The 57,671-nt window shown below is 51.6% G+C and carries 57 protein-coding genes and 1 pseudogene (1 of these 58 only partly in view); 17 read left to right on the top strand and 41 right to left on the bottom strand.

Annotation, left to right across the window (positions count from 1 at the left end; translation table 11 throughout):
• The first annotated feature begins 377 nt into the window (after window positions 1-377).
• From B3Z23_RS18350 to B3Z23_RS18340, 3 genes are read left to right on the top strand one after another with little or no spacing between them, the layout of a single operon-like run.
• Window positions 378-1,331: a sulfonate ABC transporter substrate-binding protein gene (locus B3Z23_RS18350; RefSeq protein WP_294912785.1), complete on the top strand. Its 954-nt coding sequence runs from the start codon at window positions 378-380 to the stop codon at window positions 1,329-1,331.
• Entirely contained in the window at window positions 1,294-1,566 is a 273-nt protein-coding gene (locus B3Z23_RS18345; RefSeq protein ID WP_294912783.1) for a hypothetical protein, read from the top strand. Before B3Z23_RS18350 ends, B3Z23_RS18345 begins: the two co-directional genes overlap by 38 nt.
• A 37-nt stretch (window positions 1,567-1,603) precedes the next feature.
• Window positions 1,604-1,732 (top strand): hypothetical protein, encoded by a 129-nt coding sequence (locus B3Z23_RS18340; protein WP_294912781.1) that lies wholly within the window; start codon window positions 1,604-1,606, stop codon window positions 1,730-1,732.
• Window positions 1,733-1,889: 157 nt separating this feature from the next.
• On the opposite strand, the gene lolE is transcribed toward B3Z23_RS18340, so the two are convergent.
• The 3 genes from lolE to lolC are packed head-to-tail and all read right to left on the bottom strand — an operon-like array spanning window position 1,890 to window position 5,030.
• Complete coding sequence (gene lolE / locus B3Z23_RS18335; RefSeq protein ID WP_294912778.1) at window positions 1,890-3,134, bottom strand: lipoprotein-releasing ABC transporter permease subunit LolE; 1,245 nt, start codon at window positions 3,132-3,134, stop codon at window positions 1,890-1,892.
• On the bottom strand, window positions 3,134-3,838 hold the full coding sequence (gene lolD, locus B3Z23_RS18330) for a lipoprotein-releasing ABC transporter ATP-binding protein LolD (RefSeq protein ID WP_294912776.1): 705 nt from the start codon (window positions 3,836-3,838) through the stop codon (window positions 3,134-3,136). Before lolD ends, lolE begins: the two co-directional genes overlap by 1 nt.
• Window positions 3,831-5,030: a lipoprotein-releasing ABC transporter permease subunit LolC gene (lolC, locus tag B3Z23_RS18325; RefSeq protein WP_294912774.1), complete on the bottom strand. Its 1,200-nt coding sequence runs from the start codon at window positions 5,028-5,030 to the stop codon at window positions 3,831-3,833. Before lolC ends, lolD begins: the two co-directional genes overlap by 8 nt.
• A 296-nt stretch (window positions 5,031-5,326) precedes the next feature.
• On the opposite strand from lolC, the gene mfd reads away from it, so the two are divergent.
• Window positions 5,327-8,770: a transcription-repair coupling factor gene (gene mfd / locus B3Z23_RS18320; RefSeq protein ID WP_294912772.1), complete on the top strand. Its 3,444-nt coding sequence runs from the start codon at window positions 5,327-5,329 to the stop codon at window positions 8,768-8,770.
• A gap of 42 nt (window positions 8,771-8,812) precedes the next feature.
• Here mfd and B3Z23_RS18315 read toward each other — a convergent pair whose 3' ends face one another.
• From B3Z23_RS18315 to yceD, 20 genes and pseudogenes are all read right to left on the bottom strand, one after another.
• Window positions 8,813-9,355 carry a glycine zipper 2TM domain-containing protein gene (locus B3Z23_RS18315; protein WP_294912770.1) on the bottom strand — a complete coding sequence of 181 codons (543 nt, stop codon included), beginning with the start codon at window positions 9,353-9,355 and terminating at the stop codon, window positions 8,813-8,815.
• Window positions 9,356-9,579: 224 nt separating this feature from the next.
• Window positions 9,580-10,884, bottom strand: a complete 1,305-nt coding sequence (locus tag B3Z23_RS18310) for an NAD(P)/FAD-dependent oxidoreductase (protein ID WP_294912768.1) — start codon at window positions 10,882-10,884, stop codon at window positions 9,580-9,582.
• Between the two features lie 291 nt (window positions 10,885-11,175).
• On the bottom strand, window positions 11,176-12,219 hold the full coding sequence (nagZ, locus tag B3Z23_RS18305) for a beta-N-acetylhexosaminidase (RefSeq protein WP_294912766.1): 1,044 nt from the start codon (window positions 12,217-12,219) through the stop codon (window positions 11,176-11,178).
• A gap of 37 nt (window positions 12,220-12,256) precedes the next feature.
• On the bottom strand, window positions 12,257-13,084 hold the full coding sequence (gene thiK, locus B3Z23_RS18300) for a thiamine kinase (RefSeq protein ID WP_294912764.1): 828 nt from the start codon (window positions 13,082-13,084) through the stop codon (window positions 12,257-12,259).
• Entirely contained in the window at window positions 13,065-13,676 is a 612-nt protein-coding gene (gene lpoB, locus B3Z23_RS18295; protein WP_294912763.1) for a penicillin-binding protein activator LpoB, read from the bottom strand. The genes thiK and lpoB overlap by 20 nt, the downstream gene beginning before the upstream one ends.
• Window positions 13,677-13,686: 10 nt before the next feature.
• Window positions 13,687-14,055, bottom strand: coding sequence for a YcfL family protein (locus B3Z23_RS18290; RefSeq protein WP_294912760.1), 369 nt, complete (start codon window positions 14,053-14,055; stop codon window positions 13,687-13,689).
• A 17-nt stretch (window positions 14,056-14,072) separates the two neighbouring features.
• Window positions 14,073-14,423, bottom strand: coding sequence for a purine nucleoside phosphoramidase (gene hinT / locus B3Z23_RS18285; RefSeq protein WP_294912758.1), 351 nt, complete (start codon window positions 14,421-14,423; stop codon window positions 14,073-14,075).
• A gap of 279 nt (window positions 14,424-14,702) precedes the next feature.
• Window positions 14,703-15,500 carry a metal-dependent hydrolase gene (locus B3Z23_RS18280; protein WP_294912756.1) on the bottom strand — a complete coding sequence of 266 codons (798 nt, stop codon included), beginning with the start codon at window positions 15,498-15,500 and terminating at the stop codon, window positions 14,703-14,705.
• Between the two features lie 29 nt (window positions 15,501-15,529).
• A complete protein-coding gene (holB, locus tag B3Z23_RS18275; protein ID WP_294912753.1) occupies window positions 15,530-16,510 on the bottom strand; it encodes a DNA polymerase III subunit delta' in 981 nt (326 codons plus the stop codon).
• Window positions 16,510-17,142, bottom strand: coding sequence for a dTMP kinase (gene tmk, locus B3Z23_RS18270; RefSeq protein WP_294912751.1), 633 nt, complete (start codon window positions 17,140-17,142; stop codon window positions 16,510-16,512). Before tmk ends, holB begins: the two co-directional genes overlap by 1 nt.
• Window positions 17,143-17,350: 208 nt before the next feature.
• Window positions 17,351-18,355: pseudogene (gene mltG, locus B3Z23_RS18265) on the bottom strand (endolytic transglycosylase MltG); the annotation flags it as partial.
• A gap of 2 nt (window positions 18,356-18,357) precedes the next feature.
• Complete coding sequence (gene pabC / locus B3Z23_RS18260) at window positions 18,358-19,167, bottom strand: aminodeoxychorismate lyase (RefSeq protein WP_294912748.1); 810 nt, start codon at window positions 19,165-19,167, stop codon at window positions 18,358-18,360.
• Between the two features lie 98 nt (window positions 19,168-19,265).
• Entirely contained in the window at window positions 19,266-20,507 is a 1,242-nt protein-coding gene (gene fabF / locus B3Z23_RS18255; protein WP_294912745.1) for a beta-ketoacyl-ACP synthase II, read from the bottom strand.
• Window positions 20,508-20,594: 87 nt separating this feature from the next.
• The gene (gene acpP, locus B3Z23_RS18250) at window positions 20,595-20,831 is read right to left on the bottom strand and encodes an acyl carrier protein (RefSeq protein ID WP_025901771.1); all 237 of its coding nucleotides are present in this window, start codon (window positions 20,829-20,831) and stop codon (window positions 20,595-20,597) included.
• Between the two features lie 153 nt (window positions 20,832-20,984).
• Entirely contained in the window at window positions 20,985-21,719 is a 735-nt protein-coding gene (gene fabG / locus B3Z23_RS18245) for a 3-oxoacyl-ACP reductase FabG (RefSeq protein WP_294912743.1), read from the bottom strand.
• Between the two features lie 10 nt (window positions 21,720-21,729).
• Window positions 21,730-22,662, bottom strand: a complete 933-nt coding sequence (gene fabD, locus B3Z23_RS18240; protein WP_294912741.1) for an ACP S-malonyltransferase — start codon at window positions 22,660-22,662, stop codon at window positions 21,730-21,732.
• 16 nt (window positions 22,663-22,678) lie between these two features.
• Window positions 22,679-23,632 carry a beta-ketoacyl-ACP synthase III gene (locus B3Z23_RS18235; RefSeq protein ID WP_294912740.1) on the bottom strand — a complete coding sequence of 318 codons (954 nt, stop codon included), beginning with the start codon at window positions 23,630-23,632 and terminating at the stop codon, window positions 22,679-22,681.
• Complete coding sequence (plsX, locus tag B3Z23_RS18230) at window positions 23,633-24,673, bottom strand: phosphate acyltransferase PlsX (protein WP_294912738.1); 1,041 nt, start codon at window positions 24,671-24,673, stop codon at window positions 23,633-23,635.
• Between the two features lie 27 nt (window positions 24,674-24,700).
• Window positions 24,701-24,871 (bottom strand): 50S ribosomal protein L32, encoded by a 171-nt coding sequence (gene rpmF, locus B3Z23_RS18225; RefSeq protein WP_025901766.1) that lies wholly within the window; start codon window positions 24,869-24,871, stop codon window positions 24,701-24,703.
• 14 nt (window positions 24,872-24,885) lie between these two features.
• Entirely contained in the window at window positions 24,886-25,407 is a 522-nt protein-coding gene (yceD, locus tag B3Z23_RS18220; protein ID WP_294912736.1) for a 23S rRNA accumulation protein YceD, read from the bottom strand.
• 141 nt (window positions 25,408-25,548) lie between these two features.
• Here yceD and B3Z23_RS18215 point away from each other — a divergent pair, with 141 nt between their 5' ends.
• On the top strand, window positions 25,549-26,139 hold the full coding sequence (locus B3Z23_RS18215) for a Maf family protein (protein WP_294912734.1): 591 nt from the start codon (window positions 25,549-25,551) through the stop codon (window positions 26,137-26,139).
• A gap of 52 nt (window positions 26,140-26,191) precedes the next feature.
• On the opposite strand, the gene B3Z23_RS18210 is transcribed toward B3Z23_RS18215, so the two are convergent.
• Together B3Z23_RS18210 and rluC are read right to left on the bottom strand one after the other, a co-directional pair.
• The gene (locus B3Z23_RS18210; protein ID WP_294912822.1) at window positions 26,192-28,222 is read right to left on the bottom strand and encodes an alpha-amylase; all 2,031 of its coding nucleotides are present in this window, start codon (window positions 28,220-28,222) and stop codon (window positions 26,192-26,194) included.
• A 148-nt stretch (window positions 28,223-28,370) separates the two neighbouring features.
• Window positions 28,371-29,327: a 23S rRNA pseudouridine(955/2504/2580) synthase RluC gene (gene rluC / locus B3Z23_RS18205; RefSeq protein WP_294912733.1), complete on the bottom strand. Its 957-nt coding sequence runs from the start codon at window positions 29,325-29,327 to the stop codon at window positions 28,371-28,373.
• Between the two features lie 562 nt (window positions 29,328-29,889).
• Here rluC and rne point away from each other — a divergent pair.
• Window positions 29,890-33,327 (top strand): ribonuclease E, encoded by a 3,438-nt coding sequence (rne, locus tag B3Z23_RS18200; RefSeq protein ID WP_294912731.1) that lies wholly within the window; start codon window positions 29,890-29,892, stop codon window positions 33,325-33,327.
• Between the two features lie 73 nt (window positions 33,328-33,400).
• Here rne and flgL read toward each other — a convergent pair whose 3' ends face one another.
• From flgL to flgB, 11 genes are all read right to left on the bottom strand, one after another.
• Window positions 33,401-34,363, bottom strand: coding sequence for a flagellar hook-associated protein FlgL (flgL, locus tag B3Z23_RS18195; protein WP_294912729.1), 963 nt, complete (start codon window positions 34,361-34,363; stop codon window positions 33,401-33,403).
• Between the two features lie 28 nt (window positions 34,364-34,391).
• Window positions 34,392-36,032 (bottom strand): flagellar hook-associated protein FlgK, encoded by a 1,641-nt coding sequence (flgK, locus tag B3Z23_RS18190; protein ID WP_294912728.1) that lies wholly within the window; start codon window positions 36,030-36,032, stop codon window positions 34,392-34,394.
• A gap of 100 nt (window positions 36,033-36,132) precedes the next feature.
• On the bottom strand, window positions 36,133-37,062 hold the full coding sequence (gene flgJ / locus B3Z23_RS18185) for a flagellar assembly peptidoglycan hydrolase FlgJ (protein ID WP_294912726.1): 930 nt from the start codon (window positions 37,060-37,062) through the stop codon (window positions 36,133-36,135).
• Window positions 37,062-38,171 (bottom strand): flagellar basal body P-ring protein FlgI, encoded by a 1,110-nt coding sequence (locus B3Z23_RS18180; protein WP_294912724.1) that lies wholly within the window; start codon window positions 38,169-38,171, stop codon window positions 37,062-37,064. The genes flgJ and B3Z23_RS18180 overlap by 1 nt, the downstream gene beginning before the upstream one ends.
• A 12-nt stretch (window positions 38,172-38,183) precedes the next feature.
• Window positions 38,184-38,852 (bottom strand): flagellar basal body L-ring protein FlgH, encoded by a 669-nt coding sequence (locus B3Z23_RS18175; RefSeq protein ID WP_294912819.1) that lies wholly within the window; start codon window positions 38,850-38,852, stop codon window positions 38,184-38,186.
• 89 nt (window positions 38,853-38,941) lie between these two features.
• Window positions 38,942-39,724 (bottom strand): flagellar basal-body rod protein FlgG, encoded by a 783-nt coding sequence (gene flgG / locus B3Z23_RS18170; protein ID WP_294912723.1) that lies wholly within the window; start codon window positions 39,722-39,724, stop codon window positions 38,942-38,944.
• A gap of 15 nt (window positions 39,725-39,739) precedes the next feature.
• Window positions 39,740-40,498, bottom strand: a complete 759-nt coding sequence (locus B3Z23_RS18165) for a flagellar basal body rod protein FlgF (protein WP_294912721.1) — start codon at window positions 40,496-40,498, stop codon at window positions 39,740-39,742.
• Between the two features lie 15 nt (window positions 40,499-40,513).
• Window positions 40,514-41,716 (bottom strand): flagellar hook protein FlgE, encoded by a 1,203-nt coding sequence (gene flgE, locus B3Z23_RS18160; RefSeq protein WP_294912719.1) that lies wholly within the window; start codon window positions 41,714-41,716, stop codon window positions 40,514-40,516.
• A gap of 17 nt (window positions 41,717-41,733) precedes the next feature.
• Window positions 41,734-42,441 (bottom strand): flagellar hook assembly protein FlgD, encoded by a 708-nt coding sequence (locus B3Z23_RS18155; protein ID WP_294912718.1) that lies wholly within the window; start codon window positions 42,439-42,441, stop codon window positions 41,734-41,736.
• A gap of 10 nt (window positions 42,442-42,451) precedes the next feature.
• A complete protein-coding gene (gene flgC, locus B3Z23_RS18150; protein WP_294912716.1) occupies window positions 42,452-42,856 on the bottom strand; it encodes a flagellar basal body rod protein FlgC in 405 nt (134 codons plus the stop codon).
• Window positions 42,857-42,864: 8 nt separating this feature from the next.
• Entirely contained in the window at window positions 42,865-43,275 is a 411-nt protein-coding gene (gene flgB / locus B3Z23_RS18145) for a flagellar basal body rod protein FlgB (protein WP_294912714.1), read from the bottom strand.
• Window positions 43,276-43,453: 178 nt separating this feature from the next.
• Between flgB and flgA the strand changes: the two genes are divergently transcribed.
• The 3 genes from flgA (at window position 43,454) to B3Z23_RS18130 (ending at window position 44,891) form a co-directional block, all read left to right on the top strand.
• Window positions 43,454-44,086: a flagellar basal body P-ring formation chaperone FlgA gene (gene flgA / locus B3Z23_RS18140; protein ID WP_294912712.1), complete on the top strand. Its 633-nt coding sequence runs from the start codon at window positions 43,454-43,456 to the stop codon at window positions 44,084-44,086.
• 96 nt (window positions 44,087-44,182) lie between these two features.
• Window positions 44,183-44,482: a flagellar biosynthesis anti-sigma factor FlgM gene (gene flgM, locus B3Z23_RS18135; protein ID WP_294912710.1), complete on the top strand. Its 300-nt coding sequence runs from the start codon at window positions 44,183-44,185 to the stop codon at window positions 44,480-44,482.
• On the top strand, window positions 44,472-44,891 hold the full coding sequence (locus tag B3Z23_RS18130; RefSeq protein WP_294912708.1) for a flagella synthesis protein FlgN: 420 nt from the start codon (window positions 44,472-44,474) through the stop codon (window positions 44,889-44,891). The genes flgM and B3Z23_RS18130 overlap by 11 nt, the downstream gene beginning before the upstream one ends.
• Before the next feature lie 246 nt (window positions 44,892-45,137).
• On the opposite strand, the gene murJ is transcribed toward B3Z23_RS18130, so the two are convergent.
• Window positions 45,138-46,676, bottom strand: coding sequence for a murein biosynthesis integral membrane protein MurJ (murJ, locus tag B3Z23_RS18125; RefSeq protein ID WP_294912706.1), 1,539 nt, complete (start codon window positions 46,674-46,676; stop codon window positions 45,138-45,140).
• A 144-nt stretch (window positions 46,677-46,820) separates the two neighbouring features.
• Entirely contained in the window at window positions 46,821-47,411 is a 591-nt protein-coding gene (gene rimJ, locus B3Z23_RS18120) for a ribosomal protein S5-alanine N-acetyltransferase (protein WP_038020025.1), read from the bottom strand.
• A 252-nt stretch (window positions 47,412-47,663) separates the two neighbouring features.
• On the opposite strand from rimJ, the gene B3Z23_RS18115 reads away from it, so the two are divergent.
• From B3Z23_RS18115 to acpA, 6 genes are all read left to right on the top strand, one after another.
• Window positions 47,664-48,227, top strand: coding sequence for a lipoprotein (locus B3Z23_RS18115; RefSeq protein WP_294912705.1), 564 nt, complete (start codon window positions 47,664-47,666; stop codon window positions 48,225-48,227).
• Window positions 48,228-48,361: 134 nt separating this feature from the next.
• Entirely contained in the window at window positions 48,362-49,408 is a 1,047-nt protein-coding gene (gene pyrC / locus B3Z23_RS18110; RefSeq protein WP_294912703.1) for a dihydroorotase, read from the top strand.
• Window positions 49,409-49,660: 252 nt separating this feature from the next.
• Window positions 49,661-49,918, top strand: a complete 258-nt coding sequence (locus B3Z23_RS18105) for a hypothetical protein (RefSeq protein WP_294912701.1) — start codon at window positions 49,661-49,663, stop codon at window positions 49,916-49,918.
• 178 nt (window positions 49,919-50,096) lie between these two features.
• Complete coding sequence (gene bssS / locus B3Z23_RS18100; RefSeq protein ID WP_294912699.1) at window positions 50,097-50,351, top strand: biofilm formation regulator BssS; 255 nt, start codon at window positions 50,097-50,099, stop codon at window positions 50,349-50,351.
• 99 nt (window positions 50,352-50,450) lie between these two features.
• Window positions 50,451-51,569 (top strand): N-methyl-L-tryptophan oxidase, encoded by a 1,119-nt coding sequence (gene solA / locus B3Z23_RS18095; RefSeq protein ID WP_294912697.1) that lies wholly within the window; start codon window positions 50,451-50,453, stop codon window positions 51,567-51,569.
• Window positions 51,570-51,809: 240 nt separating this feature from the next.
• A complete protein-coding gene (acpA, locus tag B3Z23_RS18090; RefSeq protein ID WP_294912694.1) occupies window positions 51,810-53,534 on the top strand; it encodes an acid phosphatase in 1,725 nt (574 codons plus the stop codon).
• Window positions 53,535-53,581: 47 nt separating this feature from the next.
• On the opposite strand, the gene B3Z23_RS18085 is transcribed toward acpA, so the two are convergent.
• Entirely contained in the window at window positions 53,582-54,634 is a 1,053-nt protein-coding gene (locus tag B3Z23_RS18085) for a rhodanese-related sulfurtransferase (protein WP_294912692.1), read from the bottom strand.
• A gap of 246 nt (window positions 54,635-54,880) precedes the next feature.
• On the opposite strand from B3Z23_RS18085, the gene B3Z23_RS18080 reads away from it, so the two are divergent.
• Together B3Z23_RS18080 and B3Z23_RS18075 are read left to right on the top strand one after the other, a co-directional pair.
• Entirely contained in the window at window positions 54,881-55,804 is a 924-nt protein-coding gene (locus B3Z23_RS18080) for a Kdo(2)-lipid IV(A) acyltransferase (RefSeq protein ID WP_294912690.1), read from the top strand.
• 122 nt (window positions 55,805-55,926) lie between these two features.
• The gene (locus B3Z23_RS18075; RefSeq protein ID WP_294912688.1) at window positions 55,927-56,322 is read left to right on the top strand and encodes a MysB family protein; all 396 of its coding nucleotides are present in this window, start codon (window positions 55,927-55,929) and stop codon (window positions 56,320-56,322) included.
• An 18-nt stretch (window positions 56,323-56,340) separates the two neighbouring features.
• Here B3Z23_RS18075 and B3Z23_RS18070 read toward each other — a convergent pair whose 3' ends face one another.
• Both B3Z23_RS18070 and mdoH read right to left on the bottom strand, forming a co-directional pair.
• Window positions 56,341-56,568, bottom strand: coding sequence for a YceK/YidQ family lipoprotein (locus B3Z23_RS18070; RefSeq protein WP_294912687.1), 228 nt, complete (start codon window positions 56,566-56,568; stop codon window positions 56,341-56,343).
• A gap of 161 nt (window positions 56,569-56,729) precedes the next feature.
• Window positions 56,730-57,671, bottom strand: partial view of a glucans biosynthesis glucosyltransferase MdoH gene (gene mdoH / locus B3Z23_RS18065; RefSeq protein ID WP_294912685.1) — the final stretch only. Its footprint extends 1,611 nt past the window's final position; 942 of the gene's 2,553 nt are visible here — the last part of the coding sequence; its start codon lies off the right edge, out of view — the gene reads right to left on this strand; its stop codon occupies window positions 56,730-56,732.

The following is a 57,671-nucleotide window of genomic DNA, read 5'->3' as shown; positions in this document are numbered from 1 at the left end:
CCAACAGCACAAAGCATGCCAGCATTCTGTACGATTAAAAACCAATAAAAATCATAATGATGCACAGAATCCCTGTGATAAGAAATGTTGCATATGCAGCAGTTATTGCCGTAGTACTGTTTCATTTACAGCATTTCAGGCCTGCGGGCTGCGGGCTGCGGGCTGCGGGCTGCGGGCTGCGGGAGCAGGTAAGGGTCCCCATCCCGCCGGATTTGGTAGTGCCTCCACTTAACACCATCAACCCGTGGAACAGGGGCAAAGAGTGTTGCCGGTTTTAGTATAACTTAATGATTTAATTGTATTAAGACTGTGACTTCGTATTTGTTATGTTTTTCCTGTGATCTGTCTGACCGCTTTATTTACTCAGGAAAAATAAAATGAAATACACTCTATCCGGCCTGTTATCAGCCACTCTGTTAGCAGCCTTATTGCTGCCTGCCGCTACCCGGGCGGACAATCTGCCCAAAGTTGTCAATATTGGTTATCAGAAAGCCAATATTTTCGCATTGCTGAAATATCGTGGCACTCTCGATAAAGATTTTGCACAGCAGGGAATTCGTGTGCACTGGGTTGAATTTACTGCAGGTCCACAGATGCTCGAAGGCCTGAATGTTGGCAGTATCGATCTCGCCGCCACCGGTGATGCACCGCCGGTGATTGCTCAGGCAGCCCGGGCCGACCTGGTTTACCTGGCTCATTCCCCTGCCAATCCGGAATCTGAAGCCATTGTGGTGCCCGCAGGTTCATCAGTTAAAACGGTCGCCGATCTCAAAGGGAAACGGATAGCACTGAATAAAGGTTCAGATGTCAACTATCTGCTGATTGCCGCGCTGGAAAAAGCCGGACTGACCTACCAGGATATTACCCCGGTCTATCTGGCTCCTGGTGATGCCCGGGCTGCCTTCCAGCGCGGATCTGTCGATGCCTGGGTTATCTGGGACCCGTTCCTGGCTGAAGTGGAAACCCATACCGGGGCACGGGAAATCAGTAATGCCACCGGTCTGGTGCCCCACTACACCTTCTTCCTGGCAGGAAGAAAATTTGCCGACAGCTATCCGCAGACCGCGAAACAACTGATCACTGAATTACAATCCACCAGCGACTGGGCTAATCAACATCAGGACCAGGCCGCTACCGTTCTGGCCGGTTCTACCGGTCTGTCAAAAGCCATCTGGATAACAGCGCTGAAACGAATTCCTTTCGGCGCCAGCCGTATGACTCCGGCAGTATTTGCCGAACAGCAGACACTGGCAGATACACTCAAACGTGCGGGAGTCATACCGGTGAGCGTTAATGTCCGCACTGCACTCTGGTCAGCAGACAAACAATAATAATTACCCACCGCCGGCAGGAGTACGCTTCTCCGGCGAAATCTTACTCCGCCACGGACAACTCTGCCGTGGCGCACACCCGGCCACTGCTGCTACTGATCCTCTGGCAGGCATCGGCAGGTGCTGGCTGAGGTCGGTCTGGCGGGCAGAGAACGCGACTGGTCAGCAGATCTCTCCGGAGGCGAACAGCAGCGGGCAGCGCTGGTCCGGAAACCGGCCTTTTACTGGCGGATGAACCTTTTGGTGCTCTGGATGCACTGACCCGATTAAACATGCAGGGACTGTTACGTCACCTCTGTCACCAATACCATCTGACAGTTCTGCTGGTCACCGATGATGTGGATGAAGCTATTGCCCTGGCTCAACGGCTGATTGTTCAGGACCAGGGGAATCTCACTTGAAATCGCTATCGGCCAGCATACGGCCAGGCAAGCGGAGCAACATGAGATTTACCGGCAGCAACTCCTGAAGGCACTGGGAGTGAGTAGCCCGACAGAGCCTTAGCCCTGCCGGGTAAAGTAAAATCAGTCAGTGGCCAGTGTATACTGGCCACTGAGGTTACTGGCCGCTCAGCACCCGGGCAGGATCGATGCGGCTGGCACGACGAGACGGATACCAACTGGCCAGCAAGGTGAGGATAATGGCAGTGATCAGCACTGACCAGACATCCATCCAGTGAAGTTCTGAGGGAAGGAAATCGATAAAATAGATATCACCGGACAGGAAGTGATGGCCGGTCAGTTTTTCCAGCCCACGAATCATCGATGTCAGATTCAGAGCACCCAGCACGCCGGCCACAACCCCGAGAATACTGCCGGCCATACCCGCCAGCAAACCGTACCAGACAAAGACAGTACGGATCAGTTTATCCCCCGCCCCCAGGGTACGTAGTACCGCAATATCACTGCTCTTGTCTTTCACCGCCATGACCAGTGTCGAGACGATATTAAAGCAGGCAACACCTATCACCAGAATCATGGCCAGATACATAATCGCGCGGATCATCTGGATATCGTGATACATATAGCCATAAGTGCTGATCCAGTTGCGGATATATACGTAGCTGTGGGTCACTTCTCCGGCCGCTCTGACCACCTTCACCGCCTGAAACGGATCGGTCATTTTCAACGCAATTCCGGTCACGCTGTCGCCCATATCCAGATACTGCTGAGCATCGGCCAACGGCACCAGTGCCAGGCTGTGATCCAGCATGCCACTTAGTTGCAGAATACCTTCCACCTGTAAACGGATACGTTTAGGTTGCAGCAGATGATTCTTACCATCACTGTTCGGGATCATAATGGTTATCCAGTCACCCGCCTTCACCGACAGACTTTTGGCAATCCCACCGCCGAGAATGATCTGCTGTTTACCGGCACTAAACCCTGCCCAGGCATTACCCTGAACAAACTTCGGTAAGGCACTCAGTCGCGGTTCCTGCTTAGGATCGACACCACGAACCGTCAGAGCCTGTAATTTACTGGCACTTTCCACCAGTCCGGTAAAATTAATATAGGGAGCTGCAGCCGCAATTCCCGGCACCTTTTCTATCGGAGCAATCAACTGTTGCCACTGGCTGAATGGCTGATTCACCGGTTCTATTTCGCCGTGAGGTACCACACTCAGAATACGTTCGTTCAGCTGACGTTCGAAGCCATTCATCGCACTGAGTCCGATAATCAGCACCGCCACCCCAAGGGCAATACCGACCGTCGAAATCACCGATATCAGAGAAACCATGCCGCCACGACGACGCCCGCGGCTAAAACGTAATGCCAGCTGCAGGGATAACGGACGAATCATTACAAGGCTCCTGTCAGGGTGACTTCCGCCGTTAACTGCCCGTCACGCATTTCCATTTGACGATTCAAACGTTTGGCCAACGCCAGATCATGAGTCACCACCAGAAAAGCAGTGCCCTGTATCTGGTTGAGTTCACCCAACAACTGGAAAATAGCATCCGCATTGCGGGCATCGAGGTTACCGGTAGGTTCATCGGCCATCACCAGACTGGGCCGGTTGACCAGCGCACGGGCAATCGCTACCCGCTGACGTTCTCCGCCGGATAATTCAGACGGGCGGTGACTGGCACGTTTTTCCAGCCCCACCGCAGCCAGCATCTCTGTAGCACGCTGCAATGCCTCACTGCTGTTCTTTTTACCAATCAGTAACGGCATGGCCACGTTTTCCAGTGCCGTAAAATCAGGCAACAAATGGTGGAACTGATAAATAAACCCCAGTTCGCGGTTACGCAGTTCAGCTTTGGCTGAGGATGACATCTGATTTAGTGACTGGCCCTTAAACAGCACATCACCTGACGTAGGGGAGTCCAGCCCCCCCAACAGATGCAACAGAGTACTTTTCCCCGACCCTGAACTGCCGACAATCGCCGCCATTTCTCCCGGTTGCAGGGTAAACGAGACATTTCGCAATACGTCGGTGTGCAGGTTACCTTCCTGATAGCGTTTGCATAACTGATCACATTGTAAAAGTAACGGATTATTCATAGCGTAATGCCTCGGCGGGTTGTACGGCGGCAGCGCGCCATGAAGGATAAAGTGTCGCCAGTAATGCAACAATCATTGCAGTCACCGCGATGGCAACTACCTGAGTCGGATTAATATCTACCGGCAGTGCGGCACCATCCAGAAACAACCCCAGTACCGGCAGCAGATGGTTAAGCTGGCTGGCCAGTAACACGCCACACAGAGTGCCTAATAGTGCCCCTGCAATCCCGGCACTGGCGCCCTGCACCATAAATACGCTCATAATTTGCCCGCGGGTCAGCCCCTGGGTTTGCAGAATCGCCACTTCACCCTGTTTTTCCATAATCAGCAGGCCAAGAGAAGTCACAATATTGAAGGCAGCCACTGCCACTATCAGACTCAATAACAGCCCCATCATATTTTTCTCCATCCGTACCGCCTGGAACAGATCGCCTTTACGCTCACGCCAGTCTTTCCATTGCAGGCCCGGCGCCAGAGTCTGCTGGCTAAGGCTGTCCACATCCAATGGATGGTTAAGCCATAACCGCCAGCCAGTGATATTACCCACCGGATAATGCATCACCCTGGACGCGTCCTGTTGATTCACCAGAATCTGATAGCTGTCGACTTCGCTGTCCGCGGCATAAGTCCCGACCACAGTGAAAATACGTTCACTGGGTACCCTGCCGACGGGGGTGAACTGACTGACCGACGGAACCATTAAGCGCAGTGTGTCGCCGGTGCGGATACCCAGTTGACTGGCAAGTTGCTCACCCAGTATCACGTGATAACTGCCCGGCTGAAGCTGGCTGGCAGAACCGTTAACCAGATAAGGTAACAGCGGGTCCTTCTCATCCGGATTAATACCCAACATGACACCGACGGCCACACTACTGGCACTTTGCAGCACCACATCCGCTGTCGTCAGAGGGGCTATCCGTGAAACGCCCTGCAATCCAAGGCCAGACGCCGGAGTTTGTTGTGGATTAATACTACCGCTGTCGCTGGTGATCAACGCCTGTGGCATCAGCCCCAGAATATTGCCTTCCAGCTGGCGTTCAAATCCATTCATCACCGACAGTACCGTGACCAGCGCCAGAACGCCTAAAGTGATACCTATGGCGGATAGCCAGGAAACAAAGCGACCAAAGCGGTCGGATGCACGTCCACGCATATAACGCAGACCAATAAACAGAGCTACGGGTTGGTACATTAAATCCGTCCCGGACGGTTGCCTGAAATTCAGTAGGTGGATGATAATGGAGCCAGACGGTTATGAAAACCTCTGACCTCCGGTTTGAAAGGTAAAGTTATCTGATTATCCGCAGAGACGGATAAAAAACGGGCCAGGGCGTTCGTTTTTCGCTCAGTGGCGAAGTATTCCCTGCCCTGAACCCTGCTTTTCACTTTTCCCGAAGATTCACAGGAAAATTTATCAAGGCAGATGAATCATATGTGTTTATGTGAAATTATAGCTGCCTGGAAATTTTGGAGAGAATATTTATCCCCATGTCAGATAAGACAAATTACTCCCTGCCAGTCAAAGCCGGTGATCACCGTCAACTTGGCCAACTGACAGGTACGGCCCTTGCCGCAGAGTGCGCAGACATTGCAGAACGTCATCCCGGTCCGTTACTTCTGATCACCAGTGATATGCAGACAGCCTTGCATTTACAGGATGAAATTCGCCAGTTTACCGCTCTGCCGGTCAGCCATTTGCCTGACTGGGAAACTCTCCCCTATGACAGTTTTTCGCCACATCAGGACATTATTTCCGCACGTCTGTCTACCCTCTACCATTTGCCTTCCATGGAGAGAGGCGTTCTGATTCTGCCGGTGAATACTCTGATGCAACGGGTATGCCCGCATCAGTTCCTTCAGGGCCATGCGTTGGTAATGAAAAGCGGCCAAAAAATGTCGCGAGATTTACTGCGTGAACAACTGGACCAGGCCGGTTACCGGCACGTTGACCAGGTAATGGAGCATGGGGAATACGCCATCCGAGGGGCTCTGCTGGATCTGTTCCCGATGGGCAGTGAACAGCCTTTCCGGATCGATTTCTTTGATGATGAAATCGACAGTCTGCGGTTGTTTGATGTTGACAGCCAACGGACACTGGATGCAGTTGACGAGATCAATCTGTTACCGGCTCACGAATTTCCTACCGATAAACAGTCAATTGAACTGTTCCGCAGCCAGTGGCGGGAACATTTTGATGTATTGCGCGATGCAGGCCATATCTACCAGCAGGTGAGTAAGGGCAGTTTGCCGGTAGGGATAGAATACTGGCAGCCACTGTTTTTCACCGGTGAACTGCAGCCATTATTCGATTACCTGCCAGCCAATACACTGTTGCTGTGTAGCAGCGACCTGCAGGCTGGCAGCGAGCGTTTCTGGCAGGATACCGGACAACGCTATGAAAATCGCAAGGTTGACCCGTTGCGCCCGTTACTGCCTCCGGAGAGTTTGTGGTTACGTCCGGACTCACTGATGTCGGCACTAAAACAGTGGCCTTTGGTGCGCTTGTCGGCGCAGACGCTGACCGAAAAAGCCGCCAATACTAATCTGGCCTACAGCCCGTTGCCGGAAATTAGTTTGCAGGCTCAGGCTAAAAGTCCGCTGGAAGCACTACGTAAATTCACTGAGTCTTTCAGCGGTGCGATTATTTTCTCGGCCGAGAGTCAGGGACGGCGGGAAAGGCTTCAGGAACAACTGACCAAAATTAAAATACGCCCTGTAGAGATAGAGCGTCTGGCCGATGCGGATAAGCCTGGCCACTATCTCATGACAGGTCCGGCTGAAACCGGATTTATCGACCATACCCGGCAGCGGGCGGTCATCACCGAAACAGATTTATTAGGTGAACGGGTAGTACGACGTCGTCAGGACAATCGTAAGACCATCAATCCGGATGTGCTGATTCGTAACCTGGCGGAACTGCACCCGGGGCAACCGGTCGTCCATCTTGAACATGGGGTCGGCCGGTATGCCGGGCTGACGACGTTAGAAACCGGCGGTGTCACGGCAGAGTATCTGATGCTGACTTACGCCGGGGATGCCAATCTCTATGTGCCGGTCTCATCGCTGCACATGATTAGCCGCTATGCCGGGGGAGCGGACGAAAATGCTCCGTTACACCGGTTGGGCAGCGACAGCTGGAGCCGTGCCCGTCAAAAAGCCGCAGAAAAAGTTCGCGATGTGGCTGCTGAGTTACTGGATATTTATGCCCAGCGTGCAGCTAAAACTGGCTTTGCGTTTAAACATAATCGCGAGTTGTATCAGAAATTCTGTGACAGCTTTCCGTACGAGACCACGACAGATCAGGCTCAGGCGATTAATGCCGTGCTGAGTGATATGTGTCAGCCACTGGCGATGGACAGGCTGGTCTGTGGTGATGTTGGCTTTGGTAAAACAGAAGTGGCGATGCGTGCGGCATTCCTGGCGGTGGAAAACCATAAGCAGGTGGCCGTGCTGGTGCCGACCACTCTGCTGGCTCAGCAGCATTTTGACAATTTCCGTGACCGGTTTGCTGACTGGCCTATCCGTATCGAAATGTTATCCCGTTTTCGTACCACCAAAGAACAAAACCAGATACTGCAACAGGCCAGTGAGGGAAAAATTGATATCCTGATTGGCACCCATAAACTGCTGATGAGTGATTTGCAATGGCAGGATCTTGGCTTGCTGATTGTCGATGAAGAGCACCGTTTTGGGGTACGACACAAAGAGCGTATTAAAGCCATGCGTGCGGATGTGGATATTCTTACGCTGACCGCGACCCCTATCCCCAGAACTCTGAATATGGCGATGAGTGGAATGCGGGATCTGTCGATCATTGCCACACCCCCGGCCCGCCGACTGGCGGTGAAAACCTTTGTCCGCGAATATGATGAACTGGTGGTGCGGGAAGCCATCCTCAGGGAAATCCTGCGTGGCGGCCAGGTATATTATCTGTACAACGACGTAGAAAATATCAGCAAAGCAGCTGAAAGGCTGTCGACACTGGTCCCGGAGGCCCGGGTGGGAATTGGTCATGGACAGATGCGGGAGCGGGAACTGGAACGGGTGATGAATGATTTTCACCATCAGCGTTTCAATGTGCTGGTCTGTACCACCATTATCGAAACCGGCATCGATATTCCCAGCGCCAATACCATCATTATCGAACGAGCCGACCATTTCGGTCTGGCGCAGTTGCACCAGCTCCGTGGCAGGGTCGGTCGATCTCATCACCAGGCCTATGCCTGGCTGTTGACACCTCATCCAAAAGCCATGACCAGTGATGCAGCCAAGCGACTGGAAGCGATTGCTTCGCTCGAAGACCTGGGCGCCGGGTTTGCGCTGGCGACTCACGACCTGGAAATTCGTGGTGCCGGGGAGCTTCTGGGAGAGGACCAGAGTGGTCAGATGGAGACTCTGGGCTTCACACTGTATATGGAATTGCTGGAGAATGCTGTAGAGGCACTGAAATCCGGTCGTGAACCCTCTCTGGAAGATTTGACCAGTCAGCAGACCGAAGTAGAACTGCGTATGCCAGCCCTGCTGCCGGAAGAATTTATTCCTGACGTCAACACCCGTCTGTCGTTTTATAAACGGATTGCCAGTGCTGCCAGCGACAATGACATTCAGGATCTGAAGATTGAGTTGATCGACCGCTTTGGTTTACTTCCGGACCCGGCACGTAACCTGCTGGATATTGCCCTGTTACGTCAACAGGCCGTAACCATCGGTATCCGTAAAATTGAGGCCAGTGAAAAAGGTGGCTACATCGAATTTTCAGAGAAAAACCATGTTGACCCTGGCTGGCTCATTGGATTACTGCAAAGCGCGCCGCAGCAATGGAAACTGGAAGGTCCGGTGAAATTACGCTTCACTGTTGATCTGGCTGAGAGAAAACAGCGGATGGAATGGGTCACCGGGTTACTGCAACAGATGCAGGAACATCGCCTGTAACATTGCCGTCCCCCGCGACGCGGGGGAAACCGGCTGAATGAGTTAACTACGGGTACTATTAATAATGAGCTGTCCGTTATTATCCAGTGGAATACGGGGTCCGGGGGCATTATCCATCCGGACTTTACCCTGCTCGTCACCAATTTTATAGGTGACATCATAGCCCAGGGTTTTCTCCTGTTTGTCATACACGGTACGGCATTGCTGACGAGTCGTGGTGTAAGTATCACGGTTTTGTAACCCTGCCTGGGCCTGATTACCGGCGTAGCCACCGGCTACAGCCCCGGCGACGGTCGCCAGACTACGACCATGCCCTCCGCCAAACTGATGTCCCAGCACTCCACCTGCCACGGCACCCAGGATTGAACCAGTCAGTCGATTTTCATCCTGAACCGGACGACGGTGAACCACCTGAATATCACGACATTCCTGGCGTGGATTTTTAATCACTTCACGGATAGGAGTCGCTGATACCACCTGGGCATACTCTGGTCCACGATGAAAAGCGCTGACTCCCGCTACCGAAGCCACTCCAAGCGCAGCGCCTACGCCTATACCGATACCTGCGAGCATTGATTTATTCACAGGGTTCCTCCTGACTTATCTGATAACCACGCATGAAATTAATCTAACTATCAGTATGCTACTGACGGCGTGCGTGCCTCGCCTGATGTGCGGCAGTTTCCCAGAAGCAGATTTCTGAGACCATCAGACAAACGGAAAAAACACAGGGAGAAGGTCGACTAAGGATGATTTTGAGAAGCTTCTTAAGCGGCCCCGGAAATTGAGTCCGGGGCGACAGACAGCAATTAATGCAGTTTTAGTTTAGGACGGATCACCCGGTTAATACTGCCGGAGAGCATCATCAGCAGGGTTTTAAAATAACCGTGCAATGCAATCTGATGCATACGATAAAGAGAAATGTACACCATCCGGGCAATTCGCCCTTCTACCATCATAGAGCCGCGCATCAGGTTACCCATCAGGCTGCCCACCGTAGTAAAGCGGGACAATGACACCAGCGAGCCATGATCCTTGTAGACATACTCTTTCTGTGCCTTGCCTTTACGCCGTGCCAGAATATTATGCAGTACGCAGGAAGCCATCTGGTGAGCGGACTGAGCCCGTGGCGGCACAAATCCGCCCTCGGGTAATGCGCAGGAGGCGCAGTCACCAATCGCGTAAATGTCTTCATCCCGCGTCGTTTGCAAGGTCGGAGTCACAACCAGCTGATTGATGCGGTTGGTTTCCAGGCCGGCAATCTCTTTCATAAAATCAGGGGCTTTTATCCCTGCGGCCCATACCATCAGGTCAGCATTGATTAATTCACCGGATTTGGTGTTCAGCCCTTCAGGCCCGGCACTGGTCACCATGGTCTGCGTCAGGACTTTCACCCCAAGTTTCTGGAGTTCCTGTTGTGCCGAAGCAGAAATACGTGGTGGAAGTGCCGGCAGAATGCGTTCTCCCGCCTCAACCAGCGTGACATTCAGAGCTTCTTTATTCAGCTGTTCATAGCCGTAGCTGTGCAGCTCTTTAACCGCGTTATACAGTTCAGCCGACAATTCAACGCCTGTCGCGCCACCGCCAACAATCGCGATATTCACCTTATGATCGGTTTGCTGACCGGAAGTGTATTTGAGAAACAGATTTAGCATCTGATTATGGAAACGCCTCGCCTGAGCCGGGTTATCCAGGAAAATGCAGTTCTCTTTAACTCCGGCAGTACCGAAATCATTGGATGAACTACCAATCGCCATGACCAGCGTGTCGTAATTCAGACTGCGCTCTGCCACTAACAGATTGCCCTGCTCATCACGAATTTCAGCCAGCTGAATTGCTTTATTCTCGCGGTCGATTTCCGTCAGAGTCCCTAACTGAAAACGGAAATGATGATGGTGTGCATGTGCCAGATAGCTAAGAGCATCGATACCTTCATCCATAGAGCCCGCCGCAATTTCGTGCAACAGCGGTTTCCACAAGTGAGTCTGGTTACGATCTACCAGCGTAATTTCTGCTTTTTTGTGACGTCCCAGCTTGTTACCAAGCTGAGTGGCCAGTTCCAGTCCGCCGGCACCGCCACCCACAATGATGATTTTTTGCACAGAAGTAGTCAACCATACCCCCTGATTTGTGATTCCGAAGTTAACAAACGGTTAAATTAAACCTTTGCTAACATAGGGTTATCCCCGATTAATAGTTACTAAAATCAGGATAACACGACCGGGTAACGGGTTCCTATCAAAATGATCTGGATCAATTTTGCACGATTGTGCCGCCAGAACCCGCGGCGAGGGTGGCGCAAAAAAAATCAGGAATGCAGAAAGAAAACAGATTAATCGACAGACGATAAGGGCTGGCAAAAGACCTGACGGTGGCCCGGCGAGGATACCGGGCCGGATGAGCGGTTAAACTGCTTGTTTTTGTTCCAGCCAGCGCAGTTGTAATTGTGAAAGTTGCTGATGATTTTCTTTCCAGCGACTGTGTTGACGAAGCTCTGCGTCACTTAAGCGACCACGATGATAAAGCCGGGTCAGCCGCTCTGCTGAAGTCACCGGTAAGTTATCAAGAATGGCCACTACGCCTGGCCGGTGATTACAGACCAGAATCACATCACAGCCGGCAGATAAGGATTGTTGAGCCCGTTCGGTATAACTGCCCATCACCGCGGCCCCTTCCATGGATAAGTCATCGGAGAATATCACCCCGTCAAACCCCAACGCCTGACGTAGCACATTTTTCAGCCAGTACGGCGATCCACTGGCTGGCATTGGATCGATGGCCGGATAAATCACATGAGCCGGCATGACAGCATCCAGCTTACCATCGTGGATCAGTCGACTGAAAACAGCCATATCCTGCTGACGAATGGTTTGTGCATCACGCTGGTCAACCGGCGTTTCTTTGTGGGAGTCAGCCTGGACTGCACCGTGTCCGGGGAAATGCTTACCGGTGGTTTTCATTCCAGCCTCATGCATACCGGCAATAAATTGTTCTGCTACGGGTAATGCTATCCGCGGGTCTTCATGAAATGCACGGTCACCGATGGCGGCGCTAATATGGCCAATATCCAACACCGGCGCGAAACTTATGTCGATATCCATCGCAGTCATCTCAGCAGCCATTTGCCAGCCCGCTTCTCTGGCCAGTAATCCTGCCTGATGCACTGATTCACTCAGCGCTGAAAATGACTGCATTGCCGGCAGACGGGTAAATCCGTCACGAAAGCGCTGCACCCTGCCCCCTTCCTGGTCAACAGCCACCACCAGACGGGTATGAGAGGCGGCACGAATCTGACGAACCAGTTCTTCAAGCTGCCGGGGATCATGATAATTACGGCTGAACAGGATCACTCCCCCGGTCAGCGGGTGGCGTAATAACTCACGCTCTTCGCCGTCCAGTTCGTAGCTTTCCACATCCAGCATCAGTGGTCCCGGGATAGAAGTCGTCATAGTGCTGTTCCTGTGTCCTTGCGATGAAGCATTATTTTCAAAATGATAAATTTTGCCAGTACTGGCGGGCCAACGTCTGCATCTGTGGGCTGGCCGTTTGTTCGGCCCGTAACTGATACCAGCAGGCCATAAGCAACTTCAGCCAGGGTTTCCAACGGCTCACCTGGCGTGACAGTCGTTCCGGCTTGAGCCCGGCAATCCCGGCATAGTAGTCAATCCACTGCGTTTCATTCGCCGAATCATTCAGGCATATCACTGCCAGATCAAGGGCAATATCACCGTCAGCAGTGTATTCCCAGTCGATAAAGCGACAGTCCTGACTATCCTTTACTACATTCCCCGCATGAATATCCATATGTAGCGGCGCCAGGCGTAACGGCAGAGGTTCACCCTGTGATTTCAGACGCTGCCAGAACTGTAACCAGTGATGCGTCTTCTGACGGCATAACTGCCAGTACTTTTCCAGTAAGGCGGTTAGCGACAAACGATAGCCGGTCAGTGGCTGATGATGCAGACTGGCCAAAGCCTTGCAAACCGGCCGTAAATATTCAGTAAATTCCTGACGGGTCAGAGTTTCTCCGGGTTGCCAGCTTAATAATAACCAGTGCTGATTATACCCCACAGGCCGCTTAACCACGCCAGCGGCCGAGAGTTTTTTCAGCACCCGATACTCACGCCGACGATCAACAAAGGGTATGGGGAAGTCAGGCTGTTGCCTTGCCAGCAGGTTTTGTTGTGGTAAAACAATCCTGAAAGAATGATGGCTTAATCCGGACAGGGGTAATAAACAACCGGCAGAAACCTCTGCCGGTTGAGACTGGCGGATCAGTTGTAACAGCGAGGGATCAATTGGCGACGCTGGCACTGCCGGTCCAGACGATTTCGCCGGTCTGTACCAGCATCAGTTGCATTTGCAGCTGGGGAGCTTTGGCATCACCATGCGCCGTACTGTACAAAACATATTGTGCATTCAAATTACGGGCCAGGCCAATAGCCTTGCTGCGTGAATTGAGGCTATCCTGCGGAGACAGACCCAGTGCCTGCTTAGCCTGATTTAGCTGTGCGGTTGTCACCAGAGTAAATTTGCTGTTGCTCTGCAACGCCTGGTGAATCGCCAGATCGGCATTTGCACTCTGAATCGACCCGTTGGTACTGTTTTTCAGGCGATCCACCAGTAACACACTGCCCGGAGTAATCCCCTGGGTGTTCATCATCTGGTTAACTAATGGCTGAACACTGGATTGCCAGTTGATGGTTTTCAGCTTAGGGGGTTCTGGCACCGGCTGAGGTTGAGTCACAGGTGGCGGTGGCGGCTGCTGTGCGCCAATAACCGGTGCCGGTTGTTCCGGCTGAGGCGCCTGTTCAACCGGTGCCGGTTTTTGTGTCTGATTAACCATACATCCGGACAAAACAAACGCAAATAATAACGGAATACTGAATTTTATGCTGCGAATCACTTGAACATCCTCAGAGATAAAGGGATACACGTACCTGACTTGCGCTCAGATTTCCCGACCAGGAGACCGCTTCACGACTCTGGTGTGCAGGCACAACCACGGTTTCGGCTGACTGTTCCGGCAGAATTTCCAGTCCTTTGTCATCATACCAGTAATAACGATAATGTAACGTTACCGCAACGTCACGATCATTATAAAGAATGACAGTCGCTTTTTGCTGTCCACTGTCGCTGCTGAGCTTAGGCCCGTCAGCTGTAATACCCGCCGATAACACATCTGATTCCATCACCAACGGCTGTGAAATACTGATCTGTGGCTGACTGCTGCTGCATGCGGTCAGCAGCAGTACCAGCGGTAGATATAACAGACCTGCACGCATCTGACCCCTCCATAAACTTAACGGGATAACATTGGCCCAAGCGCGCGGCCACCCAGCAGGTGCATATGGATATGATAAACTTCCTGACCGCCGTGACGGTTGCAGTTAACGATTAACCGATAGCCATCTTCATCAATCCCCTGCTGTTTCGCGATGGAAGCAGCTACCGTCATCATACGGCCCAGGGCAGGTTCATGCTCTGCGCTCAGATCATTTACGGTGGGAATTAACTGATTAGGGATGATGAGAATATGGGTAGGCGCCTGGGGTGAAATATCGCGAAATGCGGTCACCAGTTCGTCCTGGTAGACGATATCAGCGGGAATTTCCCGGCGAATAATTTTACTGAAAATAGTTTCTTCGGCCATGAACTGATTTCCTGATAAAAGTAACAGCAATAGAGATCTTATTCCCTGACCCGAGCTATTTAAACCCGGCAATCAGCGGTAAGTCGTTGTACAACTTTACATTATCCCCTCAGGGTAAGGCCATTAAAATCTGGTACCCCGGGGAAATGACAGTGGTTCTTATGCGTGCAACGCGCTAATTCTGCTCACCCTGCACAGACAAGCTTAGTCAGCAATCCGGGGGCCGGCAGATTTTTCTTCATCATTCACCGGGCAGTACAGGCCCCGTAGCGGCCAGACTCAGGCCCCCAATCTGTCCATCGGAATATGGAACAGGCGTGAAAAGTTTTCTGTTGTCTGCTGTGCCAGGGTATCGATATCCACCCCCTTCAGTTCCGCCATATACTCTGCCACGTCGCGGGTATACGCCGGCTGGTTGGGTTTACCGCGGTGTGGTACAGGGGCCAGATACGGAGAGTCAGTCTCCACCAGGATTCTGTCCAGTGGAACATAGCGGGCAGCTTCACGAATCTGCTCTGCATTACGGAAAGTGACAATTCCGGAAAACGAGATATAAAAGCCCATATCCAGCAGTTGTGCCGCAGTCTGTTGGTCTTCAGTAAAACAGTGCAGCACACCGCCACACTCTTCAACTTTCTCTTCACGCAGTAACGCCAGAGTATCTTCCCTGGCATCCCGGGTATGGACAATCACCGGTTTATTCAGTTGCCGTCCGACCCGAATATGCTGACGAAACGAGAGCTGTTGTTCCCGCTGCTGTTCAACTTCCTTCTGGTAAAAATAATCCAGACCGGTTTCACCCAGTGCCACCACCTGTGGGTCAGCAGCCAGTTGCAACAGGGTCTCCTGCTGGTAAGGCTGTTCCATATTCAGCGGGTGCACCCCGCATGACAGCGCGATTTCCGGCCGTTGATTAACCAGCGCTTTCAGTCCGGTGAATCCCTGCAGGGTGGTTGCCACAGCCAACATAAAACGGACATCCTGCCCGGCAGCCTTACTGATCACATCGTCCAGATTGCTGTGTTCTTTTTCATAATCCAGACAATCAAGATGACAATGGGAATCGACTAAAAACATAATCTGCTCTCTTACTTATTTAACGCCTTTCAGCCCGCATGAAAGGACTGTTCCCAGTCCAGCAAAGCTTCAGTGACTAACAATTCATGATTTACGGATGGGGTTTCAAGAATATGATGACGACATTGCATCCACAGACTCAGGCTATGATGCAGTACAGCTACCGGCATCAGTGCGGCCAGTTTTGCGACTAATGGTTGTTGATCGATATTGGTCATCCAGCGCGGGTTCTGCTGATGATATTTGACCGCATCCAGCAGCAAGGCCATCAGCCAGTGTATACGCAAAGCCACGTCATCCTGACTGAGTAACGGAAGCAGCGCCAGGGTGTTATCCGGTAGCGACTCAATCAGCATCTGGCACAGTTTGTTGCGCTGTTGCCAGTGACTGCCGGTCAGCATTTCCAGCGCAGCCGCCGGGGCTCCCCCCGCCAGACGGAGTGCTGTCAATGTATCAGGCTCCTGCTGAGTCGTCTGTCCCGTCAGCCAGTGCAGACTCTGCTGTTCTGCGGGGACCGACAGGTGCAGTGTCATACAACGGCTGCGTAAGGTTGCAGGTAAGCCAGAAGGCTGATGGGTGCTGAGAAAGAACCAGCAATTCGCAGGGGGCTCTTCGAGTGTTTTCAACAATGCGTTAGCTGCCGCTTCGGTTAACTGTTCTGCCACAGGGATATGGATGACTTTAGCGCCACCTTGCTGGGCAAAATGATAAAGTTTATCGGTGACCTGTCGTATGGCATCAACACCAATCGAAGATTTTCCTTTCTCTGCGGTCAGGGAATACCAGTCGGGGTGATTACAGGCAGCCATTAACTGGCAACCATGACACTGACCACAGCTCTTTACGCCTGTCGGCCGGGTACACATCAGCCAGCGCGACACACCCCAGACCAGGGCGCTGTCCCCCATTCCGGGCAAAGACTGAACTAACAGGGCGTGATGTGCCCTTCCGGCCTGATGCTGACTAATAATATGTTTATAAGGGGCATTAAGCCACGGGTACCATTGCATCAGCAGTTTTCCGTCAGCCAGTGGGTGAGGGTTTCGGTTAATGCCGCTCTCACCTGTTGCGGCGTGCCGGTAGCATCAATGGTACGAATCGTCGAATCGGTGGCTGCAATTTCGAGGTACCGTGCCCGGGTACGACGGAAAAAATCCAGTGACTCTTGTTCGATACGATCGAGTTCGCCACGGCTGCGGGCACGTTGTAATCCAATTTCCGGGGTTACGTCCAGGTACAGAGTCAGATCCGGTTTAAAATCACCCAGTACTGCCTGACGCAGTGTATCCATCAGTTGTTGATCGAACCCACGACCTCCGCCCTGGTAGGCACGGGAAGAAAGATCATGGCGATCGCCTACCACCCATGCCCCCCGACAGAGTGCCGGTTTGATAATATTTTCCACCAGTTGAACCCGTGCCGCGTAAAGCATCAGTAATTCCGCTTTATCGGTCACCGGTTCGTCACTGACACCCTGCTTAATCAGAGTACGTAATTGTTCGGCTAACGGCGTACCGCCCGGTTCACGGGTCAGTACCACATCCGTAATACCGTGTTGTGCAAGTATTTCCAGCAATAAATCGCGAGCCGAAGTTTTCCCTGCGCCTTCAAGCCCTTCAATAACAATAAATTTATTTTTCATTTATAGTTTTCTTATCCTGTCCAGCCGCCGGCAGGGAATCGGTTTGCCGGCTGTCATCAGCGGACGTAGTTTTCTGAGGATCGCTGCCGGCAGAAACGTTATCACGGGTTGTCCCGGAAGTTAATGATTTCCCGTCGCCGGCAGCCTGCGGCTCAGTTTTTTGTGTGGTACTTTTTTCCACCATCGGTGCTGGTGAAGCCGTGGTCTGTTTATCTTCCAGTGTCCGCCAGGCCTGAACTGCCCGATTGTGGCTGGCGAGATTAGTAGAAAAAGTGTGCCCCCCACTGCCGTTGGCGACAAAATAAAGATACCGGGTGGTTAACGGATGTGCCGCGGCTTCCAGAGAGGCTTTGCCCGGAATCGCTATCGGCCCAGGGGGCAGACCCGGGATGACATAGGTGTTATATGCCGTGGGGGTTTCAAGATCCTTACGGGTTAAAACGCCATGATAGTTATCGCCCATTCCGTAGATCACCGTCGGATCGGTTTGCAGTTTCATCCCCAGCCGTAGCCGGTTGACAAACACTGAGGCAATTTTTTCACGTTCATCACTGAGAGCCGTCTCTTTTTCGATAATCGACGCCATAGTGACCAACTGGTTTTTGTCGGTATAGGGCAAACCCGGGGCGCGCTGCGCCCATACCTGATCCACCAGTTTTTCCATCCGCTGATGTGCCTGAGTCAGCAATGCTATATCACTCATATGAGCGGTATAAAGATAGGTATCCGGGTAGAACCAGCCTTCAGAATCATCGGAAGGTAATTTCAGTGCTTTGGCAACGGTTGACAACTGGTCATCCGGCAGTTCGTGTTTCAGATAAGGTGCATCCCGCAAGGTCTTCAGCCACTCACTCAGGCGCTGACCATCAATAAAACGTACCGGAAACTGAGCTTCCTTACCACTGGCAAGCAATTGCAGTAAACCCCTGACCGTCATTCCGGGTTCCAGCCGGTATGTTCCGGCCTTGAATCGAGCCAGTTCAGGCTCGGCCTTAAGCAGCCAACTGAACCAGAAGCTTTCAGGAATAATTTTCTGTTGTTCAAGTTGTTGTTCCAGAGCGACCCGCCCGGTACCTGCCGGGAGGGTATAAATCGTCTGCCCTGTGATTAATAACGGCGAGCCGGCAAATTGCCGGGTTTTCCAGATACCGCCGCCAACTATTGCTCCAACAATAATCACTGTAGCCAGTGTCGATTTTATTTTTTTTTGCATGCTTACCCTGATGTATTCCCTGTTTCTGAAAGTTTGCGTGTCAGCCTGCCGGGTGCATAATTATTGCCATCAATACTGATAACAGGTACAACCGGCATTAATGAGTTGCAAATAAACACTTCATCAGCCGCCTGTAAAACGCTGGCATCTGCGGCTACCTGTTGCACAGCATATCCTTGCGCTGTCAGCAGACGAATAAGATAACGCCGCATTGTACCGTCCACACCTGCTTCGTCCAGTCGTGGGGTAAATATTTCCTCACCACAGCGCCAAAATATATTGGCGGTACAACATTCGACAATCCGGCCGTGGTAATCCAGCACCAATGCTTCATCAACTCCGACACTGTCTATAAACTGGCGAATCAGCACCTGTTCCAGTCGGTTAAGATGCTTAATCCCCGCAAGGGCCGGATTCAGCCCTAAGCGGACAGGGGATGTTGCCAGTCGAATCCCCTGTTGCCGCCACTGCGTATAGTGCGCAGGGTAAGCAGAGACGCTGATAATACGCCGTGGCTGGTCGCAACCACTCACAGCATAGCCACGGCCACCGGATCCACGGCTGATAAGAACTTTCACCACGCCCCGCGCATGGCCTGTCGCCAGACGTTGCATTTCCTGCTCAGTCACTGACCAGTCACTGAACGGGATTGCCAGCCTGAGGCAGGCTTCCTGTAGACGTAGCAAGTGATCATTGATTCTGACAACCTGGCCATTGATTACCAAAGCGGTGGTAAAACAGCCATCACCGAATTGTAACCCCCGGTCAGTCACAGAAATGTTGTCAGTTTCAGTTCCGTCAACCAGTATCACGGTTTTCTCCTTGCAGCCCGGGCACTCAGGTTAATAACCGCAAGCGCCAAAGGCAAAAAAAAGGCCCGCAAAGCGGGCCTGACAGGTTAACAGACGGATCAGATTTTGCGGAAAATCACCGAACCGTTAGTACCGCCGAATCCGAATGAATTACACAGTGTGTATTCCATTCCACTGACCTGGCGGGCAGTATGAGGAACGAAGTCCAGGTCACAACCTTCGTCCGGATTATCCAGATTTATGGTCGGAGGCACGGCTTGATCACGCAACGCAAGAATCGAAAAAATCGACTCTATTGCACCCGCCGCACCCAGCAAATGACCTGTCATCGACTTCGTCGAACTGACCATCACGTAATCTGCAACCGAACCAAAAATTGATTTCACGGCCTGCGCCTCGGCTTTATCCCCCGCAGGGGTAGATGTACCGTGGGCATTGATATAACCAATCTGCTCAACTGACAAGCCTGAATCACGCAGGGCATTAGCCATAGCCAGTGCAGCCCCTGCGCCGTCTTCCGGCGGAGATGTCATATGATAGGCATCGCTACTCATACCGAAACCAACAATTTCGGCATAAATTTTTGCGCCACGCTTTTTGGCATGTTCATACTCTTCCAGCACCAGAATTCCGGCACCATCTCCAAGTACAAAACCGTCACGATCTTTATCCCATGGACGGCTGGCGCCCTGTGGATTATCGTTACGGGTCGAAAGCGCCCGTGCGGCACCAAAACCACCGACACCTAATGGAGTACTGGCTTTTTCGGCACCCCCGGCCAACATGACATCCGCATCGTCATAAGCAATCATCCGGGCCGCATGACCAATATTATGAACTCCTGAAGTACAGGCAGTCGCAATACTGATACTCGGACCTTTGATGCCATACATAATGGTCAGATGTCCTGCCACCATATTAACAATGGTAGATGGCACAAAAAACGGACTGATTTTACGCGGGCCGCCATTGGTGAGTGAAGAGTGGTTCTCTTCAATTAACCCCAGGCCACCTATACCGGAACCAATAGCTGCTCCGATGCGCGTAGCATTCTCTTCAGTAACAACCAGACCTGAGTCCTGCATTGCCTGAACGCCCGCCGCAATTCCATACTGAATGAAGATATCCATTTTGCGTTGTTCTTTACGCGAAATGATATCGTCACAATTAAAATCTTTGACCAGACCAGCAAAACGGGTTGCATAGGCACTGGTATCAAAGTGGTCAATCATGCTGATGCCGCTCTGACCGGCAAGGAGAGCACTCCAGGTAGACTCTACGGTATTGCCGACAGGAGACAGCATGCCAAGACCAGTCACAACTACACGACGCTTAGACACGTTTGTCCTCCAAAGAGGGGGAAAAAAACAACACTAAGGGGGCGGACATAAAACTCAGGCGGTCGAATGACCGCCTGATGATGTTCATTAGCCCTGATGGCTATTGATGTAGTCGATCGCTGCCTGAACGGTAGTGATTTTTTCAGCTTCTTCGTCTGGAATCTCAGTATCAAACTCTTCTTCCAGAGCCATCACCAGCTCAACGGTGTCAAGAGAATCGGCACCCAGGTCTTCTACGAAAGAAGCAGAGTTAGTCACTTCATCTTCTTTAACACCCAGCTGCTCAGCAATGATTTTCTTAACGCGTTGTTCGATATCGCTCATACTATTTAATTTCCTATCAAAACTCGCTTTCGCGACGGTTTTCGTAGTGTATAAAATGTTGAAAAAGATGCAACTAAAACCGGTCTGGTCAAACCACGATTTGCCCTATTTTGCGTTTTATTGCACAAAAAAAGCAAATAAATTTCGCAGTTATCAGACCATGTACATCCCGCCATTCACATGAAGGGTTTCACCAGTGATGTAACCCGCCTCATCTGAGGACAAAAATGCGACTGCATTGGCAATATCTCCGGGGCCACCCAGACGACCCGCGGGGACTTCTGCCAATATACCGGCACGTTGCTCTTCATTAAGTGCTCGCGTCATGTCCGTCTCAATAAAGCCCGGAGCCACAACGTTTACAGTAATACCACGTGACGCAACTTCGCGCGCCAGTGATTTGCTAAAACCAATCAAACCTGCTTTTGCTGCTGCATAGTTTGCCTGGCCCGCATTACCCATTGTTCCAACAACTGAACCAATGGTAATGATTCTTCCGCTGCGTTTTTTCATCATAGCACGCAACACTGCTTTGGACAGCCTGAATACAGAGGTCAGGTTGGTGTCCAGGATATCCTGCCATTCGTCATCTTTCATACGCATCAGCAGATTATCACGGGTAACTCCGGCATTATTCACCAAAATATCAATTTCGCCAAATTCTGCACGGATGTTTTTTAAAACTGTTTCCACAGAATCGGCATCGGTCACATTCAGGGTCATACCCTTGCCTGAGGTGCCCAGGTAAGTGCTGATGTCATCAGCCCCTCTGTCGCTGGTCGCCGTACCGATGACTGTCGCGCCACGCGCGGCAAGTTTTTCGGCGATGGCTTTGCCAATCCCGCGGCTCGCACCCGTCACCAGGGCGATTTTACCATTGAAGTCCATGATTATCCTCTTATTCTTGTGTCAGGGCCGCATTTAAAGATGCCGGATCATTCACTGCTACCGCAGTCAATGAATCTGCAATGCGTTTTGTTAACCCGGTCAAAACTTTACCAGGTCCGACTTCCACTAACTGGCTGACGCCCCGGGAAGCAATAAACTCAACACTTTCAGTCCAGCGGACCGGACTGTATAACTGGCGAACCAGCGCATCGCGGATCGCGGCTGGTGTTTGCTCACATTTCACGTCTACATTGTTAATCACTGGCACCTGCGGAGCGTTGAAAGTCAGTTTTTCCAACGCGACTGCCAGTTTTTCTGCCGCTGGCTTCATCAGTGCACAGTGTGAAGGCACACTGACTGGCAGAGGAAGTGCACGTTTTGCACCGGCGGCTTTACAGGCAGCACCCGCACGTTCAACCGCTTCTTTATTACCGGCGATTACCACCTGGCCAGGAGAGTTAAAGTTCACCGGTGAAACCACCTGGCCCTGAGCACTCTCTTCACATGCCTGGCGGATAGCTGCATCATCCAGACCAATAATGGCCTGCATCGCACCGGTACCTTCCGGTACTGCTTCCTGCATTAACTTGCCGCGTAGTTCAACCAGACGTACTGCATCTGCAAAATCCAGAACTCCGGCACAGACCAGTGCAGAATATTCACCCAGGCTATGGCCGGCCAGCAGTGCAGGTTGTTCCCCCCCTTGCTCTAACCAGACACGGTAAATAGCTACCGACGCTGCCAGTAATGCCGGCTGAGTCTGCCAGGTTTTATTCAGTTCTTCCGCAGGTCCCTGCTGGACCAATTGCCATAAGTCATAACCCAGTGCAGCAGAAGCTTCGGCAAAAGTTTGTTCGACTAGCGGGAATTGCGCCGCCAGTTCAGCCAGCATGCCTACAGCCTGTGAACCCTGACCAGGGAATACGATTGCAAATTGTGTCATTTTCAGTTCCTGTCAATCAAAAACGGACTAACGCTGAGCCCCAGGTAAAACCACCGCCGAAAGCTTCCAGCAATACTAACTGCCCTTGTTGAATACGGCCATCACGTACCGCTTCATCCAGTGCGGTAGGCACTGATGCCGCTGAAGTATTCCCGTGACGGTCAAGGGTGACAACCACTTTATCCATCCCCATGCCCAGTTTTTTGGCTGTGGCACTGATGATGCGTAAATTGGCCTGATGTGGCACCAGCCAGTCCAGTTGCTGGCGATCGATATTATTCGCCGTCAGGGTTTCATCCACAATGTGTGCCAGTTCGGTCACCGCAACCTTAAACACTTCGTTACCGGCCATAGTCACGTAAGAAGGGGTTTCCTGATGCTCCCGATCCTGATAAGCCAGCGTCAGCAACTGACCATAATTACCATCAGCATGCAGGTGGGTGGAGATAATGCCAGGTTGCTCGCTCTGACTCAACACCACAGCTCCGGCACCATCACCAAATAAAATGATGGTACCGCGATCGTTAGGGTCCAGTGTGCGTGACAGCGTATCTGAACCAATCACCAGCGCATTTTTGACAGCGCCGCTTTTTACGTACTGGTCAGCCACGCTCAGGGCATAGGTAAATCCGGCACAGGCCGCCGCCAGGTCAAACGCCGGGCAGTCTTTTATTCCCAGTTGCTGCTGGATCATACACGCTGAACTCGGGAATGCATGTGAGGAAGAGGTGGTGGCAACGATAATCAGACCAATGTCATTGGCGGTAATCCCTGCCATTTCCAGAGCGTTTGTCGCGGCAGTGAATCCCATAGTAGCAACGGTTTCGTGGGCAGCCGCAATACGTCGCTCATGAATACCTGTACGGGTTACAATCCACTCGTCGGAAGTGTCTACCATTTTTTCCAGGTCAGCATTGGTGCGAACCTGTTCTGGCAGATAGCTGCCGGTACCAATAATTTTGCTAAACATCTAGGCTATGTCACTCCTGGCTAGTACTGTATCAAGCCGAACCGAAATTTTTTCAGGGATATTTTGGACTACCGCCTGAATTGCGTGTTCGATGGCTACTGCAAAGGCTCGCTCACTTGCGGCACCATGACTCTTAATAACAATCCCTGGCAATCCCAACAGGGATGCACCGTTATACTGATCGGGGTCGATTTCACCAAAACGTTTCATCAGACGTCCCTTCATGCTGCGAACAACCAGGTGACGCCACCATGATCGCTTCTTTGTCTGTTCCGTGCCTGTCATCAGGTTCAGAAATGTTTTTATAACCCCTTCCATGGTTTTTAATGAGACATTTCCTGCGAAGCCATCACAAACTAATACATCTGTCTTACCAGTCAGTAATTCACTACCTTCAAGAAAGCCAACATAGTTTAACTGTTCCATCTGTTTTAGTGTAACCGCAGCATTTCGGATATGCTCCGGGCCTTTGCAGGCTTCCTGACCAATATTAAGTAAAGCGACACGGGGCGCTGGTATTCCCAGCACTTCCTCGGCCATAACCGCTCCCATCACCGCAAACTGTACTAACATCGTGCTGTCAGCACTGGCATTAGCTCCTAAATCCAGTAACACAGTGTGACCACGATGAACATGTGGCACTACTGTCACTAATGCCGGGCGGTGAATGCCCTCGGCGGGACGTAACAATAACGTCGACAGCCCCATCAGTGCCCCGGTATTTCCGGCACTGACACAGGCTGATGCTCGTCCCTCTTTCAACAGCTCCAGCGCGATACGCATCGAAGAGCCGTGACTATGACGAATCGCTCCCGGGGGAGCGGCATCACTGGCAATAACAGACTCGGCAGGGACTATCGTCACCCGCTGATGTACCGAGGAATCTGCTCTGGCGAGTAATGGCTGAATTTCGTCGGGAAAACCGACTAAAAGAAGTTCAAGTTGCGAGTGAGAGGCCAGTGCCTGCAATGCAGCAGGCACCGTCACGGGAGGACCGAAATCCCCGCCCATAGCATCAACTGCCAGGGTCAAACGTGTCAAAGTAACGCCTTGCGTCGCAGCAAGAAATTACTTAGTGATGACCTTACGACCACGGTAGTAACCGTCGGCAGTCATGTGGTGACGCAGATGAGTTTCGCCTGAAACTTTATCTACTGACAGAGTGGTAGTGGTCAGCGCATCGTGCGAACGGCGCATACCACGCTTAGAACGGGTGGGTTTATTCTGTTGTACGGCCATGGACCTTACTCCTATTACTTACGCTTTAAACTGGCTAATACGGCAAACGGGTTTGGTTTCTCAGCCTCTGCAGGCAGTTCACCAAAGACCATATCCGCGTCGGACACTTCACAGTGTTCAGAATCATGCACCGGAACGACTGGCAATGCGAGGATAATTTCATCCTCAATTACCGCAAGCAAATCGACTTCGCCATACTCATCGACTTCAACTGGCTCGTAACCTTCCGGTAGCGCCTCCGCCTGTTCGTCATTACGCACAGGACTGAAGGTATAGCTTACGTGCACAGCATGTGGAAAAGGTTGATTGCAACGCTGACAACTCAGAGTGACCTGTACACTGGCCGTGCCCTGCAGCACCGCGAGGCGCTGTTCGTCGATTGCAAACGACATGTTACATTCTACATCACTGTCCACACTCACAACCGAAGCCGCAATACGTTCCGTAATATCAGGAGTATACACGCCGTGATAATCAAGGCGCTTCTGAGCAGAACGCAGCAGATCCAGTGTCAGGGGTAATTTTACCTTTTGCATAGGGCGCGCATATTAACTTTGTAATGTCATAGAGTCAAAGAAAAAGGCCGCATTACGGCATCTTTCACCCAATATTCGCATCTGTAGCGGGCGATAGTTTAAAATGACTGAGTCCAATTCGCTACAGATTATGAAAAAAATATGAAACAACCCATGCTACTGGCTTCTTCCTCCCCGTTTCGTCAGGCTTTGCTGGCGAAACTCGGCCTGCCTTTTACCTGTGCTTCTCCGCACATTGATGAGACGCCACTGCAAGGAGAAACGGCCGGACAACTTGTGGTCCGGCTGGCACAACAAAAAGCGCTGGCTCTGGCAGCCAGTGCGCCACAGAGTCTGATTATTGGATCCGATCAGGTAGGCGCCCTGAATGGCACTTTTTTAGGTAAACCTCATACCGCAGCCAGGGCGCATGAGCAGTTGCGTGCCGCCAGTGGCCAGTGTGTGACTTTTTATACCGGACTGGCGCTCTACTGTGCCCGCCGTCGCCAGTTCTGGCAATGCTGCGAAACCTACCAGGTCACCTTTCGTGATCTGCGCGATGAAGAGATTGAGGCCTATATAGCCAGAGAACAACCCCTTAACTGCGCAGGGAGTTTTAAGTCTGAAGGATTGGGGATTACTCTGTTCGAGTCATTACAGGGACGCGACCCTAACACTCTGGTCGGTCTGCCGTTAATTGCCCTGTGCGGATTTCTGCGCGAGGCCGGAGTCGATCCGCTGACCAGTCTGTAGATCCACTGAGGGTGGCAGATCAGGGGCAGAGATACCGCCCCTGAGGTGACAGTTAACGCTGCCCCGCCCACACCACCATTACCTTGTCATTCCCAAGCTGGCGGGTGAAGCCATATCCCTCTGCCAGCGACAGCGGGGTTTGCTGTCCACTCCCGATGGCCGGATGTCGGGAACGAAACTGGCCGATTTTCTGCCAGTGCGCCAGGGTGGCGGCACTTTTCCCTTGTACGTCCTGCCAGTTCATTTGTGATCGGGTACCCTGTAATGGATCAGAGCCTGTGGGACCAAAAGGTCTGGCGGTTTCATCACCATAAAACAGTTGTACAGCCCCCGGGGTGAGAAGCAGCAATTCAGCGGCCCGCTGTCCCCTCTCACGGAATAACCGGGTATCATGGGATGATAAATAACTGAGGACATTAAAATTTTGTAACTTACCGGCCATTTGTTGCCAGACCGGGTCGATGTCCGACAGACAACCGACCGCTGCTACTGCCTGCTGTTGATAATCAAAATTAATCATGGCATCAAAGCCATTTTCGTAGTACAGACTCCGCATCACGCCATGCCCCCAGGCTTCACCCACCATCCAGAAAGGTGCATCATCGATTTTATCGGCGGGATGTTGCTGTTTCCAGGCAACCAATGCAGCGCTGGCCTGTTGTTTAAGCTGCTTTAACGTGGCACCTTCCACATGTTTGGCCGTATCCACTCTGAATCCGTCAATCCCAAAGTCCCTGACCCACTGGCTAAGCCAGCCAGTCAGATAATCACGTACGGTATACTCCGGAATGGTTTTTGCACCACTGTCAGGTTTATGCTGTAAAAACCAGGGCACACTTACCAGTTGGGGTGATTCTGTTTTTATATCCGGCAGAAAGGCCAGTGACATGGTGTGATCATCATAGCCCGGGGCATCATAGTCCCCGATATCACTCCGGACCCATGCCTTACCCCACCAGCGGTCCCAGCCAGCTTTATCAGAGTAATTGATATAGTCATTATAACTGTGCCAGGTCTGACCTTTACCAGGCCTCCAGTCTGTCCAGTTTTGTCCTAAAATATGACGCTGCTGTTCTGTGGAAAGATAGAGTGAGCCGAAACCAAACTGCTGCATATCGGCAAGGGTAGCGTAGCCGGAGTGATTAAGCACTACATCAAACACCACCCGGATCCCCCGTTGGTGAGCGGCATCGACCAACGCCTTTAAATCAGCCCGGGTCCCCATATTGGCATCCAGACGGGTCCAGTCCAGCGTGTAGTAACCATGATAAGCATAATGTGGAAAATCACCTTTTGTCCCTCCCCCTGTCCAGCCATGAATCTGCTCAAGCGGCGAGCTTACCCATAACGCATTCACTCCCAGTTGTTGCAGATAGTCAAGTTTACTGGCCAGGCCCTGTAAATCTCCGCCGTGGAATGTAGCAATCTCCTGCATATTGTCATTCTGACGACCGTAACTGTGATCGTTAGCCGGATTACCATTGACGAATCTGTCGGTCAGAACAAAATAGACGGTGGCGTTATGCCAGTTAAAGACGGCCGCCGACGAAGTGTCTGCGGATTCCAGTAACAACAGGCCACCGCTCTCCGGTGCTGGCTGTAGCGTAATGTGCCCCTGATGCACCACACTGACAATACCACTGTAAAATTCGCGAACCCGGCTACCTTCGACAAAGGTACTGCTAACCTCAACCCGTAAAGGCTTGCCATCCCACACCGGACAGCGTGCCACTGCTACAGCCGATGATTCTGGGGAGATTGGCCGTACAGTCATGGTCAGTGTCGGGGTTCCACTGCGGGTATCCAGTTGTAACTGATAGTCACCCTCACGATATAACCGCCATGAAGGGGCCTCGCCCTGGCAGGAATGTAGCGAGAGGCTCTCATTAAGTCTGACTGACGTTTCAGGCTGCCAGCACTGATCACCCTGTTGCAGCGTGAAGGGCCGGGAACCTTTTGTCAGATGTGCTTCGGTTTGATAAACACCGGGTAAGGTTTGCCGAAACTCAGGGAAACCGGGGATACTCCAGCTGGCCAGTACCGGAACAGGCAATATCAGCAGCGATAACAGCAACGGTTTCATAAAGGTCTCCGCCCGGGAGGGATGGCGCAGTGTGGCACAGGTGCCACTCAGCGCCATCCTCCTGACAGAGTTTTTCACAGGGGGAGCCGGCAGGATGAGTGTCGAAGATCACAAATGACCGGGCGGCAGGGGCCCTTCCGGGAAATAGTCAGCCCTTTTGCTGACGCAGGCGTGACAGGCAGCGGCGCAAAGTTTCATCCATTGGCGCTTCCAGGCGCAAAGTTTCACCGGTCGAAGGATGAGTAAACGTCAGGGCCGCAGCATGCAGGAACAGACGGTTAAGCCCGGTGTCAGACAACTGCTGATCAAAGGCCCGGTCTCCATAGCGATCATCAAAGGCAATTGGGTGATCGGCATGTAATGTATGTACCCTAATCTGATGGGTACGACCGGTGATCGGGCTGGCTTTGACCAGGCTGGCGAACTGATAACGCTCTTCTACTTTGAAACGGGTTTCGGAAGGCTTACCTTCGGAACTCACCCGCACCACCCGCTCTCCACTTTGCAGAATATTTTTCAGCAAAGGTGCCTTAACCGATTTCACATGGGATGGCCACTGACCTTTGACCAGGGCCAGATAATCTTTTTGCATCCCTTTTTCACGCAACTGCTCATGCAGCGAACGCAGTGCTGAACGCTTCTTCGCCACCAGCAGCACACCAGAGGTATCCCTGTCCAGCCGGTGAACCAACTCCAGGAAACGAGCCTCGGGACGTAATGCCCGCAAGCCTTCAATCACCCCAAAGCTCAGACCGCTGCCACCGTGCACCGCCGTTCCGGAAGGCTTATTAAGCACAAGAATGGCATCATCTTCATAAATAACAGCACGTTCCAGTTCTGCCACCTTATCCAGCTTCGGCGATACCTCTGGCACCTCTTTTTCAGAGACACGGACCGGCGGCACCCGAATTTCATCACCGTCCAGCAACTTATATTCGGGTTTAATGCGTTTTTTATTAACCCGTACTTCACCCTTACGCAAAATACGGTAGATCATACTCTTGGGTACCCCTTTCAGAAAGGTACGCAAAAAGTTATCAATTCTTTGTCCGGCGTGTTCCGCCGTGATGGCGACAAATTGTACGCCCGGGTTCTCATTTTTCATGGGTGCGATTGTAATAGAGACTGGCAGCCGGGTGCTACTTATTTGTAGAAACGGACAACGCCTCAGGCAGTCATGACGGCAAAGCGCAGGCTTTTTAAGCAATATCCTGACATTGCTGCCAGGAAGATCAAATAAATAACAAATAAAGTGATCTCTACAGTGAAAGTCACCTTGCTATATTCGTATCAGCAATGGAATAATGCTCAGGTATCTTTGCCGGGAAAGCCCGGAAAAAAGATCATGTAAGAAGAATTTTTGCCGGATTGAACAGACACGCAGCAATGGCATAAGACGTAATGTTTAATCAGGCACTTAGCGGGCTGCGGGTTGTAGCCTGGACGTAGTGGGGTGTACGTATCACTGCCTTTATAGTGGGTTTCTCCTCATCTGGTCGCGGTTTCTGCCTGAAACCTCACCTCCGACATTTTTTGCGCTCCTTTAGCGATCGACAGCCGTGAGGCTGACGTGATTGCAATAAGCCACGGAGCCATCGGTTAATCGTCGTCCAGGGCAATGATGCCCGCAGCTGAGTCACTTATGAGAAAATGACGAGTACCTCAAAATGAAAAGAATGTTAATCAACGCAACTCAGCAGGAAGAGTTGCGTGTCGCCCTTGTAGATGGACAACGTCTGTATGATCTGGATATTGAAAGTCCCGGCCATGAACAGAAAAAGGCAAATATTTATAAAGGTAAAATCACCCGTATTGAACCCAGTCTTGAAGCAGCATTTGTGGATTACGGTGCTGAACGTCACGGTTTCCTCCCTCTGAAAGAAATCTCCCGCGAGTACTTCCCTGCTAATTATTCCATGCACGGCCGTCCGAATATCAAGGATGTGTTGCGTGAAGGTCAGGAAGTTATCGTCCAGATAGACAAAGAAGAACGCGGAAACAAAGGCGCAGCCCTCACCACTTTTATCAGTCTGGCTGGTAGTTATCTGGTGCTGATGCCTAATAACCCACGGGCAGGAGGAATTTCCCGTCGTATCGAGGGTGATGACCGCACTGAATTGAAAGAAGCGCTTTCTTCCCTGCAATTACCGGAAGGCATGGGACTGATTGTCCGGACTGCCGGGGTAGGTAAATCGGCCGAGTCATTGCAGTGGGACCTTAGCTTTCGTCTGAAACACTGGGAAGCTATTCAGAAAGCGGCAGAAAACCGCCCTGCTCCGTTCCTAATCCATCAGGAAAGTAATGTCATCGTCCGCGCCTTCCGCGATTATCTGCGTCAGGATATCGGTGAAATTCTGATTGATAACCCAAAAGTACTGGAACTGGCACGTCAGCATATCGCAGCCCTCGGCCGTCCTGACTTTAGCAGCAAAATCAAACTGTACACCGGTGAGATCCCGCTGTTCAGCCATTATCAGATTGAATCGCAGATTGAATCTGCGTTCCAGCGAGAAGTCCGTCTGCCTTCCGGCGGGTCGATTGTTATCGACAGTACCGAAGCGCTGACTGCCATCGATATTAACTCCGCCCGTGCCACCCGCGGAGGCGATATCGAGGAAACCGCTTTTAATACTAACCTGGAAGCGGCCGATGAAATTGCCCGTCAGTTACGCCTGCGTGACCTGGGTGGACTGATCGTTATCGACTTTATCGATATGACCCCGGTACGTCATCAGCGCGCCGTGGAAAACCGGCTGCGTGAAGCAGTGCGTCAGGATCGGGCCCGTATTCAGATCAGTCATATTTCACGCTTCGGCTTACTTGAAATGTCCCGTCAGCGTCTGAGCCCGTCACTGGGTGAGTCCAGTCATCACGTCTGCCCGCGTTGTAGTGGTACGGGGACTATCCGTGATAATGAATCGTTGTCACTGTCAATTCTGCGTCTGATTGAAGAAGAAGCGTTAAAAGAAAATACCAAAGAAGTTCATGCCATTGTGCCGGTACAGATTGCCTCTTACCTGCTCAATGAAAAGCGTGAAGCTGTTAATGCTATCGAAACCCGTCAGGGAGGTGTACGGGCGATTATCGTTCCTGATGATCGGATGGAAACTCCACACTATTCAGTATTGCGTGTGCGCAAGGGTGAAGAGACTAAGACCCTCAGCTATCACCTGCCGAAACTGCATGAAATCGAAATTGCTGCCATTTCTGATGAAGAGCCTGCTGAACGCCGCCGCCCGGAACAACCGGCACTGGCAGCCTTTGCGATGACCGAAGCACCTCCGGTGATTACTGAAGCCCCGGCAGTCGCACCTGTGGTGACAGAAAAAGCCCCTGCAACCAAAGGCAACTGTATCTTTAGTCGTCTGCTGAAAGGCCTGAAAAATCTGTTTGGCGGCGCCGAAAAAGAAGCCGTCAGCGAAGCGCCTGCTAAAGTCGCGACGCCTGCCCGCGGCAGCGAAACCTCTTCTACGGCGAACCGTAATGATCGTCGGCGTAATAACCGGAATAACCGCAACGAGCGTAATGACCGCAGCGAGCAGAAAGCAGATCGTAACGAACGTTCAGATCGTAACGAGCGTTCAGAACGTAACGAGCGTAATGAGCGTTCAGGACAGGCTCGTTCTAACGATAATGCGAACAGTCAGGATAACCGCCGGAATAATAACCGCCGGAATAATGCTGCCGCAGAGAACCGTGAAGAGTCACAGACTGCTCGTCAGAATACGTCACTGACCGACGAAGCCCGTCAGCAACGCGAGCAACAACGCCGTGAGCAGCGTGCTGAACGCCAGCGTCGTCGCCAGGAAGAGCGTCGTCAGCAACAGGAGGCCACTGCCGCAGAACAACCGGCGGCCGTTGCAGAGGTTCAGCCAAACGAGGCGGTTGCGGAAGAGCCGGTACAGACCAGCGTTCGCCGTAAACAGCGTACCCTGACCCAGAAAATTCGTTATGGTATCGAAGAAACTCAGGACAACGCCCACGTTGCTAAAGTCGCTGCCCCGGTCGAAACGGTAGCGGTCAGCGATGAGGCTGTTAGCGGTGAAAACACCCGTGATGATGGCCAGGATAATCGAGAGAACAACGGTAATATTCCTCGTCGTTCGCGTCGGTCGCCACGCCATCTGCGTGTCAGCGGCCAACGTCGTCGTCGTTACCGTGATGAGCGTTATCCGCAACAGTCTGCAATGCCGCTGGAAACCGCGGTTGCCTCTCCGGAATTAGCATCAGGTAAAGTATGGATCAGTTACTCAGCCCCGGTTCAGCAGGATGAATATGTTCAGCCTGAGGAAGTACAGGAGCAATCACTGAACAAAACCACCGTTGAGCCGGTGGTCGCTACTGCTGCGCCAGCCACTGAAGTCACTGCACCACAACCGGAGAGTGAACCTGCAGTCGCTGAAGCGCCTGTGAATGAAAAGCCGGTCGCCACTGAACCTGCCGCCATTCCGACTGAAACCCCTGCGGCTCAGGAAAGGGAGACTCCTGTGGATACCGCACCTGAGGCCCCGGTAGCTCCTGTCGCACCGGTTGTTGACCCGGAAACAACTTCTGAGGATGAAACTTCTGAACCGGCGACGACAGAGGTTACTGAAGCAGAAAAAGCCAGCCAGCCATTAGCGGCTGAGCGGACTGAGGTTGTCGCGGCTCCGGAAACCACAGAAACGATGGCTCCGGCAGAAGCTGTGCGTGAAGACGTGATTAACTTACCGCAAGTGGCTGAAACGAAAGAGACAGAAGCACAACCGGAGACAACAACCGCTGTGACTGAAAGTGACAGCTCTGCCGTTACCGAAATTCCGGCCCCGGTCAGTGCTGAGCCAGAAGCTCCGGCTCCGGCTCCGGCTCCGGCTCCGGCTCCACAGGAAGCTAAGCCAGTGCCGGCCGCCAAAGCAACGGCAATACCGGCGACTAAACCTCGTTTCCACGCAACGGCTCCAATGACCCGGGCTCCGGCCCCTGAATGGGTTGCTGAGCCGGCACGTCACAGTGACTGGGTCCGTCCGGTGTATCATTTTGCAGGGAAAGGCGCAGCCGGTGGACACACCGCCAGCCATCATGCGACAGCACCTGTCACCAAGGCTTCAGGTAACTCAGAGCAGTAATACTCCGGGGGTATTCACCCCCGGCCATAAAAAACCTGACTCTTACCGGTCAGGTTTTTTTTATGACTTACGATTAGCTGTTAAGCTGAAACAGCGATAACTTAGACATTGTACTGAATGTTTTATAGCACGCCTGCAGAGCCGTTTCCTGCATAGTGTAATCGGAGATCGACTGAGTAATATCAGCATCGGTCAGTTGACTCATCTGAGCACTGAGAATGACACTCCGGTCCTGCCCCTGAATGTCCAGCTTATCCAGCTCCGCCAGTCCGGTGCCAATTTCTGAACGCACACTCAGAACATTATTTAACGCATTATGTAAGCCACGATTCACTTTCTCCATGCTTTCACCAAACTGCTTAATCGTATCGTCGGAAGCGCCTGACTGTGGCACGCTCAGCGCCTGGATAGCAGCATCGAGCATATTAAATACGCTGGTTTCACTGGCAGAACCATCAGGTTCCGGCGTGGCATTACTGGTCAGAGACATAAATACCTGAGAACCAGGATGTCCGATAGTCATCGTTCGCTGGCTGCTGACTTTCTGGCTGATAGCGTCTTCTCCGCCCTGATAAACGACTGTTCCTCCATCGTTTACAAATGGCGGCTGCTGGGTCTTATACCCGGAAAAAATATAACGGCCATTGCTATCCTGAGTATTAGCCAGATTCACCAACTGATTGCGGATTCCTGTCAACTGAGTCGCAATTGAGGCCCGATCATCGTCATTCAGAGTCCCGGTGGCACCGTAGATCACCTGAGTCAGCGCTGTCTGAATACAATCACTGACACTGCTTAATGCATTCTCTTCATAAGACAAGGACTGACTAGCGAAGGACTGCGCCAGTGCAAACTGGGCATCTTTGTTTTGTGTCTGAGATACGTTAACCGCCTGAGACGCTGAAATAGGATCATCGGAGGGTTTGGTGACCCTTCTGCCTGTGGAAATCCGCATTCCGCTCTCCAGCCAGCGGTTTTGCGCATTGCTCATCCCCTGCATCTGCCGTGCAAAAATAAAACTGTTACTGAGCCGCATACTCTGCCTCCCTTAAGTTAGCGCTGCATCAGCCGGTTATGCTGATCAATGAATTGAATAATGTATCTGCGGTTTGCAGGACTTTGGTATTGGCGATGTAATATTGCTGGTATTGCATCAGCATGGAGTACTCTTCATCCAGATTGACGCCGGAAACCGACTGCTGACGCTGAGTCAGTTGATCAACCACCATTTGCTGTGTATTACAACTGCTTTGCAAACTGCTGGTCTTATTCCCGACATAGCTGACCATTGAGCCGTAGGCCTGGGTCAGCGTGGCCTTGCCACCCACCATTTTTTCATCCTGCAACTCCAGCATTTTTTTCACATTATTGTTATCACTGGCCGCTCCTGTTTCCCCGGCCGCAGCAATCTGAGAACCACTGGTCAGTGCCACGGTAAAATCACGGCCAGCCTCACTGAGGGGTTTCACCAGAAAGCTGTCTTTTTCGGCCGGAGAACCCTTAACGGTCAAATCCAGTCCGTCAAATGACAAATGGGTTTGCCCCTGCTCATTGCTTATCTTTGGGGTGAGCGTTTGATTATCGGAGAGCCGGGTTACCATCCACTCGCCGCCCTGATAAGTGACACGGTAATCAGAAGCCTGCAGGGCGCTGGTATCTGAATACACAGCGCTGACAGAGGTATCAGAACTGTTTTTACTGTTACCGAAAATCACCGGTGAGCCAACGGTAAAGAAATCACTCCCCTCATTACCCTCACTGTCATAACCCTGGTGCTGGATCTGATTCATCCGGGTGGCAAAGGTCACCGCCATTTGTCCCAACTGACTCTGTACCTTATCCAGATCTTCGCTGCGGAATTTTAGCAACCCGCTCAGAGAACCCCCGCTAAATAATTTATCCGGAAGTTCAGTATCCCCCGCCGTTTTATCGGTATAGCCAGGCACCAGTCGGGTGGGGTCTGCCGCCGACGGCATGGCTTTCATCTGCGTGGTCTGGTCACCATTGACCAGCGTCAGGCCGTTTGGCAACGACACCACCATATTGCCGTCCTGCATGGAAACATTCACTGCAGTCAGGCTGTTAAGTTCACTCACCAGTTGATCCCGCTGGTCCAGCAAATTATTCGGGGCTTCACCATGACCGGACAGCCTGGCTATCTGTTTATTGAGTGAAGCAATTTGCCGGGTATAATTATTTACCGCGCTAATCGTATCGCTGATTTGATCATTGGTATTGGTTTGCAGATTATCCAGGTATTGCTGCATGGTACGCAGCTGCCCGGCCAGTGACTGAGCATCACTGAACATCGCCTGGCGTGACGACGGGTCTTCTGCATTATTAATGACGTTCTGGATATTTTTAAAAAATGACTGAAAAGCATTAGACAGATCATTGCCGTTCATGGTCATCAGATTATCGACACCCGACAATTGGGTATACTGGCTACCGACAGCACTGTTCAGCGCGCTGGCAGCCCGCAACTGACGGTTAATCAGTTCATCATATTGTCTCTGCACACCATCCACTTTTACTCCATTGCCATACCAGGCATTACCATTGAATGTACTGTTCGCCTGTGCCAGTAGTACCAGCTGTCGGTTGTAGCCGGCAACGGTATAATTACTAATGTTGGTACTGGTGATATTGAGTGCTGACTGAGCGGCACTCAGCCCGCTCATTGCTGAATTAATCAGAGCTGACATGGTTGTCTCCGGAAATTGATTTTTCGACAAGCCGTCACCGGCCTGAAACCTGGTTATCTTTCACAGTTATCGGTTAATTTTTAGTGAACCTGAATGAAAATCAGAATAAATCGCGCAGATCCTGAGGGACGTTCTGCAGCGCCTGTTGGCTGCTTTGCTTAAGCTGGCGGATCAGTGAGATCAGTTTACCTGCATAGCGCGGGTCGGTCGCGTATCCCGCATCCTGCAGCGCACGTGCCCCCGATTCTGCCGAATCTGCGGTCGTCACCTGGTGATACCGGGGATTACTGGTCAGTAGCCGCGCATAATCTTCCAGAGCCTCGCGGTATGAGTGATAAACACGGAAACTGGCCAGTTGTTTCACCGCCTGCCCTTGCTGATACTCTGTGGTCACCACCCGGGTGGTTTCTCCCTGCCAGTCATTACCTGCTTTAATACCGAACAGATTAAAACTGGGCAGACCGTTATTACGCAGTATTTGTCGTCGACCCCATCCTGTCTCCAGTGCCGCCTGAGCGAGGATCAAATGGTGGGGGATGCCACTGATAGCACTCACCTGACGCGCTGGCTGCAACAGCCGTTTCAGAAATTCCTCTGGTCCGCCAGACGCGGTTGAAAAATCAGGCACTGCCGCACGGATTTGTTGCTGTATCGCGGAGGCCTGTAATACCACGACTCGCCGCTCCGCGCCCAGTGGCATAGGTACAGTACCCGCCCGTTCGTCGGGTTTTTCGGCAGGCATCATCTGTCGGGCTATTATCTGTGCCATTCCCAGCCCCCGGTTGCCAGCCATCTGAGAGATTTGCTGGTCGTACAGCGAAGTAAACAACTTACTCTGTTGGCTACCAAACAACGGATCCTCAGGCAGGGCCTGACGCATACTTTTCAGCATCATCTGCATAAACAGGCTTTCCACCTGACGAGCCACCGCCATCGCCTGAGCCCGGGGATGTGCTCTTGCCTCCCGCCTGAGTTTATCCAGCGCATTACTGTCATAGGCCAGGTTGCTCACCGTGTCACTGATTTTCATTAAATGATCTCCAGCCTGGCCCGCAGACATCCGGCCGACTGCATCGCCTGCAGAATAGACATCAGGTCATTCGGGGTAGCTCCCAGGGTATTAAGCGCACGGATAACACTGTTCAGACTGGCGCTGGCCTGTACATGCTGTAATGCCCCGCCCTGTTGCCGCATATCTATCGATGTGCGCGGTGTAGTGACTGTCTGACCTCCGGCAAGCGGGGTATCGGGCTGACTGACCTGCTGCTGCCTGTCTATCGTGACCGACAGACTTCCCTGAGCCACTGCACAAGTGCCGAGCTGAACCTCCCGGTTCATGACCACCGCCCCGGTTCGTGAGTTGATAATCACCCGGGCATCTTCCACCGGCACGGTGACATCCAGATTCTGAATGCCTGCCAGCAACTCTACCTGCTGAGTTTGAGAAGGCGATGCTTTCACCTGAATCGTACTTCCATCCAGTGGTGCGGCGGCGGGGTAACCGGTATAACGATTAATGACATCCGCAATCCGCTGTGCGGTCGTGAAATCCTGCTGATTCAGTTGCAGTATCAGTTCATTACGGGTCCCAAAATCACTGGGCAGTTCCCGTTCAACGATAGCACCGCCAGTGATCCGTCCACCGTTTAACTGATTCACCCGGACACTGCTGCCACCGGACTGAGCACCGGCACCGCCCACCAGAATATTCCCCTGAGCCAGCGCATAAACCTGATTATCTACCCCTTTCATCGGGGTCAGAAGTAATGTGCCGCCCCGCAGACTTTTTGAATTACCCATTGACGAGACAACGACATCAATCTTTTGTCCCTGATGCGCAAACGCCGGAAAACTGGCAGTGACCATCACGGCAGCCACATTTTTAAGCTGTATATTGGTACCTCCCGGCACAGTAATCCCCAGCTGTGACAACATATTAGTCATGGTCTGTGTGGTAAACGGGGTTTGGGTCGTCTGGTCCCCGGTACCGTCCAGCCCTACCACCAGCCCGTAACCAATCAGCTGGTTTTCGCGGACACCCTGCACGGTGGTTAAATCACGGATACGTTCCGCCCGTGCAGATAAACAGAGCACGCTGCAGACAAGCAGCCCGGTGGTCCATCGGAATAAAGCCGTCATCAGTCTGGCCTCCTACATAGGGGAAACATTCAGGAAAAAGCGTTGCAGCCAGCCCATCTGTTGCGCTTCATTGATATAACCGTTACCGACATATTCAATGCGGGCATCAGCGACGGAGGTAGATACCACCGAATTACTGGCATTGATGGTGCGCGGATTGACTACCCCGGAGAATCGGATAAATTCGGCACCCTGATTAATCGCAATCTGTTTCTCACCCACGACATTGAGATTGCCGTTAGTCAGGACTTTATCCACGGTGACGGTAATGGTGCCGGTAAAGGTATTATTGGCAGTGGCGCCTCCTTTGCCGTCAAAATCGTGCCCCCCACTGCCATCAAAACTGGTTTTATCCCCCCCCAGCAGTCCGTTCAGGAAGCGGGGAGTCGCAGTGAGTCCGAAACTGCTGCTGCCTTTACGACTGGCATTACTGGAAGAACTTTTGCTGGCGCTGACATTTTCCTGCAATACAATAGTCAGAGTATCGCCAATATTTCGTGGTCGGCGGTCTTCAAATAACGGCTGATAGCCGTAGCTGACAGGGGCAACCCCCTGAAAAATTGAACCGTCCACCACCGGGTTACCTGGCGGTGGCGGCACTGCAGTAGTGGAACCTTTGACCAGCGGGGTCGGAGGGATCAGGGAGCATCCGCCCGTCATCAGTAACAGGGACGTGACCATTCCTTTATATAAAGCCAACTTCGCCACAGTAGCACTCGCTCTTCAGAGATAATACACCGGCCGCCTGCGGCTGCCGGTCGTCAGTGTAATCAGAGTTGTGTCAGACGCTGTAGCATCTGATCTGAGGTACTGATTGCTTTGCTGTTAATTTCATAGGCCCGCTGGGTCTGAATCATCGATACCAGCTCTTCGGCAACATTTACGTTCGAGGTTTCAACATAGCCCTGATATAACAACCCGGCACCGTTCTGCCCGGGGGTGCTTTCTGTCGGAGCGCCTGATGCCTGAGTTTCCTGATAGAGGTTCTCCCCTTTGCTGTCCAGACCGGCATCATTCACAAAAGTATTCAGAGTGAGCTGACCTACCTGGGCGGCACGGGTTTGTCCGGGCTGCGTGACACTCACAACACCGTCACGGGAAATGGTAATACTCAACGCATTGGCAGGAATAGTAATCCCGGGCTGTACCTGAAACCCTGCGTTATTTACCAATTGTCCATTCTGGTCCACCTGGAATGAACCATCACGGGTGTAAGCCGAACTGCCATCCGGCAACAGCACCTGAAAGTATCCCTGCCCATTGATGGCAATATCCTTGGCATTATCCGTTTTAGACAGGTTGCCCTGCGAATGCAGCCGTTCGGTAGTCACCGGACGTACCCCCGTACCAATCTGTAACCCCGAGGGCAACGTATCCTGTTCCGAAGACTGCGTTCCTGGCTGGCGCAGAGTCTGGTAGATCAGATCTTCAAATACCGCCCGTGAACGCTTAAAGCCATTAGTACTGACGTTAGCCAGGTTGTTGGAAATGACATCCATATTGGTCTGTTGTGCATCCAGACCGGTTTTTGCTATCCATAAAGAACGTATCATTGTCAGTCGGTTCCCTTAGCTGTTTAATGACAATAACTGGTTGGCCTTCTGCTCGTTCTGGTCAACACTGCCTATCACTTTCATCTGCATTTCAAAGCGCCGGGCCTGATTGATCATTGCCACCATGGTTTCGGCCGGATTAACATTACTGCCCTCCAGCACGCCGGGCATCACCCGCAAATTCAAATCTGCCGGTAATACGGCGCCAGACTGCCGAATCACCTGAGGCGTTGGCCGAAAAAAACCATCGTCAGAGCGTTGCAAAGTGGTGGGGCCGGCATGAACCAATTTCAGCCTTGCCACCTGTACGGTGGCATTAGGCTGATCTCCCGGGTTCAGGGCGGTAATTGAACCGTCAGCAGCGATGGTCAGTTGTGCATTCTGAGGTAGCGCAATTGGTCCGTCCTCGCCGACCACCGGATGGCCGGCAATGGTCAGCATTCCCTGCGAATCCAGTTGCATATTACCGTTACGGGTGTAGGCTTCACTGCCATCAGCCATCCGGATAGCCAGCCAACTCTCAGGTTCGGCCGCGACATCCAACGGACGTTCGGTGTAATCCAGTTTACCCGCCGACATATCGGCACCGGGCGTGGATGCTGCAACTAAGGTCCGTGTAGGTAGTGTTGGCCCGTTGACGGGAACAGCCCGCATCGCGCTGAGCTGAGCTCTGAAGCCGGGTGTCGAAATATTTGCCAGGTTCGCGGTGGTAATGGCCTGCATTTCCAGAGTCTGGCTGGCCCCGCCCATTGCGGTATAAATTGCATGATCCATTGCAAAGCCCTTCGCTTAACGCAGGTTAACCAGCGTGTTAAGGATCTGATCCTGAGTTTTGATTGTCTGCGCATTCGACTGATAATTACGTTGTGCGACAATCATATTTACCAGCTCTTTACTCATATCCACATTTGAAGCTTCAAGGGCTCCGGCGGTCAGTGAACCAAAGTTGCCGGTATCGGCAACACCAAGCGCCGGCTGACCCGAGGCACTGGTTTCTGCCCAGACATTATCCCCCTGTGACTGAAGCCCTTCCGGGTTGGCAAAAGATGACAATACAATCTGCCCCAGTAACTGAGTTTTCTGGTTGGAGTATGTGCCTGTAATGGTACCGTCATCATTGATGCGATAACCCGTCAGATCGCCTGGTGCAAATCCATCCTGTTCAGGACTGCCAAAAGTACTCGTCCCGGTGTTCTGCTGCATACTGTTCAACAGGCTCAGGGTAATAGACTGATTAGCGGCGGCGCCATTACTGCCCTGAATCACCAGCGTTTGTTGCGGCGCGCTGGTCAGTACCCCATTTTCGTCAAAAGTCATCCCGAAAGAGGCACTGGCCTGACCGGTGGTTGAATCTATCGGGTTGCAGGTCCACTGATTATCAGCAATCTTCACAAAATAGAGGTCAAGCTGATGCTGATTACCCAGTGAGTCAAATACTGTGACGGTACTTTTCGCATTGAAGCTATCCACATTGGTAGGATCAAAAGGTGTCACATCGGGAACCGAATCGGTCGAATTCAGCTTTGCCACCAACGAGGCTTTGGTGGTTGCATTGGCCTGCATCTGGGTATCCGGAATGTTCAACGGTCCCGGATTAGCCCCGGTCTGAATCACCGCCGGAATCCCACTGGCCGGATAACCGGTCACATTCAGTCCTCCGGTATTCACCAGATTACGGTTAGCATCCAGCGAAAACTGACCATTTCGTGAATAGTAAACATTACCGCTGGTATCGGTCAGGCGGAAAAAGCCGTTACCACTGAGTGCCACATCAAGGGCTCGTCCCGTCGAGGTTGTCGCCCCGTCTCCGAAGTCCTGAATCACTTTCGACACTTTGGTCCCCAGCCCTATCTGCGAGGCGGCAAACATATCGGCAAAGGCTGCGGTACTGGCTTTAAAACCAGACGTTGCTGAGTTAGCAATATTGTTACCAATGATATCCAGGTTCGCTGAAGCGGCATTAAGGCCACTGACAGCCTGTGAAAAAGACATAATAGCTCCTGAGTTCGTTAAAGAATTTGACGTATCTGATCGAGAGTCGCGTTGCCAAAAGCCCCGAGATTTAGCACACCGGGATTACCGTTCACTCCCGGAGTCACACCATAGACCTGGGCATAGCTCAGGCTGGTCACATCCACCGGGGTATCATCGGCACTGGCACTGATAGTTACCGTGTATTTCCCTTCCGGAGCCGGGCTACCGTCCTCACCGGTCCCATCCCACTGGAAGGTATGTACCCCGGCATCCATATTGCCGAGATCCAGTTTCGCGACAACATTGCCGTCGCTGTCGGTAATGGTGGCTACCGCACTACTGATGCTGACCGGAGTCTCGACACCAAACGGGGTTGTGGTCATTGCGCCGTCATCCGAAGAGCTGTCTTTGCCTGACAGCAGTGTGTTGCCCGGCACCATCACCCCATGGCCAATCAGTAAGGTATTTTCCATCGACTGGCCCGCAGAAATTTGTCCTGATACCGAATTCAGGGTGGTATTAAGCTGCTCAATGCCACTCAGCGTATTGATTTGTGCCAGCTGCGAGGTCAGAGCACTGTTATCCATTGGATTGGTGGGATCCTGATTTTTTAGCTGAGCCACCAGCAACGTCATAAACTGATTCTGCAGGTCTGCGGCGCTGTTGCCATTACTGTTGCTGGCCGTGTTTTCGCGTATTACCGGCTGGTTGCTGGCTCTGTCCACCGTCGCACTAATACTCATGTTGTCTCCTTTACTGACCCAGGGTCAGCGTTTTCATCATCAGGCTTTTGGCGGTATTCATCACTTCCACATTGGCCTGGTAACTGCGCGAGGCTGAAATGGTGTTGACAGTTTCAGCGACCACATCCACGTTTGGCATCCGTATGTACCCTTGACCATCGGCCTGAGGGTCGCCCGGGGCAAAAACCCGTTTGAACGGGACCGGATCATCCACTATCCCGGCCACATATACCCCACCAGTACCATTCGCGGCAGAAGCATTACTCCGGAAAATCACCTGTTTAGCCCGGTATGGCTGCCCATCCGGTCCGGTCCGGCTGTCAGCATTGGCCAGATTACTGGCGCTGACATTCAGTCGTTGTGACTCTGCCGTCAGCGCTGACCCGGAGATATCAAAAATAGAAAAGAGGCTCATGGCATCAGTTATCCTTGCATTACGCTTATCATCTGTTTGATTTGTGAAGATAAAATGGTCAGGTCAGCCTGATACTTCATACTGTTATCCGCAAACTGTACCCGCTCTCTGTCCATATCAACGGTATTCCCGTCCGCTGCTGGCTGGTCGGGTACGCGATACAGTAAATCAGGAGAGAGATACGTTTGACTTTGTGCGGCAATATGCCGCCCGGAAGTCAGGCTCAGTGACAGCCCCCGGGATTGGTGTTGGCCCTCACGGATGGCCCGGGTCAGTTGCTCAGAGAAATCAATGTCCCTGGCCTGATATCCGGGAGTGTCTGCATTGGCAATGTTAGACGCGAGTATCTTCTGGCGCTGATCACGCAGATTTAATGCCTGACTGGCAAAGTTCAGGCTGGCATCCAGTCTGTCGGACATAAGTTGCTCCGGTTAGCAAATAAGTCTGGTCACAATACGGGATCGGAGCATCAGGAAATCGGCAGAATAGCCAAAAAAAACAACGCTAGTTTAACGTTTGAGAATTGCAGTTAATGTCTAAAATTAACCTAAATTACAGTTAATTAGAGTTACCCTGATGAGAAATCACCTGAGTTTATTGTTATTATTTCCTGCCTTTTTCGGCCAGGCCAACGATCTTTCACAGCAGCTAAAGGTGTTTTTTGCCCGCAGGGATCCAGGCTATGCAGCCCATATGCAGGTAGTGGTTCGCACACCGTCTAAACAATGGCCAGACTGCACACAACCGGTGTTTAGCTTGCCCGGAAACAGCCAGCGTTGGGGCAGAATGACGGTCAGCGCAAGTTGCGGACAACGACGAAATTTTCTGCAGATAGAACTCCAGGTCACTGGTCAATATTATGTTTCATCACAAACCATCAGCAGAGGCAGCCTGGTCAGCCGGAATATGTTGTCAGTACAGAGTGGCAGGCTGGACAAGTTGCCGGCACGATCCTTGCTGGTTCCGGAAACACTGCTACCCGCTATCGCATTGCAGTCTGTTCCGCCCGGGAAAGTGATTATTTCCAGCTTGTTTCGCAAACCCTGGCGAGTGAAAAGTGGTGATAACGTGCAGGTTGAACTCAGTGGAGAAGGATTCAGGGCGAGCAGTTCGGGTACTGCACTAAACAATGCCGCAGCAGGTGGGGAAGTCAAAGTTCGTACCGAAAACGGGCGGATCGTTAGCGCAGTGGTCGATGCCCGGGGAAAGTTGAGCGTAAACATCAAGTAAAGCAAAACCTAAGCCTAATGTTTTGATCTCCGTTGCCGATAACCCATGTATCCCGCCTGAATATCCAGGTGGTGGACCATCTGTAGTGGAGCGAAAATGATGAGCATTGATAAAACCTTGTCAGCCGCAGTGATAAAGGCGGCAGCAAAACCGCGGGGCCCTGTTATCCTGAACCGGAATAGCTCCCCGACTCCTGACACCCGGTCTCCGGCACCAAGGATTAACCTTCAGCAGACACAACAGATGCTGCATAATGACAGCAGCCAGGATATCAGGCAGTCCCGGGTGGACGAAATACGCAAGGCTCTGGCAGAGGGTAGCTATCAGACGAACAGCCGTGCCGTTGCACAGGGAATTGCCGGCAGCCTGATAAGGATGGAAAGTGATGCCGACTAATGTCCGCGGGAAGCTGAAGATCATTATACAGAATATGCAGCAGGTCCTTTCCTCACTTCAACTGATGATACAGAGAGAACAGCAGGAACTGAGCAGTGCCCGGCCTGACAGCTACCGCTTACAAAGTCTGACCGAAGATAAACAGGCCGCATTAAATACCCTGAGTTATCTTGATACCCGTCTGACCGAGACCGGGCAGCCAGTCGGGCTGACTGCGCCATTTGCCCGTTCCGAAGAGTTGCACTCGTTGTGGCTGGACCTGTGTCATCAACTGTCAGTTTTACAGCAAGCCAATCAGCATACCGGTATGCTTTTACAGCAGCAATTTCAGTGGACACAACAGGCACTGGCTGTATTAACACCACTTAAAAACCAGCATTTCTACGGCCCGGATGGTCAGACGAAATAACGGATAAAAAAAGTGTCGTCATCCCTTCCCGGAACGGGGCGCTCCCCCTGTCCGGTGCTTTTTTTGCCTGAATTTCCGGACCACTGTATTCTCCGACAAGGTGATTAACGGCACCCGGATAAGCCCCGGGACTCCGGGCGAAGCACAGCCAGGTCTCCTGCGTAAAGTGAAGATCATATCGCCCTGAAGGGATACTGAAGGGAAATGAACGGCAGCCACAGAACTGTCACTGCCGGTCAAGCCTAATCAGGTCTGGCTACGACGGGCAAAATCTTTCACTCTGAAACCCAGCAGACCCAGACTGCCAAAATAAACCGCCCCGCCAACCGCACAAACGCCGGCCAGCCGCAGGATACGCCACACCATTTCGCCTTCGCCCCATGACGGCATGTAATGCAGGATAACGCATAATACGGCGGCCATAATCACTACTGAAATAATCAGACGAATTAGAAAACGAGCCCAACCAGGCTGCGGCTGGAAAAAGTTTTTCTTACGTAACTGCCAGAATAACAACGCTGCGTTCAGGCAGGCTGCCAGACCAATCGACAGGGATAATCCGGCATGTTTCAGTGGCCCGATAAATGCCAGGTTCATAATTTGTGTCGAAATCAGGGTCACTATGGCAATCTTGACCGGGGTTTTAATGTCCTGACGGGAGTAGAACCCGGGCGCTAACACCTTCACCACGATCAGCCCAACCAGCCCTACCGCATAAGCAACCAGCGCCCGTTGGGTCATCAGTGCATCGAACGCAGTGAATTTACCGTACTGGAACAATGCTGAAGTCAACGGCCCTGCGAGAATACCAATGGCGACCGAACTTGGGATCGCCAGTAACAGGCATAACCGCAGCCCCCAGTCCATCAGGTGAGAATATTCAGTAAAATTTCCACTGGAAAAACTACGCGACAATGAGGGTAACAGTATTGTACCCAGAGCCACACCCAACACCCCCGACGGAAACTCCATCAGGCGGTCAGCGTAGTACATCCATGAAACAGAACCAGAGACCAGAAATGAAGCAAAAATAGTGTTTATGATTAATGAAATCTGGCTGACGGATACCCCCAGGATAGCCGGCCCCATCTGACGTAATACCCGCCAGACACCGGCATCACGCAGATTAATTCGTGGTAAAACCAGCATACCTATCTTACGTAAATGCGGCAGTTGGTAGCCCAACTGCAGTACCCCACCGGCAACCACCGCCCATGCCAGAGCCATGATATGCGGATGAAACCAGGGCGCGGCCACCAGCGCAAAGAAAATCATACTTACATTCAATAAGGTCGGGGCAAAAGCCGGCACAGAGAAACGGTTCCAGGTGTTCAGAATAGCACCAATTAATGAGGCTATAGAGATAAGCAGAATATAGGGAAAGGTAACCCGCAGCAGTGCCGTGGTCAGTGCAAATTTATCTGCGGTATCTGCAAAACCTGGCGCGGTAACGTAGATAACCCAGGGTGCCGCCAGCATTCCCAGCAATGTCACCACCGCCAGTACCAGTGTCAGTAATCCGGAAACATAAGACACAAAAATACGGGTCGCTTCTTCACCCTGTTTATTCTTGTATTCAGCCAGAATCGGCACGAATGCCTGAGAAAATGCCCCTTCGGCGAAGATACGGCGCAACAGATTGGGTAATTTAAACGCCACAAAGAAGGCATCAGTTGCCATCCCTGCCCCAAAAACCCGGGCAACAATCGCATCGCGCGCAAAACCCAGCACACGCGAAAACAGCGTCATAGAACTGACCGCAGCCAGTGATTTAAGCAAATTCATAAGTGTTCAGACATCCTGCAATTTCGACATTTATGTCCCGAACGGTAGTCAGGTTCCCGTTCAGTGGTTCGCTCATCCAGCGAGCCGGCGTTAGTCTACTGAGGCTGATAAAAATCACCAGCGATGTTTGTTACAAGGCATGAGTTAGCAGTATTTATCTGCGCTGCCTTCCGCCCAGGTCAGTGCGGTGAGCACATGGTCTTCCCAGACGCCATTAATCAACAAATACTGTCGTGCATAACCTTCTTTTTCGAATCCCAGCCTGGCCAGCAGATTACCGCTGCGCTGATTACGTGGCATATAATTTGCCATGATGCGGTGAATTTTGTGCTGACGCTGCATGTAACGAATCGCTGCCTGCAATGCTTCCTGCATCAGTCCCTGTCCCTGCCATTTTTCTCCCAGCGAATAGCCGAGATAACAGGCATAGAAACAGCCACGCACCACATTACTGAAATTCGCCACGCCCATCACTTCCTGACCGGTGGGGTCCAGCAGAATAAAATAGTAAGCCGCCCCCTGCCGTTGCTGCTCAGTCATAATTGACAGCCGTGGCTGCCAGCCGGAAGGCTGAAAATAGCTCTGGTCGCGGATAGGCTCCCATGGCGTGAGGTAATCACGGTTAGCTGCATAATAATCTGCCATTCGCCACGCATCACGGTCGTTCACCAAACGCACCACCATCCGGTCAGTGGTCAGACTGACCCGCGAAGATACTGTACGATATCCAAACATAAATACTCCCTGACTGATGAGCAGATAATAGGCGGCACTGTCCTTTCTGACCGGCCGGCAGGCTATGTTAATACCAGCAGTAAATTTATCCCATTAAAAACGCACTGTTTTGCGACTATTCTGCACCGCCATTCCCCGCGACTGACAATAGCAGTAACATCCTCTGCCAGGCCTGACGGATGACACCCCCGGAGAACTCAGGCAAAATGATCATCAGACAAGCCAGGATGTTATCTGTAAGTTGAGGAATAAATGCGTAAATTTGTTTTCTGTCTGTCGGTGTTTTTTACAGTATTGCTGCTCAGTGGCTGTAACCACCTGACAGAATATTCAATCAGTGAACAGCAGGTAAACAAAGCACTGCAAAAACATGATAATTATCAGAAAGACATCGGCGTTAACGGACTGGCAAACGCCCATATTGTCCTGAGTAATCTGCAAGCAGCTATTGGACGGGAAGAGCCGAATAAAGTGATGCTGTCCGGTAGTGCAGATATCCGTTTGCAGTCACTGTTTGGTGATAAGCACGCGGTGGTGAACCTGAAAATGAAAGCTCAGCCAGTCTTTAACCCACAGCAGTCAGCTATTTATCTCCGGGACCTGGAAATTACCGATATTCAGGTCACCCCGGATAAGCTGCATGATGTGGTAAGCGCCCTGACGCCGTTGCTGAATCAGTCACTGAAGCGCTATTTCGAAGAGAACCCGGCTTACATCCTGAGTGCGGATCACAGCACCGCCGAAGCCCTGGCGAAAAAGCTGGCGAAAGGACTGGAAGTGAGACCCGGAGAACTGGTGATCTCTTTGAAACCTTAAACCGAATAAAAGTCCCCACCCCCCTGTGGCATAAAATCAGTACAAATAATCAGTGCATTCCTGTCACAGGGGCTTTATTCTTAGTCCCCGGTAAAAACCCGCAAACGTTTACTTTCCACGCCGGAGCCTGATGCATGACTGCCCATCCTGAAAAGATCACCTTACGCCGCCCCGATGACTGGCATATCCATTTACGTGATGACGAAATGCTAAACACCGTTCTGCCCTATACCAGTGAGGTATTTGGCCGGGCGATAGTCATGCCTAACCTTGTCCCTCCGGTGACCAGCGTGGCGGCGGCCAATGCTTACCGCGAACGTATTCTGGCAGCATTGCCAACAGAGCATCGTTTTAAGCCACTGATGACCTGCTATCTGACCGACTCTCTCGACCCGGACGAAATCGAAACGGGTTTCCGCGATAACGTATTTACAGCGGCCAAACTGTATCCGGCTCATGCCACCACCAACTCCAGCCACGGTGTCACCAGTATTCAGCATATCGCTGCAGTGCTGGATCGTATGCAGTCACTGGGTATGCCATTACTGATTCATGGAGAAGTGACGGACTCACATGTCGATATCTTTGACAGAGAAGCCAGATTTATCGAACAGGTACTGATTCCCCTGCGTAACCAGTTTCCTGAGTTACGGGTGGTGATGGAACATATCACCACTAAAGATGCGGCGGAGTACGTCACTGCCGGTGATCAGAACCTGGCCGCCACCATCACGCCCCAGCATCTGATGTTTAACCGTAATCATATGCTGAGTGGCGGAATCCGCCCGCATCTGTATTGCCTGCCTATCCTGAAACGGAATATCCATCAGGAAGCATTACGTACGGTGGTTGCCAGTGGTCACCCTCGTTTCTTCCTCGGTACCGATACAGCGCCACATTTACGCCATCGTAAAGAAACCAGCTGTGGTTGTGCGGGAGTGTTTAACGCACCAACAGCCCTGCCAGCCTATGCCACGGTGTTCGAAGAACTGGGCGCACTGCAGCATCTTGAAGCCTTCTGTTCTCTGAATGGCCCACAGTTTTACGGATTACCGGTTAACACCGATACCGTAACTTTGCAGCGTAATCCCTGGACGGTTCCTGAATCAGTGACTGCTGGTGATGATGTGCTGATCCCTTTCCTGGCAGGGGAAACCCTGAACTGGTCAGTGGTCGCCTGAGGTTGATACCAGACTTGACCTGATGAGTATCATACTGTATTTATATACAGCATAAGCTCATATCGCCGGACTGATTAGCCCGGCGATGTACAGACTGTCACTGACAGTCAAGTCACAATTAAGCGTTGATACGCCTGCCGGGTGTCGCCATCCGGTTTTTTTATTCCCCTCCCCTGGCCGAACTGCTACTGGACGCAGGGTGTGATGTTGCCTATTCTTTTTCCAGTATATTTTTTAAGGGAAGAATAAGTCATGAATCAGAGTAAGCCAGAAGAGGCCATGACGTTTGGCGAATTACTAACCCTAATCCATCAACAACAGCAGCGGTTGCAGGTGCTGGAAGGAAGCCTCTCACAACTGATGACTCTGCTCAGCCCCGCATTACAACAACAGATGATTCATTATCTGACTGACCAGGCTGAAGCTTTGGAAAACCCACCTGAGCTCCGGCAACAATATACGGAGCTGGCATCAAATATACAGAGCCGGACTTTGCCAGACAGCCTCTGAGTGCTGAGGCTGTCCTGTCATTTACGATTCTCTTTGCTCAACAGGCTTCGCAAATTTTTACCATTAATCTGCCATTTTACGGGATACATGTTATAATTTTATTGCCTTGCAATATTTTAAATAAGGCCGGATTTAAACCTCAATCTACACGTCGTTTAACGAGTAATCAGGGGGTTTTATGGATAGAGAGAACGATGTTATTCAGACTCATTCACTGGTCGGCTGGGATATCAGTACCGTCGACGTCTACGATGCAATGATGATTCGCCTTCATTCGCTGTCTTCCCTCCAACAGAAAGAAGAAGAAGCGGATATCGGACCGACATACTGGTTAACTACCGACGTTGCACGACAGTTTATATCGATCCTTGAAGCCGGAATCGCCAAGATAGAATCCGCAGAAAACCGGACCGGACAACTTTCCCGACATTAATCTCTCATCTGCAGGCACCCACCAGGGTGCCTTTATTGTTGTTATCATCCCCTGCTCTGTTATCCTGTTTCTGTGCATTTTCACAGGGGATAACGGGTAATGATTTACGATTTAATAGTTGCCGGCAGCGGATCTGCCGGTGCGGCAGCAGGTTATTACGCCAGCCGGGCTGGGCTGAAGGTGTTAATGATCGATGCTCACCACCCTCCTCATACCGAAGGATCACACCACGGTAAAAACCGGCTGATTCGTTATGCCTATGGCGAAGGCGAAAAATATCTGCCTTTGCTGTTGCGATGCCAGGCATTGTGGCAGGAATTCGAACAGCACGCCGGGGCGAAAATCCTCCATCCCTGTGGAGTGCTGAATGCCGGCCCACAGGGATCTCAGTTTATGAATAATATTCTGCTCAGCGCTGAACGCTGGTCCCTGAATACAGAAATCCTGACGGCTGCTGAAACAAGGCAGCGTTGGCCGGAAATTATGCTGCCAGAACATTTTCAGGCAGTGTTTGAAAAAGATGCCGGATATCTGGACGCCGAACCCGCGGTCGAAAATTGGGTGCGTCTGGCACGTGAACAGGGGGGTGCTCAGCTGTTTAACTGTCCGGTCAGTGCTGTCAGCCGGCAGGATGATCTGCAAATGGTTCAGACCGCTGACGGAGAATACTTCGCCAAAAAACTGCTGGTAAGTTGCGGTACCCGGGTACAGACCTTATTACCTGACCTGCCGGTGTCTCCAAGACGCAAAGTTTTTGCCTGGTTTCAGGCCGATGGCCGCTACAGCGAGAATAACCATTTCCCCGGATTCAGCATTGAATTGGATGACGGCAGCCAGTATTACGGCTTTCCTGCGCAGGATAATGCCCTGAAGGTAGGGCGCCATGACGGTGGACAGCCATTGTTACTGGAAAAACCTCGTCCGATATTTGGCAGCGATTCCCGGGATGGCAGTGAGTGTTTTAGCTTTCTGAGGCAGTGTCTGCCCGGAATCGGTGGTTGTCTGTATGGTGAGTCCTGCAGTTACGATATGTCTCCGGATGAAGACTTTATCATCGATACGTTGCCGGAAAATCCTGATTGCCTGGTCATTACCGGACTCAGCGGACACGGATTTAAATTTGCGCCGCTGTTCGGGGAAATCGCCAGTCATTTTGCTGCCGGTAACCCTTTGCCGGACAACCTGGCCCCCTTCTCCCTCGGCCGGTTCAATGGCTGATATTTATCCTGCCGCACGACTCTCTGAGGTGTGCGGCAGGATATGCCCACTCCCCCTCCGGTCATCAGATTATGGCTGTCAAAAAAGTCATATTGACCGAAGCCTGAGCTGAACACTGCCTTAGGGTGGAGATAACGTCATTTCCCGCCTGACTTATACCACACTGTCATAATTCCTTAATCAGGTTCTTATAGGATTCAGCCTGCTTTCACCCTGATGAATCTATTAAGGTTATCTGCAATGAAAAAACCAGAAAATGAGCAGCCAAAAGACAACGGAAGTCAGCCCGAAGCACAGGCATCAAATCCGGATAATCCAGCCCGACGCCGTTTCCTTGCCGGTGCTTCGGTCATCGGCCTTAGCTCCGGGATTTTGCCCCTGGCAGGTGCCAAAGCTGCCCCTGCTCATCAGCAAATTGCGTTGAGCAAACTCCCTGCAAAACAACAGGATCAGTTACTGCGAAAGCATATTCGCAATATAGTGGTGATTTATGCAGAGAACCGTAGTTTTAATAATTTATTTGCCAATTTTCCCGGGGTGAGTCAGCCGCTGGCTGAACTTCGACCTGAGCACTATCAGCAACGTGACCGCGATGGCTCAGAACTCAGTCATTTCCCGCCGGTCTGGAAAGGGCTGGTCCCGAATGAGCAGACCGTAAACCATACGGTTTACCATGTCACTGAAGATGCCGCCTATATGCAGCAATTGCCCAACGAACCCTTTCCGCTCAAAGGACCCGATGGTGAAGCTCTGCCACAGGGTGTGATTACCCGCGATTTATGGCATGTGTTTTATCAGAATCAGATGCAAATCAATGGCGGGAAAAATGACAAGTTCGTTGCCTGGGCCGATTCAGGTGCCCTGACCATGGGCTATTACGGTGACAGCGCCTATAACATGCGGTTATGGAATCTGGCTCTGGAGTATACCCTGTGTGATAACTTCTTCCAGGGAGCTTTTGGTGGCTCGTTTTTGAATCACCAGTATTTGGTGTGTGCCCGTCCTCCGTTTTATCCTGACGTGCACCAGTCGCCAGCCAAAGACCAGGTCGCGACGCTGATGAGTGATGACCCGACCGATCCGCGCCTCAAGCCGCAAGAAGATTCTCCGGCCAGTGCCTTACAAGGGATACCTAAATTTGGCCCCAGTCAGCTCACGCCGGATGGCTTTGCTGTTAATACTATGTTGCCTCCGTACTGGCCATCAGGCAGCCGGGACAAAAATAATCCGGCACTGGCGGATATGACGTCTCCAAAAACCCTGCCCCCTCAGACCCACCAGCATATTGGTGACCTGCTCTCAGAGAAAGGGATTGACTGGGCCTGGTATGCCGGCGGATGGCAATTTGCGGTTGAAGGTAAAAAAGACAGTACTACCTTCCCGGCTCGTCCGGATTTTCAGTTGCATCATCAGCCACTCAACTATTTTGCAGATTTAGGACCTGAACATCCGGAACAACGCAATCAACATCTGCGCGATGGAGGACTGGGTGACAGCGCCGAAACCAATAAATTCCTGGCGGATGTGGATGCCGGTAAACTGCCGCCGGTCACTTTCTATAAACCTCAGGGTAACCTGAATATGCATGCCGGCTATTCCGATGTTGAGTCCGGCGATCGCCATATCGCACATATCGTTAACCGCCTGCAGAAAAGTCCGCAGTGGGAAAATACGCTGGTGGTGATTACTTTTGATGAAAATGGTGGCTGGTGGGATCATGTGGCACCACCGAAAGGGGACCGTTGGGGGCCTGGTACACGTATTCCTGCGCTGGTGGTTTCGCCTTATGCCCTGAAAGGGCATGTGGAACATACGCAGTACGATACCGGTTCAATCCTGCGTTTGATCACCCGGGTCTTTGATTTACCGCAATTGCCGGGTCTGAAAACCCGTGATGAAGCACTGGCAAAAAACGGCTCAAAACCAATGGGTGATTTAACTGAAATTTTACGATTCCCCGGCTGATTTTTGTCACTACCAAAAAAACGCCTGACATTGTCAGGCGTTTAAATTTATTCTGGTTTCACCGGTTGCGGTAATGTCATTCGCAAAACCCCCCGGGATTTGTTGAAAATCTTATTACTCGTTTCTCGTCCGGCGCGACGTAACCGTTGCTCTTCAGGTGACAGCTGAGATTCTTCCATACACATCGGACTACAACAGCCATGATATTTTTCAGCGCATTCCGCGCACTGAATAAACAACAAATGGCAGCCATCATTCAGACAGTTAACATGCGTATCACAGGGGGCACCACACTGATGACAATGTGCCAGCACGTCGTCAGAAATTCGTTCGCCCATACGCTCGTCAAAGACAAAGTTTTTTCCTTTAAACCGCACCGGTAAACCTTGCTCACGAGCCCGGCGGGCATATTCAATAATTCCGCCTTCAATATGGTACACATTTTCAAAACCGTTGTGCCGCATCCAGGCACTGGCCTTCTCGCAACGGATTCCACCGGTACAGTACATGACAATTTTCTTGTCTTTCTGCTGTTCCAGCATCTCGACTGCCATAGGCAATTGGTCACGGAAGGTATCGGCCGGTATCTCCATGGCATTATCAAAATGGCCCACTTCATATTCATAGTGGTTACGCATATCGACAAACACTGCATCGGGATCATCCAGCATCTGGTTAACCTGGTCGGCCTTCAGGTAATCCCCGACATCGGCGGCGTTAAAAGTACTGTCCTCGATACCGTCCGCCACAATTCTATCCCGGACTTTGAGCCGCAGTACCCAGAACGATTTACCATCATCTTCCAGTGCAATATTCATTCGCAGGTTATTTAATGCCGGATCAAAATGATACAGCGTCTGCTTCATCGCTTCATAACGGCTGGCCGGCACACTAATCTGGGCATTAATCCCTTCATGTGCCACGTAAATCCGGCCAAAGACCTGCAAGGCAGTTAATAACTTGTACAGGTTGTCACGGAATGCCTGCGGATCGTTAATCTGAAAATATTTGTAGAAAGATACGGTAGTGCGCGGTTCAGTTTCCGCCAACATCCGTTCTTTAAGCTCTTTATTTGAAACAAGGTTATGTAACACTGGCATGGTGTTCTTTCCTGTTATCTATACTGTTATCGGAGGGCCGGTATAATACCTGAATTGTTATCGACACAAAATGTTCCTTCTATTTTCTTTGACAATTCATGCTAAATTCCGGGTACGGAACTCTTAGCCAGGACTCAGTGTTCAGGATCGTCCGTTTTCGGAGGGTCAAAAAAATGGCACAATAGAGACAAATTCAGGGGAAATGATTCTCTTGCCAGGATAAAAACATGGATAAAAATACAGATTATGACTCAATTACCTCAATTTAGCCGCAGCCTGCTTCATCCACGATACTGGTTTACCTGGGTTGGAATTGGTTTGTTGTACCTGTTGGTATTACTGCCTTACCCGGTTCTGCATTTCATTGGCAGTAATCTGGGACGTTTGTCGATGCGTTTTCTGAAGAGCCGGGTCAAAACGGCCAGACGTAACCTGGAACTCTGTTTCCCAACCATGCCGGTGGCCGATCGTGAAGCATTGCTGGTGCATAATTTTGAATCTGTAGGTATGGGTCTGATGGAAACCGGCATGGCATGGTTTTGGCCGGAATGGCGTATCCGTAAATGGTTTAGGGTCTCGGGACTGGAACATATTGATAATGCGCTAGCCTCTGGCCGGGGTGTCCTGCTGATTGGTATGCATTTTCTGACGCTGGAGCTGGGCGCGCGTATTTTTGGCGTCTTTAATCCGGGGATTGGGGTTTACCGACCAAATGACAATAAGCTGTTGGACTGGCTGCAAACTTATGGACGGATGCGGTCGAACAAAGACATGATAGACCGCAAAGATATTAAAGGGATGATTCGCTCACTGAAAGCGAACCAGATTATCTGGTATGCCCCGGATCATGATTATGGCCCACGAGCCAGTGTGTTTGCGCCCTTCTTTGGTGTGAATACGGCCGCGACGACCCGGGGAACTTATATGCTGCTCCGAACCAGCCACCCGACCGTGATTCCTTTTGTTCCGCGCCGGTTACCAAATGGCCGTGGGTACGAAATGGTGATCTTGCCGGATGCCAGTGATTCAATTCCTCTCACCAATGAGGTGGCGACAGCAACGCGGATGAATCAGATTGTTGAAGAGGCTATATTGATGGCACCCGACCAGTATATGTGGCTGCACCGTCGTTTTAAAACCCGTCCGGAAGGTGAACCTTCACTTTACTGATTTTGTGAACGTATTCTGTACCCAACAGAGTACGTTTATTTTTCCTCTCCCCTCGCCGGTTGTCCGGCGCGTATTTTGATCTATGCTTTAGTTTTCTCTCACCGACAACCCGAGGTCTTGCTATGGATCTTTACTTAACCCTGACAGAAGCTATTGAAGCTGCACGCGAAGCCTATCTGGCAAACACACCTGATGAGGATTCTGATCCGGAGATTAGTCAGTTATCGCTGCAAAAATATGTCATGCAGGACGGTGACATCATGTGGCAGGCTGAATTTTCCAGTGAAGAAAATGAAGAACAGAGTGAATGTCTGCCGCTTCTGTACGATGAAGCCGCACAGGCCGTCTGGTCTGGTGACTTTGAGCCTACAGAACTGGAGCAGGAATGGCAGGAAGAGAATACGCTGCACGAATGGGATGAAGGTGAATTTCAGCTGTCTCCCCCGACAGATACCGAAGAAGGCGCCACAGCGACAGATGAATGGAGTGATGATGACAGTGAATCTGAACGCTGGTAGCCATGTCCATAGGACGGGTCAGTCGTAAGCGCCGTGTTTTGCGTCCACCGGCAGCAATAAGGTATCTACAATCAGTGATAATGGCAGATCAAGCAAAGTCACATAACGCCATGCGCCGTCACGCATATCCCACTGGACACCAGGATAATACTGGTGTCCGTGCCCCTGTCCCGGCATTGTGCGACTGATGATACTGCCACAACCGGTCAGTAACATCATGCAGGCAACTATCATTATAACTTTCATTATTCAACAACCCTTTACTCCGGACAGGCCGTTAGTCTAGCCCGGTTTTAACGACCTTTCCGATAAGGAATCGTCTGTTATATCCCGGTATTGTGTTAATTCGCCTTTCTGAAGACAAAAAAAACCCCTGACAGGTTGCCAGGGGTCATTCTGTCTTAGTGTTACGGATGAGGTAACGCTGCCGGGTTGAGCGTATCTTTCTGATAGCTGCTGAGCCACTGGTGATACTTCTCACCCGACTCCCATAACCGGCTATGCACCCGCGCAAGTACCACCGGATCACTGATAATACCTAACCGTTGATCACGGTTCAGTTTTTCCGGCGCATCGCTGAGTGCCTGATCGACCCTGCGGTCTCTGGCATGATCCAATAGCTGACTTTGCTTATGACGGGAAGTCGCCATTGCGGTGGCCAGCGCATTAAATGCCGGGTTAAACAAGGCATGCATAAAGCCATTGTCCAGTGCTCTTCCACGGTTAAGTTGCAGATAAGCATCGGTATCGACCAGCTCTTTCGGTGGATCATACTCTTCCGGAATCAGGAACAGTTTGGCACGCTGAGTTTTCAGGCCAATCGTAGCACGGCTCGAAATCACCGAAACAAACGGTGATAAAATCAGCGAGAAGACAATGGGTGCCAGCCACCACAGGAAATTCAGGTCCAGATAACCCATCCCCCATGCCCAGATAATCCCCAAGGCCATCTGCGAACCATGACGGGCAAACGCTTCTCTCCAGGGGGTAGCATCATCATCACGTTGAGGTGAGTTCCAGACCGCTTCCCATCCCAGGAAGGCGCTAACCACAAACACGGTATGAAACAACATCCGCACCGGTGCCAGTAACACGGAAAACAGCATTTCCAGCATCAGAGAGATAAACAATCGCACCGGACCACCATAAGCTTTCGAGCCTTTAAACCAGATAAGAATAATACTTAACAGTTTTGGCAGGAACAGCAACACCAGAGTGGTTGAGAACAAAGCAATCGCCAGTTCAGGCCGCCATTGTGGCCATACCGGGAATAGCTGTCTCGGTTGCAGGAAGTATTGCGGCTCAATCAGTGTGTGGACCACCTGCAAAGCGGTAGACAACGCCAGGAA

Origin of the sequence: Tatumella sp. UBA2305 (genome assembly GCF_002345795.1) — a bacterium.
GTDB lineage: Bacteria > Pseudomonadota > Gammaproteobacteria > Enterobacterales > Enterobacteriaceae > Tatumella > Tatumella morbirosei.
This window is presented reverse-complemented; position numbering and strand designations above follow the sequence as displayed.

What these genes read in the sequence shown, in the direction of transcription:
- B3Z23_RS18070 (WP_294912687.1), bottom strand. Translation starts at nt 56,568, where the DNA reads ATGAAAGTTATAATGATAGTTGCCTGCATGATGTTACTGACCGGTTGT.
- lolD (WP_294912776.1), bottom strand. Translation starts at nt 3,838, where the DNA reads ATGAATAATCCGTTACTTTTACAATGTGATCAGTTATGCAAACGCTAT.
- bssS (WP_294912699.1), top strand. Translation starts at nt 50,097, where the DNA reads ATGGATAGAGAGAACGATGTTATTCAGACTCATTCACTGGTCGGCTGG.
- B3Z23_RS18105 (WP_294912701.1), top strand. Translation starts at nt 49,661, where the DNA reads ATGAATCAGAGTAAGCCAGAAGAGGCCATGACGTTTGGCGAATTACTA.
- hinT (WP_294912758.1), bottom strand. Translation starts at nt 14,423, where the DNA reads ATGGCCGAAGAAACTATTTTCAGTAAAATTATTCGCCGGGAAATTCCC.
- flgK (WP_294912728.1), bottom strand. Translation starts at nt 36,032, where the DNA reads ATGTCAGCTCTGATTAATTCAGCAATGAGCGGGCTGAGTGCCGCTCAG.
- holB (WP_294912753.1), bottom strand. Translation starts at nt 16,510, where the DNA reads ATGCAATGGTACCCGTGGCTTAATGCCCCTTATAAACATATTATTAGT.
- flgC (WP_294912716.1), bottom strand. Translation starts at nt 42,856, where the DNA reads ATGAGCCTCTTTTCTATTTTTGATATCTCCGGGTCAGCGCTGACGGCA.
- B3Z23_RS18115 (WP_294912705.1), top strand. Translation starts at nt 47,664, where the DNA reads ATGCGTAAATTTGTTTTCTGTCTGTCGGTGTTTTTTACAGTATTGCTG.
- B3Z23_RS18350 (WP_294912785.1), top strand. Translation starts at nt 378, where the DNA reads ATGAAATACACTCTATCCGGCCTGTTATCAGCCACTCTGTTAGCAGCC.
- solA (WP_294912697.1), top strand. Translation starts at nt 50,451, where the DNA reads ATGATTTACGATTTAATAGTTGCCGGCAGCGGATCTGCCGGTGCGGCA.
- flgG (WP_294912723.1), bottom strand. Translation starts at nt 39,724, where the DNA reads ATGATACGTTCTTTATGGATAGCAAAAACCGGTCTGGATGCACAACAG.
- mfd (WP_294912772.1), top strand. Translation starts at nt 5,327, where the DNA reads ATGTCAGATAAGACAAATTACTCCCTGCCAGTCAAAGCCGGTGATCAC.
- lolC (WP_294912774.1), bottom strand. Translation starts at nt 5,030, where the DNA reads ATGTACCAACCCGTAGCTCTGTTTATTGGTCTGCGTTATATGCGTGGA.
- B3Z23_RS18180 (WP_294912724.1), bottom strand. Translation starts at nt 38,171, where the DNA reads ATGACGGCTTTATTCCGATGGACCACCGGGCTGCTTGTCTGCAGCGTG.
- rpmF (WP_025901766.1), bottom strand. Translation starts at nt 24,871, where the DNA reads ATGGCCGTACAACAGAATAAACCCACCCGTTCTAAGCGTGGTATGCGC.
- B3Z23_RS18085 (WP_294912692.1), bottom strand. Translation starts at nt 54,634, where the DNA reads ATGCCAGTGTTACATAACCTTGTTTCAAATAAAGAGCTTAAAGAACGG.
- murJ (WP_294912706.1), bottom strand. Translation starts at nt 46,676, where the DNA reads ATGAATTTGCTTAAATCACTGGCTGCGGTCAGTTCTATGACGCTGTTT.
- B3Z23_RS18345 (WP_294912783.1), top strand. Translation starts at nt 1,294, where the DNA reads ATGTCCGCACTGCACTCTGGTCAGCAGACAAACAATAATAATTACCCA.
- lolE (WP_294912778.1), bottom strand. Translation starts at nt 3,134, where the DNA reads ATGATTCGTCCGTTATCCCTGCAGCTGGCATTACGTTTTAGCCGCGGG.
- B3Z23_RS18340 (WP_294912781.1), top strand. Translation starts at nt 1,604, where the DNA reads ATGCAGGGACTGTTACGTCACCTCTGTCACCAATACCATCTGACAGTT.
- acpP (WP_025901771.1), bottom strand. Translation starts at nt 20,831, where the DNA reads ATGAGCGATATCGAACAACGCGTTAAGAAAATCATTGCTGAGCAGCTG.
- nagZ (WP_294912766.1), bottom strand. Translation starts at nt 12,219, where the DNA reads ATGACGACTTCTATCCCGGGACCACTGATGCTGGATGTGGAAAGCTAC.
- flgE (WP_294912719.1), bottom strand. Translation starts at nt 41,716, where the DNA reads ATGTCTTTTTCACAGGCTGTCAGTGGCCTTAATGCCGCTTCAGCGAAC.
- tmk (WP_294912751.1), bottom strand. Translation starts at nt 17,142, where the DNA reads ATGAAAAATAAATTTATTGTTATTGAAGGGCTTGAAGGCGCAGGGAAA.
- flgM (WP_294912710.1), top strand. Translation starts at nt 44,183, where the DNA reads ATGATGAGCATTGATAAAACCTTGTCAGCCGCAGTGATAAAGGCGGCA.
- B3Z23_RS18290 (WP_294912760.1), bottom strand. Translation starts at nt 14,055, where the DNA reads ATGCGTGCAGGTCTGTTATATCTACCGCTGGTACTGCTGCTGACCGCA.
- pyrC (WP_294912703.1), top strand. Translation starts at nt 48,362, where the DNA reads ATGACTGCCCATCCTGAAAAGATCACCTTACGCCGCCCCGATGACTGG.
- fabG (WP_294912743.1), bottom strand. Translation starts at nt 21,719, where the DNA reads ATGGACTTCAATGGTAAAATCGCCCTGGTGACGGGTGCGAGCCGCGGG.
- flgB (WP_294912714.1), bottom strand. Translation starts at nt 43,275, where the DNA reads ATGTCCGACAGACTGGATGCCAGCCTGAACTTTGCCAGTCAGGCATTA.
- B3Z23_RS18080 (WP_294912690.1), top strand. Translation starts at nt 54,881, where the DNA reads ATGACTCAATTACCTCAATTTAGCCGCAGCCTGCTTCATCCACGATAC.
- B3Z23_RS18280 (WP_294912756.1), bottom strand. Translation starts at nt 15,500, where the DNA reads ATGTTTTTAGTCGATTCCCATTGTCATCTTGATTGTCTGGATTATGAA.
- B3Z23_RS18165 (WP_294912721.1), bottom strand. Translation starts at nt 40,498, where the DNA reads ATGGATCATGCAATTTATACCGCAATGGGCGGGGCCAGCCAGACTCTG.
- flgL (WP_294912729.1), bottom strand. Translation starts at nt 34,363, where the DNA reads ATGCGGCTCAGTAACAGTTTTATTTTTGCACGGCAGATGCAGGGGATG.
- acpA (WP_294912694.1), top strand. Translation starts at nt 51,810, where the DNA reads ATGAAAAAACCAGAAAATGAGCAGCCAAAAGACAACGGAAGTCAGCCC.
- B3Z23_RS18210 (WP_294912822.1), bottom strand. Translation starts at nt 28,222, where the DNA reads ATGAAACCGTTGCTGTTATCGCTGCTGATATTGCCTGTTCCGGTACTG.
- B3Z23_RS18075 (WP_294912688.1), top strand. Translation starts at nt 55,927, where the DNA reads ATGGATCTTTACTTAACCCTGACAGAAGCTATTGAAGCTGCACGCGAA.
- B3Z23_RS18155 (WP_294912718.1), bottom strand. Translation starts at nt 42,441, where the DNA reads ATGAGTATTAGTGCGACGGTGGACAGAGCCAGCAACCAGCCGGTAATA.
- B3Z23_RS18235 (WP_294912740.1), bottom strand. Translation starts at nt 23,632, where the DNA reads ATGTTTAGCAAAATTATTGGTACCGGCAGCTATCTGCCAGAACAGGTT.
- flgJ (WP_294912726.1), bottom strand. Translation starts at nt 37,062, where the DNA reads ATGAAAATCAGTGACACGGTGAGCAACCTGGCCTATGACAGTAATGCG.
- rimJ (WP_038020025.1), bottom strand. Translation starts at nt 47,411, where the DNA reads ATGTTTGGATATCGTACAGTATCTTCGCGGGTCAGTCTGACCACTGAC.
- B3Z23_RS18215 (WP_294912734.1), top strand. Translation starts at nt 25,549, where the DNA reads ATGAAACAACCCATGCTACTGGCTTCTTCCTCCCCGTTTCGTCAGGCT.
- B3Z23_RS18175 (WP_294912819.1), bottom strand. Translation starts at nt 38,852, where the DNA reads ATGGTCACGTCCCTGTTACTGATGACGGGCGGATGCTCCCTGATCCCT.
- yceD (WP_294912736.1), bottom strand. Translation starts at nt 25,407, where the DNA reads ATGCAAAAGGTAAAATTACCCCTGACACTGGATCTGCTGCGTTCTGCT.
- rne (WP_294912731.1), top strand. Translation starts at nt 29,890, where the DNA reads ATGAAAAGAATGTTAATCAACGCAACTCAGCAGGAAGAGTTGCGTGTC.
- B3Z23_RS18130 (WP_294912708.1), top strand. Translation starts at nt 44,472, where the DNA reads ATGCCGACTAATGTCCGCGGGAAGCTGAAGATCATTATACAGAATATG.
- rluC (WP_294912733.1), bottom strand. Translation starts at nt 29,327, where the DNA reads ATGAAAAATGAGAACCCGGGCGTACAATTTGTCGCCATCACGGCGGAA.
- fabD (WP_294912741.1), bottom strand. Translation starts at nt 22,662, where the DNA reads ATGACACAATTTGCAATCGTATTCCCTGGTCAGGGTTCACAGGCTGTA.